At 63.4% G+C, this 55,353-nt stretch carries 53 protein-coding genes and 2 tRNA genes (1 of these 55 only partly in view); 18 read left to right on the plus strand and 37 right to left on the minus strand.

What is annotated here, in order from left to right:
• The first annotated feature begins 501 nt into the window (after positions 1–501).
• A complete protein-coding gene (locus CKO23_RS12620) occupies positions 502–954 on the plus strand; it encodes a hypothetical protein (RefSeq protein WP_200331649.1) in 453 nt (150 codons plus the stop codon).
• Between the two features lie 326 nt (positions 955–1,280).
• Here CKO23_RS12620 and CKO23_RS12625 read toward each other — a convergent pair whose 3' ends face one another.
• Positions 1,281–1,667, minus strand: a complete 387-nt coding sequence (locus tag CKO23_RS12625; protein WP_207168536.1) for a hypothetical protein — start codon at positions 1,665–1,667, stop codon at positions 1,281–1,283.
• 335 nt (positions 1,668–2,002) lie between these two features.
• Between CKO23_RS12625 and CKO23_RS12630 the strand changes: the two genes are divergently transcribed.
• Positions 2,003–3,217, plus strand: coding sequence for a hypothetical protein (locus CKO23_RS12630; protein ID WP_200331653.1), 1,215 nt, complete (start codon positions 2,003–2,005; stop codon positions 3,215–3,217).
• Positions 3,218–3,346: 129 nt separating this feature from the next.
• Positions 3,347–4,024: a homing endonuclease associated repeat-containing protein gene (locus CKO23_RS12635; RefSeq protein WP_200331655.1), complete on the plus strand. Its 678-nt coding sequence runs from the start codon at positions 3,347–3,349 to the stop codon at positions 4,022–4,024.
• A gap of 66 nt (positions 4,025–4,090) precedes the next feature.
• On the opposite strand, the gene CKO23_RS12640 is transcribed toward CKO23_RS12635, so the two are convergent.
• The 5 genes from CKO23_RS12640 to fusA form a co-directional block, all read right to left on the minus strand.
• Positions 4,091–4,312 (minus strand): toxin-antitoxin system HicB family antitoxin, encoded by a 222-nt coding sequence (locus tag CKO23_RS12640; RefSeq protein ID WP_200331657.1) that lies wholly within the window; start codon positions 4,310–4,312, stop codon positions 4,091–4,093.
• Position 4,313: 1 nt separating this feature from the next.
• A complete protein-coding gene (locus CKO23_RS12645; RefSeq protein WP_200331659.1) occupies positions 4,314–4,739 on the minus strand; it encodes a putative toxin-antitoxin system toxin component, PIN family in 426 nt (141 codons plus the stop codon).
• A gap of 284 nt (positions 4,740–5,023) precedes the next feature.
• On the minus strand, positions 5,024–6,715 hold the full coding sequence (gene aceF, locus CKO23_RS12650; RefSeq protein WP_200331661.1) for a dihydrolipoyllysine-residue acetyltransferase: 1,692 nt from the start codon (positions 6,713–6,715) through the stop codon (positions 5,024–5,026).
• A gap of 34 nt (positions 6,716–6,749) precedes the next feature.
• Positions 6,750–9,404 carry a pyruvate dehydrogenase (acetyl-transferring), homodimeric type gene (gene aceE / locus CKO23_RS12655; RefSeq protein WP_200331663.1) on the minus strand — a complete coding sequence of 885 codons (2,655 nt, stop codon included), beginning with the start codon at positions 9,402–9,404 and terminating at the stop codon, positions 6,750–6,752.
• Between the two features lie 594 nt (positions 9,405–9,998).
• The gene (fusA, locus tag CKO23_RS12660) at positions 9,999–12,044 is read right to left on the minus strand and encodes an elongation factor G (protein ID WP_200331665.1); all 2,046 of its coding nucleotides are present in this window, start codon (positions 12,042–12,044) and stop codon (positions 9,999–10,001) included.
• A 442-nt stretch (positions 12,045–12,486) separates the two neighbouring features.
• Between fusA and CKO23_RS12665 the strand changes: the two genes are divergently transcribed.
• Positions 12,487–12,981 carry a YbhB/YbcL family Raf kinase inhibitor-like protein gene (locus CKO23_RS12665; RefSeq protein ID WP_200331667.1) on the plus strand — a complete coding sequence of 165 codons (495 nt, stop codon included), beginning with the start codon at positions 12,487–12,489 and terminating at the stop codon, positions 12,979–12,981.
• 79 nt (positions 12,982–13,060) lie between these two features.
• On the opposite strand, the gene ccmI is transcribed toward CKO23_RS12665, so the two are convergent.
• The 16 genes from ccmI to soxX form a co-directional block, all read right to left on the minus strand.
• On the minus strand, positions 13,061–14,398 hold the full coding sequence (ccmI, locus tag CKO23_RS12670) for a c-type cytochrome biogenesis protein CcmI (RefSeq protein ID WP_200331674.1): 1,338 nt from the start codon (positions 14,396–14,398) through the stop codon (positions 13,061–13,063).
• Between the two features lie 16 nt (positions 14,399–14,414).
• Positions 14,415–14,903 (minus strand): cytochrome c-type biogenesis protein, encoded by a 489-nt coding sequence (locus CKO23_RS12675; protein WP_200331676.1) that lies wholly within the window; start codon positions 14,901–14,903, stop codon positions 14,415–14,417.
• The gene (locus CKO23_RS12680) at positions 14,900–15,448 is read right to left on the minus strand and encodes a DsbE family thiol:disulfide interchange protein (RefSeq protein ID WP_200331678.1); all 549 of its coding nucleotides are present in this window, start codon (positions 15,446–15,448) and stop codon (positions 14,900–14,902) included. Before CKO23_RS12680 ends, CKO23_RS12675 begins: the two co-directional genes overlap by 4 nt.
• Positions 15,449–15,647: 199 nt before the next feature.
• Positions 15,648–17,633, minus strand: coding sequence for a heme lyase CcmF/NrfE family subunit (locus CKO23_RS12685; RefSeq protein WP_200331680.1), 1,986 nt, complete (start codon positions 17,631–17,633; stop codon positions 15,648–15,650).
• Positions 17,633–18,103, minus strand: a complete 471-nt coding sequence (ccmE, locus tag CKO23_RS12690; protein WP_200331682.1) for a cytochrome c maturation protein CcmE — start codon at positions 18,101–18,103, stop codon at positions 17,633–17,635. Before ccmE ends, CKO23_RS12685 begins: the two co-directional genes overlap by 1 nt.
• A gap of 28 nt (positions 18,104–18,131) precedes the next feature.
• Complete coding sequence (ccmD, locus tag CKO23_RS12695; protein WP_200331684.1) at positions 18,132–18,290, minus strand: heme exporter protein CcmD; 159 nt, start codon at positions 18,288–18,290, stop codon at positions 18,132–18,134.
• A complete protein-coding gene (gene ccsA / locus CKO23_RS12700) occupies positions 18,287–19,045 on the minus strand; it encodes a cytochrome c biogenesis protein CcsA (RefSeq protein WP_200331692.1) in 759 nt (252 codons plus the stop codon). The genes ccmD and ccsA overlap by 4 nt, the downstream gene beginning before the upstream one ends.
• Before the next feature lie 184 nt (positions 19,046–19,229).
• On the minus strand, positions 19,230–19,901 hold the full coding sequence (gene ccmB / locus CKO23_RS12705) for a heme exporter protein CcmB (RefSeq protein ID WP_200331694.1): 672 nt from the start codon (positions 19,899–19,901) through the stop codon (positions 19,230–19,232).
• Positions 19,902–19,905: 4 nt separating this feature from the next.
• Entirely contained in the window at positions 19,906–20,523 is a 618-nt protein-coding gene (gene ccmA / locus CKO23_RS12710; RefSeq protein ID WP_200331696.1) for a cytochrome c biogenesis heme-transporting ATPase CcmA, read from the minus strand.
• A gap of 105 nt (positions 20,524–20,628) precedes the next feature.
• The gene (gene rlmKL / locus CKO23_RS12715) at positions 20,629–22,791 is read right to left on the minus strand and encodes a bifunctional 23S rRNA (guanine(2069)-N(7))-methyltransferase RlmK/23S rRNA (guanine(2445)-N(2))-methyltransferase RlmL (RefSeq protein ID WP_200331697.1); all 2,163 of its coding nucleotides are present in this window, start codon (positions 22,789–22,791) and stop codon (positions 20,629–20,631) included.
• Positions 22,792–22,936: 145 nt separating this feature from the next.
• On the minus strand, positions 22,937–23,353 hold the full coding sequence (locus tag CKO23_RS12720) for a YajD family HNH nuclease (protein WP_200331699.1): 417 nt from the start codon (positions 23,351–23,353) through the stop codon (positions 22,937–22,939).
• 92 nt (positions 23,354–23,445) lie between these two features.
• Positions 23,446–23,530 (minus strand) — tRNA-Leu (locus tag CKO23_RS12725).
• Between the two features lie 109 nt (positions 23,531–23,639).
• Complete coding sequence (locus CKO23_RS12730; RefSeq protein WP_200331701.1) at positions 23,640–24,317, minus strand: rhodanese-like domain-containing protein; 678 nt, start codon at positions 24,315–24,317, stop codon at positions 23,640–23,642.
• Positions 24,318–24,372: 55 nt separating this feature from the next.
• Positions 24,373–24,927, minus strand: coding sequence for a hypothetical protein (locus CKO23_RS12735; RefSeq protein WP_200331703.1), 555 nt, complete (start codon positions 24,925–24,927; stop codon positions 24,373–24,375).
• A 90-nt stretch (positions 24,928–25,017) separates the two neighbouring features.
• On the minus strand, positions 25,018–25,857 hold the full coding sequence (gene soxA, locus CKO23_RS12740) for a sulfur oxidation c-type cytochrome SoxA (protein ID WP_200331705.1): 840 nt from the start codon (positions 25,855–25,857) through the stop codon (positions 25,018–25,020).
• 196 nt (positions 25,858–26,053) lie between these two features.
• Positions 26,054–26,404, minus strand: coding sequence for a sulfur oxidation c-type cytochrome SoxX (gene soxX, locus CKO23_RS12745; RefSeq protein ID WP_200331706.1), 351 nt, complete (start codon positions 26,402–26,404; stop codon positions 26,054–26,056).
• A 430-nt stretch (positions 26,405–26,834) separates the two neighbouring features.
• Between soxX and soxB the strand changes: the two genes are divergently transcribed.
• The 3 genes from soxB (at position 26,835) to CKO23_RS12760 (ending at position 30,423) form a co-directional block, all read left to right on the plus strand.
• A complete protein-coding gene (soxB, locus tag CKO23_RS12750) occupies positions 26,835–28,610 on the plus strand; it encodes a thiosulfohydrolase SoxB (protein WP_200331708.1) in 1,776 nt (591 codons plus the stop codon).
• Between the two features lie 232 nt (positions 28,611–28,842).
• Positions 28,843–30,012: a zinc-binding metallopeptidase family protein gene (locus CKO23_RS12755; protein ID WP_200331710.1), complete on the plus strand. Its 1,170-nt coding sequence runs from the start codon at positions 28,843–28,845 to the stop codon at positions 30,010–30,012.
• Between the two features lie 75 nt (positions 30,013–30,087).
• A complete protein-coding gene (locus CKO23_RS12760) occupies positions 30,088–30,423 on the plus strand; it encodes a hypothetical protein (RefSeq protein ID WP_200331712.1) in 336 nt (111 codons plus the stop codon).
• Here the strand turns inward: CKO23_RS12760 and CKO23_RS12765 are convergent.
• The 3 genes from CKO23_RS12765 to CKO23_RS25655 form a co-directional block, all read right to left on the minus strand.
• Positions 30,420–31,802 carry an MBL fold metallo-hydrolase RNA specificity domain-containing protein gene (locus CKO23_RS12765; RefSeq protein ID WP_200331714.1) on the minus strand — a complete coding sequence of 461 codons (1,383 nt, stop codon included), beginning with the start codon at positions 31,800–31,802 and terminating at the stop codon, positions 30,420–30,422. The genes CKO23_RS12760 and CKO23_RS12765 overlap by 4 nt on opposite strands.
• A gap of 182 nt (positions 31,803–31,984) precedes the next feature.
• Positions 31,985–32,113, minus strand: coding sequence for an LOG family protein (locus tag CKO23_RS25650; protein WP_242482410.1), 129 nt, complete (start codon positions 32,111–32,113; stop codon positions 31,985–31,987).
• Positions 32,114–32,156: 43 nt separating this feature from the next.
• Positions 32,157–32,528 carry a hypothetical protein gene (locus tag CKO23_RS25655; RefSeq protein WP_242482411.1) on the minus strand — a complete coding sequence of 124 codons (372 nt, stop codon included), beginning with the start codon at positions 32,526–32,528 and terminating at the stop codon, positions 32,157–32,159.
• Between the two features lie 178 nt (positions 32,529–32,706).
• On the opposite strand from CKO23_RS25655, the gene CKO23_RS12775 reads away from it, so the two are divergent.
• The 3 genes from CKO23_RS12775 (at position 32,707) to gloA (ending at position 34,633) form a co-directional block, all read left to right on the plus strand.
• Positions 32,707–33,186, plus strand: coding sequence for an Hsp20 family protein (locus tag CKO23_RS12775; RefSeq protein WP_200331718.1), 480 nt, complete (start codon positions 32,707–32,709; stop codon positions 33,184–33,186).
• Positions 33,187–33,351: 165 nt separating this feature from the next.
• Entirely contained in the window at positions 33,352–34,143 is a 792-nt protein-coding gene (locus tag CKO23_RS12780; RefSeq protein ID WP_200331720.1) for a phosphodiester glycosidase family protein, read from the plus strand.
• 85 nt (positions 34,144–34,228) lie between these two features.
• The gene (gloA, locus tag CKO23_RS12785) at positions 34,229–34,633 is read left to right on the plus strand and encodes a lactoylglutathione lyase (protein WP_242482412.1); all 405 of its coding nucleotides are present in this window, start codon (positions 34,229–34,231) and stop codon (positions 34,631–34,633) included.
• 84 nt (positions 34,634–34,717) lie between these two features.
• Here the strand turns inward: gloA and CKO23_RS12790 are convergent, their stop codons facing one another.
• Positions 34,718–35,404, minus strand: coding sequence for a MarC family protein (locus tag CKO23_RS12790; RefSeq protein WP_200331731.1), 687 nt, complete (start codon positions 35,402–35,404; stop codon positions 34,718–34,720).
• 316 nt (positions 35,405–35,720) lie between these two features.
• On the opposite strand from CKO23_RS12790, the gene CKO23_RS12795 reads away from it, so the two are divergent.
• From CKO23_RS12795 to CKO23_RS12805, 3 genes are all read left to right on the plus strand, one after another.
• Complete coding sequence (locus CKO23_RS12795) at positions 35,721–37,406, plus strand: ATP-binding protein (protein ID WP_200331738.1); 1,686 nt, start codon at positions 35,721–35,723, stop codon at positions 37,404–37,406.
• A gap of 165 nt (positions 37,407–37,571) precedes the next feature.
• Positions 37,572–38,063, plus strand: coding sequence for a hypothetical protein (locus CKO23_RS12800; protein WP_200331740.1), 492 nt, complete (start codon positions 37,572–37,574; stop codon positions 38,061–38,063).
• Between the two features lie 174 nt (positions 38,064–38,237).
• On the plus strand, positions 38,238–39,626 hold the full coding sequence (locus tag CKO23_RS12805; protein WP_200331742.1) for an HDOD domain-containing protein: 1,389 nt from the start codon (positions 38,238–38,240) through the stop codon (positions 39,624–39,626).
• A gap of 29 nt (positions 39,627–39,655) precedes the next feature.
• Here the strand turns inward: CKO23_RS12805 and CKO23_RS12810 are convergent, their stop codons facing one another.
• On the minus strand, positions 39,656–41,014 hold the full coding sequence (locus CKO23_RS12810; RefSeq protein WP_200331744.1) for a 3-coathanger stack domain-containing protein: 1,359 nt from the start codon (positions 41,012–41,014) through the stop codon (positions 39,656–39,658).
• Here CKO23_RS12810 and CKO23_RS12815 point away from each other — a divergent pair.
• Entirely contained in the window at positions 41,013–41,276 is a 264-nt protein-coding gene (locus CKO23_RS12815) for a hypothetical protein (RefSeq protein WP_200331746.1), read from the plus strand. The two genes, CKO23_RS12810 and CKO23_RS12815, sit on opposite strands and share 2 nt — an antisense overlap.
• Positions 41,277–41,917: 641 nt before the next feature.
• Here the strand turns inward: CKO23_RS12815 and CKO23_RS12820 are convergent.
• From CKO23_RS12820 to CKO23_RS12830, 3 genes are all read right to left on the minus strand, one after another.
• A complete protein-coding gene (locus CKO23_RS12820; protein ID WP_200331748.1) occupies positions 41,918–43,525 on the minus strand; it encodes a hypothetical protein in 1,608 nt (535 codons plus the stop codon).
• Between the two features lie 29 nt (positions 43,526–43,554).
• Complete coding sequence (locus CKO23_RS12825; protein ID WP_200331750.1) at positions 43,555–44,382, minus strand: CDP-alcohol phosphatidyltransferase family protein; 828 nt, start codon at positions 44,380–44,382, stop codon at positions 43,555–43,557.
• A 126-nt stretch (positions 44,383–44,508) separates the two neighbouring features.
• Complete coding sequence (locus CKO23_RS12830) at positions 44,509–45,393, minus strand: EamA family transporter (RefSeq protein ID WP_200331752.1); 885 nt, start codon at positions 45,391–45,393, stop codon at positions 44,509–44,511.
• 362 nt (positions 45,394–45,755) lie between these two features.
• Between CKO23_RS12830 and CKO23_RS12835 the strand changes: the two genes are divergently transcribed.
• The gene (locus tag CKO23_RS12835; RefSeq protein ID WP_200331754.1) at positions 45,756–47,372 is read left to right on the plus strand and encodes a SagB/ThcOx family dehydrogenase; all 1,617 of its coding nucleotides are present in this window, start codon (positions 45,756–45,758) and stop codon (positions 47,370–47,372) included.
• Positions 47,373–47,375: 3 nt separating this feature from the next.
• On the opposite strand, the gene CKO23_RS26385 is transcribed toward CKO23_RS12835, so the two are convergent.
• The 4 genes from CKO23_RS26385 to CKO23_RS12850 all read right to left on the minus strand — a co-directional run bounded on the left by CKO23_RS26385 (position 47,376) and on the right by CKO23_RS12850 (position 49,439).
• Positions 47,376–47,498, minus strand: coding sequence for a hypothetical protein (locus CKO23_RS26385; RefSeq protein ID WP_274600216.1), 123 nt, complete (start codon positions 47,496–47,498; stop codon positions 47,376–47,378).
• Positions 47,499–47,582: 84 nt separating this feature from the next.
• Complete coding sequence (locus CKO23_RS12840; RefSeq protein WP_200331756.1) at positions 47,583–48,386, minus strand: TIGR01458 family HAD-type hydrolase; 804 nt, start codon at positions 48,384–48,386, stop codon at positions 47,583–47,585.
• Positions 48,387–48,491: 105 nt separating this feature from the next.
• The gene (locus CKO23_RS12845) at positions 48,492–48,677 is read right to left on the minus strand and encodes a hypothetical protein (RefSeq protein WP_200331758.1); all 186 of its coding nucleotides are present in this window, start codon (positions 48,675–48,677) and stop codon (positions 48,492–48,494) included.
• Between the two features lie 93 nt (positions 48,678–48,770).
• Positions 48,771–49,439 (minus strand): Bax inhibitor-1/YccA family protein, encoded by a 669-nt coding sequence (locus CKO23_RS12850; RefSeq protein WP_200331760.1) that lies wholly within the window; start codon positions 49,437–49,439, stop codon positions 48,771–48,773.
• A gap of 209 nt (positions 49,440–49,648) precedes the next feature.
• Here CKO23_RS12850 and CKO23_RS12855 point away from each other — a divergent pair.
• Positions 49,649–49,736 (plus strand) — tRNA-Ser (locus CKO23_RS12855).
• A gap of 558 nt (positions 49,737–50,294) precedes the next feature.
• Here the strand turns inward: CKO23_RS12855 and CKO23_RS12860 are convergent.
• The 3 genes from CKO23_RS12860 to cobF form a co-directional block, all read right to left on the minus strand.
• A complete protein-coding gene (locus CKO23_RS12860; RefSeq protein ID WP_200331762.1) occupies positions 50,295–50,888 on the minus strand; it encodes a hypothetical protein in 594 nt (197 codons plus the stop codon).
• Positions 50,889–51,063: 175 nt separating this feature from the next.
• Positions 51,064–51,660: a hypothetical protein gene (locus CKO23_RS12865; RefSeq protein ID WP_200331764.1), complete on the minus strand. Its 597-nt coding sequence runs from the start codon at positions 51,658–51,660 to the stop codon at positions 51,064–51,066.
• Positions 51,661–51,762: 102 nt separating this feature from the next.
• Complete coding sequence (cobF, locus tag CKO23_RS12870; RefSeq protein ID WP_200331766.1) at positions 51,763–52,536, minus strand: precorrin-6A synthase (deacetylating); 774 nt, start codon at positions 52,534–52,536, stop codon at positions 51,763–51,765.
• Positions 52,537–52,868: 332 nt separating this feature from the next.
• On the opposite strand from cobF, the gene bchE reads away from it, so the two are divergent.
• Together bchE and CKO23_RS12880 are read left to right on the plus strand one after the other, a co-directional pair.
• Complete coding sequence (bchE, locus tag CKO23_RS12875) at positions 52,869–54,509, plus strand: magnesium-protoporphyrin IX monomethyl ester anaerobic oxidative cyclase (protein ID WP_200331768.1); 1,641 nt, start codon at positions 52,869–52,871, stop codon at positions 54,507–54,509.
• 178 nt (positions 54,510–54,687) lie between these two features.
• Positions 54,688–55,353, plus strand: the 5' portion of a protein-coding gene (locus CKO23_RS12880) for a cobyric acid synthase (protein ID WP_200331770.1). It continues 903 nt past the right edge of the window; the window shows 666 of its 1,569 coding nt (coding positions 1–666); its start codon is at positions 54,688–54,690; its stop codon lies off the right edge, out of view.

Raw genomic sequence — 55,353 nt, forward strand, 5'->3', positions numbered from 1 at the left:
TTCAGGGTCCAACGGGTGTGCGACATGTGTTGTGCAGCGAGCGCTCAATCGAGGAGCCGGATGCGGTAGTCCCGCACGTCCGGATCTGTGGGAGCCGCGGGTGCGTAAGCACCCGCGGCCACCCGGTACCGGTAGGGTGGACGAGCGAGAGCGAAGTCCACCGAACCCCGCGCCGTTGTTGGTGGACTGCGCTGCGCTTGTCCACCCTACCGAAGACGACTGGTCCGAAGGATGATCGACGCCCTGATCTGCCGTCAAGACCGCTATCGTCAAACAGAAGAATGCCTGTCAATCGATGAGGTTTTCGTGGGCCTCTGAGATCAGAAAAACGTCATTTAATCAATGGCTAATAAGAGAAGAGGTAAACACCCAAGGGCGTTATGCGCTTGGGCGAAAAATGCCGAAGTCCGCCATTGTAATTCGGCTTGATTGGTCCAGAATACGGGCGAGACACGACACAACGATCTATCCACCAACCGTCGATGCTCGGAGTAGACCGCCATGCAACAGGATGATGAGAAATCCTACCTCCCAAGACAGCTCGATGCCGCGATTCGTCTGTCCGACCACAGCATGGTGACGTCCGCACCCTATGTGACCAGCGGCATCGGTCGTGACGGTCTCCTCGTTCGAGGCGGGCCACGGCTCCCCTCCGGTTGCCATGTCGAGCTGACGCTGATGGGCGACCGACGCGGCGCGCTGACGATCCAGTGCGTGGCTGCGGGCCAGATCGGTGCGGATCAGGTGCTGAACTATGAACATCTCGGCTTCGACGAACGTGTCTCTCTGGAGGAGCTGATTCGCCCACAGTGGGACGGGGTCGATCTCTTCGACGGTCTCATGACCATGGCGAGCCTGTACGGCGCGACGAGCCTCAAGGACTGGCTCTGCATGACGACCCTGCTCGAGCGAATCCAGCCGCGCGTGGCGCATCGTCCCAGCTCGCTCGCCTAACGAGCATGCGGGAGTGGCCGCATCCCGGAAAATGAAACGATGGCGGTCGCTCGCGACACCGCTCCGCTGAGCGGGTGCCGCAAGAGGATTGCTGTTTCACGGCCCTGGTTGCCACGTGCTCTCAATGTCAGACTCGATACGGCCTCGGACCCCGGGGAGTACCCGTACCGCTCGCCATCGTGCGGCACGGATTGTTGCTTGCCGGAGGGACAAACCTGTCAGCACTCCCGACGCAAAAAGTTGACGGGGTTCAACACCTTCAAGGGCGGCTTCACCCGCTACCTTTGCACCTCGCCTGCTTTCGTGCCTACGCATCGACGCCGCTGTTACCAGCGACGCCGCAAGGCTCGATACTGGGCTCGCGGCGCACGATTACCCAGACGGGAGTCATACCCGCTAGAACACGCGACCTTGCCAGGCCGCAGTGTCCCCTTTTCCTCCTTCTCCTTGAAATGAGCCCCCGATACCGGCTTCTCTCGCCCTGAGCGAATCTGAGCCGGCGGTGACTCCCGTGCAATCGTCGGATGATCCGGTGTCAGCGTGCGCGCCGAATCGCGCCAGTATTCCCAGTCGATCTCATCGACGACCGGCGCCCGTGCCGTCTCCAGAAGATTCTGTATAGCATTGACGATCTGCTCGAACTGCCAGTCCGAGATTCTGTCTAGTCGGCCCACCCGCTCGAGATAGCCGGCAACGTCCTGTGCCGAATGCATGGCAAGGCGCTTCTTCGGAAATGCCTTCAGATAGGTCTCCGCACGTACCAACGTAGCGCGGAGTCCTTCACGCCCCGGTTTCGCGCAAGATCGAGAAATCGCTCCCAAAAGCGCTCGATCGCATCTCCAGTGGTTGAGCCGCTTTGCGCCATGTGCTAGCGTCCAGTGCCGTGTACTTCCAATCGAATTGTACACACCAGCTCCCTTATCGCAACCGAGGGGCTTTCGGAGCTAGGCAGAATCCACCCTATTGGAACTAGACAGAATCTGCCTAGCACGCATGACCGACACTCTGTCTAGTTAACTGTTAGATTAAAATAGAGGGGAAGCAGCGAATGACAACAGGGCAAGAGTTAATTCCGAATTCTAACAAAGAGCTTATTGAAGCTTCCGGTGTGGACGCATTACTGTCGCAAATAAGACCGCATTGGCAGGCTAAGAATTTAATTCAGCGCGTGACGAAGTTATTGCATGTCGATCCAAGTAGCGCCTGTCAAAGATTGTTTAACGCATCTATCCATGATTTGAGAGAAAAAATATTATTCGCTGGTGTAGATATCGCAGCAGAAGCAGCCAAGCAAAATAAGTTGCCTCCAATTTCGAATGCTGAGAGCATAGAAAACTACTCTACATCGAAAATGATAGATCTGGCCTATCGAATGGGCTTGCTATCGAGGCCAGAATACCGACGCATCCTCCGTGCTTACGATATTCGAAAAGACTTGGAACACGAGGATGACGAATATGAAGCAGGTATTGAAGATTGTGTTTACATATTTAGAACCTGCGTAGATGTAATCCTTTCACGAGATCCAATTGAGCTTATTAAACTCACTGATATTAAGACTATTGTAGAAAAAGCAGAGCCATCTGCGTTAAATGAGAATATCTTAGAGGAATTTCGCTGTGCTCCAGAGCCAAGACAGCTGGAAATATATAAATTTTTAGTAAGCTCTTCACTCAACGTCGAATTGCCTGATGTTGTGAGACAAAATTGTTATCTTGCGTTAAATTCGATTAAGACTTTGGCACAAAGCCAAGTGCTTATAACCTGTGCAAGAGAGTTCGTTCAGAAAATAGGTAAACGAGGGCCAACGCTAATCGAAGCAAGGGTTGCGTATGGATCTGGTTTGTTACCCTACCTCAAACAAGCACAAATAAAAGATTTTTTTGAAAGTTACTTTGAAGAAATGACAAAGGTTGGTTACTCTTGGGGGGCCCACAATACACATGGCGAGCTTTTGCGAAACCTTGAAGAAATCGGAGGGCTAGAGTTCTGCCCCGAAGATTGCATGCAAAAATATGTTCAGTGGTTGGTGCTTTGCTATATAGGATCATCTGGTGGCCGAACCTCATATGGCAATATTCGAAACGTTTTTTATAGTAATGTCGGTGCACCTATTTCGCTAAACTTGTTGGGGACTAAAAACAGGAACATACCTAGCATAGTCGCTGCGCTTGAGCAAAATAATAAAGCAGTTAAATTTGCCATAACTGATGAGCATGTTGCTCGTAGGTATCACGCAATTCTAGATAGCATTGAGGAATAATCTAACAAACGGCTCCACGCAGACGCCCAAACCTCCGCTGTTTTTGTGGGTTTCGCTGCGCTACACTTTACCACAAAAACCTCTCCGGCCTGGGCGCTGGTGAGCCGGACGTTAGCCCAATAAAGAAACATGACAGAGAGAGTCAAATTCAAAATTAGTAGGGTCTCGGGAGCACCAGCACAAGATGATGAGTTGCTCTCTGATCTCAAGCGTGTCGCTGAACAAATTGGCTCAAGCACTGTCCAGCAAAGAACTTATGGTGAGTTCGGCAGTTTCGATTACAGAACATTGGAAAGGCGATTTGGCTCATGGAATAAAGCACTGGAATTAGCAGGGCTTGAGGTTTCAAATCGGTTAAACATTTCAGAAGAAGAATTATTTGAGAACATTCTTCGATTATGGGAGCACTACGGTAGGCAACCACGTCGAAGTGAGTTATCAAAAGAACCATCCAGAATTTCTCAGTCACCCTATAATCGAACTTTCGGTTCTTGGTCAGGAGCTTTGAGTGCCTTTGTTGAATATGCCAACTCTACAGAAACAGAAGCTCCGGATAACACAAATACCAATTCAGATAAATACAAAGTAAAAAATACTGGAAGAGATCCATCATTGCGACTGAGGTGGAAGGTCTTGCAGAGAGATAGTTTCAAGTGCTGCGCATGCGGAGCCTCACCTGCTGTTACTCCAGGAGTAGAGTTACACGTTGACCACGTTATTCCATGGAGTAAAGGTGGAGAAACCGTCATAGATAATCTTCAAACGCTTTGTTCAGTCTGTAATTTAGGTAAGTCGAATGAAATATAGGGCTAACAAAAAAATCCAGCCGACCCAAAAAACGCTGCGCGTTTTTGGGTCGGCTGATTTTAGGCGTTAGCCTTGAAGCGCGTTGTCCAAACGATCGAGAACGTCTAGGCCTTTTTCAATTGAACCTTTGACTGCCATAGCGCGAAATCTACTTTCAGCATCGAACTCGGCAATTGCCTGGGTTGAAAGCTCTTCCAAGAGCTTATTCACGCTGATGTGCTTGCGCTTAGCCAAGGCTTTGAGGCGAAGATGCTTATCGTCTGGAAGTCGTACAGTCAGCGTCGCCATGTCAGACCTCTCTCAGCATATCGGTGGGGGTTACTATCTGAATATCCGGGAAACGAAGTTCCCCTTTGGAAAAGTCCCGAATGTTGTTGGTCACTATGACACGAGCGTTGCCGGCCGCAGCCAATTCGAGCACATGGTTGTCCCCTTCATCTGTAAGGTTCGGGCGCCATAGGTAGAAGATCGGTACCCATTCGGCAACAGAACAAACGGCTTCGAGCAAGACCTTCACGTCTTCCGGGGCTACCGGGCAACGCTCCAAGATGGCGGGACGTGCGGTCACATCCTCATATTCGGAGAATAATGCGTTGCTCAACAGTGGCTTATAAGCGCCAAGAAGGCAACCCCGCAGAATTGCGCGATTCGGGCCGTCTGGGCTAATGAGTGCCGCTGTCAGCACATTTGTGTCAACTACGATGCGATAAGCCATGCGAAAATGATAGCACATATGCCATCAAAAAAGGCTAACACGGCGCTCAAGCCGACCCCGCGCGGTCGGCGTCGTGCTGGATCTCAAATTTGGCGCGGCGCGCAGGTCGGCTTATCTTGGGCGTTATGCGCAGCAGATGAAGAGCGATGAACTCTCTTGGTAAACCAAAAATCCCAAGGCTATGAGCATCAAAATGTAGCGGACCCGCTTATCCCCTGCTGATCAGGGGCCGCCCGTCTCCCTGGGCGAGCCAGGGAGTGCGGGCTGTTTGCCCTTGAGGCCTGTCAGAGCAATAGCTGCCGGATGTCGCCGAGGAGTTGGCTGAGCAGGGAGGTGAAGCGTGCCCCCTCGGCGCCGTCGACAACGCGATGGTCGTAGGAGAGTGAGAGCGGCAGCATGAGGCGTGGCACGAATTCACGGCCATTCCAGACGGGTTTTGTCTCGGACTTGGAGACGCCGAGGATGGCGACCTCAGGTGCGTTGACGATGGGTGTGAAGGCAGTGCCGCCGATCCCGCCGAGGCTGGAGACGGAGAAGCAGCCACCTTGCATGTCGCCGGGAAGCAGTTTGCCGTCTCGGGCCTTGGTGCTCAGTTCGGTCAACTCGACGGCGAGCGCGTACAGCCCCTTGGTATCGACGTCACGCACGACAGGCACGACCAGGCCATTGGGGGTATCGACGGCCACGCCGATGTGGGTGTAGTGCTTGTAGACGAGCCGTTCGCCATCGCTGGTCAGTGACGCCTTGAGGACGGGCATCTGGTTGAGCGCGGTCGCGACCGCCTTGAGGAGGAAGGGCAGGAAGGTCAGTTTGACGCCCTGCTTGGCGGCGCTGTCCTTCTGTTGCTGACGGAAGGCTTCCAGCTCCGTGATATCGGCATCGTCGAATTGGGTGACGTGCGGGATGCCGACCCAGCAGCGGTGGAGGTGCCGGCCGCTGATCTTGCGGATGCGCGGCAGCTCCCTGGTTTCGATCGCGCCGAAGCGCGCGAAGTCCACGTCCGGAGCGGCGGGGAGCTGGAAGGCTGAGGGAGCGCCTGTGTCACTGGCTTGGCCCTGGGCGAGCGCCTGCTTGACGAAGGTCTGGACGTCTTCCTTGAGGGCACGACCCTTGGGGCCGGAGCCTTTGACCCGTGCCAGATCGACCCCCAGTTCGCGTGCGAAGCGTCGCACGGCGGGGCTGGCATGCGCCTTCCGGCCCTTGGCGATGGCGGCCATGTCCTCCGGCCGGGGTAGCACCGGCGCCTGACGCCGTTCAGCCTCACCGGGCGCGCGGCGCGCGGTTTCCGGCTTGGCGGCCGGGGGGGAGGGCGGTGGGTCTTGCGTCGCCTCCGTGCTCGTCGCGGGCAGGGTGTCCTCGCTGCCGGACTCCGGCGCCGCATCCACGCTCAACGTGAGAATCAGATCCCCAGGGTTCAGGGTGTCGCCAACCTTGACGGCGAGCTCCTCGACCACCCCGGCATGCGGCGAGGGGATCTCCATGGTTGCTTTGTCGCTCTCCAGGGTCAGCAGGGATTGTTCGACTTCGACGCGCTCGCCCGGTGCGACCAGGATCTCAACGACCGGGATGTCGGTGAAGTCGCCAACGTCCGGTAGCACGACCGAGACCGACTCGCGCTCGGTGTCCGTCTCGGAATGCCCCCTGGCGGCTGTCTTCTCTGCCTTCGGTGGGGCGGGCGGCGCCGGCTCGGTGGCCTGGGCATCCTTGGTGTCATTCTCCCGCGGACGGCTCTGCAAGGCCGTCTCCAGCATGAGCAGGAGATCCCCCTCGCTCACGCGGTCGCCGACCTTGACCTTGATCCCTTTGACGATGCCGCCCTTGGGGGATGGAATCTCGATCGTCGCCTTGTCGCTCTCCAGGGTGAGCAGGGATTGCTCGGGCTCGACCCGGTCCCCTTCGGCGACCAGGATCTCGATGATCTCGACGTCGGAGAAGTCTCCGACGTCAGGCAGTAAAATCTCTTCGACGGTTGCCACGCGATGTCCTCCTAAGCCTGTCGTTCCGGTTGCTTCATACCGTCACCGGATGCGGCTTTTCCGGGTCGATGCGATATTTGGCAATGGCCTCGGAGACCATCGATGTCGGAATCTCGCCTTCATCGGCGAGCGCCTTGAGCGCCGCGACCGCAATGTAGTAGCGATTGACCTCGAAGAACTTTCGCAGCTGACTGCGCATGTCGCTGCGCCCGAAGCCGTCGGTCCCGAGCACGAGGTAGCGGCGCGGGACATAGGGGCGGATCTGGTCGGCGTAGGTGCGCATATAGTCGGTTGCCGCCACGATCGGGCCGCGTGTTCCCGCCAGCTGGCTCTCAACGAAGGTGGCGCGCTGCGCCTGGTCCGGATGCAGCATGTTCCAGCGCTCGGCCGCGATGCCCTCGCGGCGCAGCTCGTTGAAACTGGTGACGCTCCACACCGCCGAGCCGATCTCGAAGTCCCTCTCCAGCAGCTCGGCCGCCGCCAGAACCTCGCGCAGAATGGCGCCCGCGCCGAGGAGTTGAACGCGATGGCTGCGCTCCTCGCCGCGATGCACGCGGTACATGCCTCTGAGGATGCCGTCCTGGCAGTCCTCGGGCATGGGCGGCTGGACGTAGTTCTCGTTCATCGCGGTGATGTAGTAGAAGACGTTCTCCTTCTCCTGATACATCCGCCTCAGACCGTCCTGGATGATGACGGCCATCTCGTAGGCATAAGCGGGGTCGTAGGTGACGCAGTTGGGGATGGTCGAGGCTAGCAGGGGGCTGTGGCCGTCCTGGTGCTGCAGACCCTCGCCCGCGAGCGTGGTCCGGCCGGCCGTTCCGCCGATCAGGAAGCCCTTGGCGCGCATGTCGCCAGCGGCCCAGGCGAGGTCGCCGACGCGCTGGAAGCCGAACATGGAGTAGTAGATGTAGAAGGGGATCATGCTCTGGCCATGGTTGACATAGGCCGTTGCGGCGGCGATCCAGGATGACATGGCGCCCGCCTCGTTGATGCCCTCCTGCAGGATCTGGCCCTTCTTGTCCTCGCGGTAGTACATGACCTGGTCGGCGTCGACCGGCTCGTAGAGCTGGCCCTGCGAGGCGTAGATGCCGAGCTGGCGGAACATGCCCTCCATGCCGAAGGTGCGCGCCTCGTCCGGCACGATGGGGACGACATACTGGCCGATCTTCTTGTCGCGGACGATTATGGTCAGCAGCCGGACGAAGGCCATGGTGGTCGACATCTCCTTGTCGCCGCTGCCCTCGAGCAGACTCTGGAAGGCGTCGAGGCCGGGAATCTCGAGCGGCGGCGCCTCATCGCGGCGGGCCGGCAGGAAGCCGCCAAGGCGCTCGCGCGCCTGATGGAGATACGTCATCTCCGCGCCGTCCGCCGGGGGCTTGTAGAAGGGTGCGGCACCGATCTGGTCGTCCGAGATCGGGATGTTGAAGCGGTCGCGGAAGGCCTTGAGATGGGCCTCGCCCATCTTCTTCTGCGAGTGGGTGATGTTCATCCCCTCGCCGGCGATGCCCATGCCATAGCCCTTGACGGTCTTGGCCAGGATGACGGTCGGTTTGCCCGTGGTCTCCATGGCGGCGAGATAGGCGTTGTAGACCTTGATGGGGTCGTGCCCGCCGCGGTTGAGGCGCCAGATGTCGTCGTCCGTCATGTTGGCGACCATCTCCTTCAGCTCGGGATACTTGCCGAAGAAGTGCTCGCGCGTGTAGACGCCGCCCTTGGCCTTGTACGCCTGGTAGTCACCATCGACGCATTCCTCCATCCGCTTGAGCAAGAGCCCTTGCTTGTCGCGGGCGAGCAGTGGATCCCAGTAGCGACCCCAGACCACTTTGATGACGTTCCAGCCCGCGCCGCGGAAGACCGCCTCCAGCTCCTGGATGATCTTGCCGTTGCCGCGCACCGGGCCGTCGAGGCGCTGCAGGTTGCAGTTGACCACGAACACCAGGTTGTCCAGCCGTTCGCGTGCGGCGAGGGAGATGGCGCCCAGTGACTCAGGCTCGTCCATCTCGCCATCGCCGAGGAAGGCCCAGACCTTGCGGTTGGCCGTGTTGACCAGGCCGCGATCACGCAGATAGTGCATGAAGCGGGCCTGGTAGATCGCCATGATGGGACCCAACCCCATCGAAACCGTGGGGAACTGCCAGAATCCGGGCATCAGCCAGGGATGTGGGTAGGAGGAGAGGCCGTTGCCGTCCACTTCCTGGCGGAAGTGGTAGAGCTGCTCTTCGCTGATGCGTCCCTCAAGGAAGGCGCGGGCATAGATGCCGGGCGCCGAGTGGCCCTGGAAGAAGACCAAATCGCCGCCGTGGTCCTTGGTGCGGGCATGCAGGAAGTGGTTATAGGCGACATCGATGAGGGTCGCCGAGGAGGCGAAGCTCGAGATGTGGCCCCCCAGCTCGGTCGAGAGTCGATTCGCCTGCACGACCATGGCCATGGCGTTCCAGCGCACGAAGGAGCGGATGCGGCGCTCCATGGCCAGATCGCCCGGGAAGCGTTCTTCCTGCTGGACCGGGATGCTGTTCAGGTAGGCGGTGTTGGCGCTGTAGGGCAGGTAGGCGCCGGAGCGGCGTGCCTTATCGACCAGGCGCTCCAGGAGGAAATGGGCGCGTTCGACGCCTTCGTTCTCCAGTACGGCTTCGAGGGAGTCGAGCCACTCCTGTGTCTCTTGCGGATCGATATCGGGCTTCTTGGTCATGTCGCTTCCGGGAATGCATCCTAAGGCGGATTCAGTTCAGACAAAGCCGCCATTGTATAACATCAAGGGGCTCTCTCAATACTGAGGATTCGGTATTGCAATGCAGCTGGCGCGGCCTGGGATCCGTTGCCGCGGTCTACTATAGACGGCGCTAGCGTCGCACGGGCGACTCATCAAGGATGTCATGCGATCTGAGCGGGCAAGTGGCGAGGTCGCGGGCCGCGGTGAGTCCGCGAATGCGGTTTTTCGAGCAGATGGAGGCGCGAAGGTGCAGGACTGGTGGTCCTCGTCCTGCCCTGTGGCGCCCGAAGACAGGCGGGTGAAACCGCAACGAGCGCGCAAGGAAACTCATGGCTCGCGGGGCATCCTTGCCCCGCATGGGACACTTCGGCCGTCTGTCCTTAGGAACTGTCCGTCTTCTACGTCCTGATTCGAGCCTGGTGACGAAGCTCCAGCTTCGTCATCCGCGAGACGAAGCTCTGCTTCATGAATCCTCAGGCTGCGCCAACGCTTCGTGAAGCGGAGCTTCATCGCATGGGTCACGCAGCTGGAGCTGCGTGACCAGAAACCGGGAGGCAATTGATAGACGGCTACTTAGTCCTCGGCTCTCTGATAGGCGTCCATCATCTGTTTCTGAATCGTGCCGGGCACCGGATCGTAGTGGCTCAGCTCGATGCTGTAGGTGCCTTCGCCGCCGGTCAGGGCCTTGAGGCGGGCGTCGTAGCCGTCGAGTTCGGCAAGCGGGACCTCGCCTTCGATGACGATGCGTGCGCGGCTCTTGGATTCGCTGCCGTTGATGCGCCCGCGGCGGCTGGAGAGGTCGCCGGCCAGGTCGCCCATGGCCGAGTCCTGCGCCGTGATGCGGATCTTGACGACGGGTTCGAGGATGACCGGTTGCGCCTTGAGCACCGCTTCGACGAAGGCCTTGCGACCGGCCGTTGCGAAGGCGATGTCCTTGGAGTCGACCGGGTGGTACTTGCCGTCGTAGACGGTGACCTTGATGTCCTGCAGCGGGTAGCCGGCAATGGCCCCTTCGTCCAGGACCTGGCGCACGCCCTTCTCGATGGAGGGGATGAAGTTGCCCGGAATGACGCCACCGACGACGGCGTCGATGAACTCGAAGCCGGCGCCTCGCTCATTGGCCTCCACCCGCAAATAGACCTCGCCGAACTGTCCGGCGCCGCCAGTCTGCTTCTTGTGTCTGTGGTGTCCTTCCGCCTTGCCGATGATGGTTTCCTTGTAGGGGATGCTCGGTGGATGCGTCTCGACATCGACATGGAAATGCTCCGACAGACGCCGTAGCAGAACCTTGAGGTGAAGCTCGCCGAGACCACGGATCACCGTCTCGTTCGCGCTCGCGTTGTGCTCGATGTGGAAACAGGGGTCCTCCGACTCGAGCTTGTGCAAGGCGTCCGTCAGTTTCTGCTCGTCGCCGCGTTTGGCGGTGTTGATGGCCAGTCCGAACAAGGGGACAGGGCACTCCAGGCTGGAGAGATGGAAGTGGTCCTCATCGTGCGAGTCGTGCAGCACGGCATCGAAGTGGATGTCCTCGACACGGGAGACGGCGAGGATGTCGCCAGGCACGCCCTCGGCAACCTCGACCTGCTCGCCCCCGTGGAGTCGATAGAGATGGCTGACCTTGAAGGGCTTGCGGGCATCGCCGACGAAGAGCTGGCTGGCGTTGGTGATCCGGCCCTGATGAATGCGGAAGATGCCGAGCTTGCCGCGATAGGGGTCGTTGAGGATCTTGAAGACATGGGCCACCGCGTGCAGCGAGGGATCCGGGCTGACGCGCACCGGCTCCATCGCGGCGCCTTCGCCCTTGAGGAAAGGCGGGGGATTGCCTTCGGACGGGTTCGGCATGAGACGGGTCATGATCTCCAACAGCTCCGGGATGCCGGCGCCGGTTTGGGCCGAGACGAAGCAGATGGGGATCAGGTGGGCTTCGCGCAGGGCGGCCTCGAAGGGATCGTGGAGCTGCTCCGGCTTGAGCTCCTGGCCCTGCTCCAGATAGATCTCCATCAGCGCCTCGTCGACCTCCACGACCTGGTCGATGATCTGGCTGTGGGCCTCCTCGACGGAGGAGAACGCGGCGCCTTCACCGCCGGGCTGGAAGAAACAGTCGATGACGCGCGTGCTGTCTTCCGTGGGGAGGTTGATGGGCAGGCATTCGGCGCCAAAGGTCTCGCGGATCTGCTCCGTGAGCCCCGCAAGGTCGATGTTGTCCGCGTCGATCTGGTTGACGATGATGAGGCGACAAAGGTTGCGATTGTCCGCCGCCTTCATCAGCCGCAGGGTCATGGGCTCGATACCGGACTGGGCATTGATCACCACGGCGGCGGTTTCCACCGCCGGCAGCACGGAGATGCTGCGTCCGAGGAAATCCGGGTAGCCGGGGGTGTCGATCAGATTGATGTGCTTGCCGCCGGTCGTGAAACTGGTGATGGCTGCGTCCAGGGAGTGCTGCAGGTCCTTTTCCAGTGGGTCGAAATCGCAAACGGTTGTCCCCTTGGCGACGCTGCCTGGGCTCGGGATGACCCCGGTGGCGGCCAGGAGTGCCTCTACCAGTGTCGTCTTGCCAGAGCCGGCATGACCGACCAGAGCGATGTTGCGGACGTCTTCGGCGTTGTAGTCAGACATCTTTTGTCCCGTCGTGGCGCTTGATGTGAATGCAGGGCGCCTCGTCAACGCCCTTCAGGTTCTCTCGGTTGAGCCGAAATTATACTGTAACCGGCGCGTCACTCAGGCGCTGTGCGCCAAGAAATCCGGTGCGGGTGCTTCAGGTCAAGGCTCTCGAGCCCCGGTGGCAGGCGTTAGCCGGCGGCTCGGCGGCGCGGGTGTGGTGCGGCGGGATGGCGTTTGGCTGGACCTGGCACTGGGCGTTCCGCGCTGATGTATGCTTAGGCGCGGGAGCTCGGGACATGACACCGAAGCGTGTTTCAATCAACGCGGGGCGGCATAAAAAAACGGCGGCCGGAGGGCCGCCGAAGGACGCACAGCTAGGGAACGGGGGCAACCTTTCAAGACGCCAGGAAACTCCCTATGTTGTTCGAAACGTTAGCACATGGCTGGAGGGAATAAGATGGCACTAGTTCTCAAATCCGATGCATTCATCGATGGTGGTGAGATCCCGCGGCGCTTCACCTGCGAGGGCGAGGATGTGTCGCCGCCGCTGGCGTGGGAGGGTATTCCGGAGGGGACGGAGAGTCTGGTGCTGATCGTGGATGATCCGGATGCGCCGGACCCGATGGCGCCGCGAATGGTCTGGGACCATTGGATCCTCTACAACATACCGGCAAGCTGCCCTGGACTGGTCGACGGTGTGCGCGCGGATGCGCTACCCGCGGGGACGGGGGAGGGCGTGAACAGCTGGGGCAGGACGGGTTACGGAGGCCCCTGCCCGCCGATTGGGCGGCATCGCTATTTTCATCGGCTCTATGCCCTAGACCTCTGTCTGCCCGCCGAGCTTGGCAGCCCGGGTAAAGACGACCTGCTGCTTGCGATGGAGGACCACATCCTGGGCCACGCCGAACTCGTGGGAACCTATGAGAAGACCCCGCCGGGCGAGACCGCCTGACCGCGCCCCGCTGTGAGTCCGGCGGCTTGCGGGTCACGCCCGCTGGCTCTTCGTCAGGGAGCCACCGCCAGGTTTTTGCTCAGGGCTTCAGTTGATCGATCAGCACCTCGGTCTCGGTGCCATCTCGGACGGCGAGGGCGCTGGTCTCCCCAAAGAGATCGCCGGGTTGAGGCATGGCCTGGCCGGATTTCGACACGCGCGCGCCGACCACGACTTGATCGAAGGCGGAGAGGCGCATGGCGGGTGTCATGGCCATGCTGTCGTCCAATGTGAGTGTCTTGGGGAGATCCTTGACCTGGAGCCGCTGCACCGCGAGCGGCATGGGCGGGCCGGAGGCCGCGCGGGCGAAGACGAAGACGGTGTCGTCCGGCGCCGCCTTGTCTGCGAGGCCGTCATCCAGGCGCACCGCGACTTGGATCGCGACGCCCGCGTCGGTCGCTGTGGTCGGTTGGACCGCGGCGGCTGGCTCCGAGGTCGAGGTCGCGGCTTCAGCGGGGGGCGGCGTATCGGCTGAGCCGCTGACAGCGGTGTCCACCGCGATTCCGGCGCGCGTCTGTGCCTCTGCCACCATCTGCTTGAGATTGGCGGCCTCGTCGCCGTTTTGATCCAGCTCCGCGAGGATCGCCTTCCAGGTCGTCACGGCGGAATCATACTGACCCTTCTGGAAGGCGATCATGCCCGAGAGCCAGCGTGCGATGCGGTTCTCCGGCTCCTGCTCCAGCACGGCTTGGATGAGTTCGGCGGGTTGCCCATCGAGACTCTTGTTCGGACTGGCGGCGGCCAGTGCCTCGGCATAGGCGAGCTTGACCTCGACCTGATCGGGCGCGAGCGCGTAGGCCTGTCCGATGGCCTTGAGTCCCTGCTCCGTTTGGCCGGTCGCGAAGTAGGTGCGGCCGAGCATCAGCCAGCCTTCGATATTGTCCGGGTTCTCTTTCAGTCGGTCTTCCAGGCGCTGAACCAGCTCTTCCAGCGAGGCCGCGCTTTGATCCTCGGCCGCGGGTGCGCCCTGCTCGCTGACGCCTGCCTGCAGCGGGTCGATCAGTCGCGGCTCGCCGAGCTGCAGATAGAGGAGCACGACGCCGAGCGGGAGCGCGATGGCAAGCGCCGTCCCCAGTATCCAATGGCCGAGACGCGAGCCCGCTCGGTCGCCGCGTTCCGCCGCGGGGGTGCCGGTCTCGCCGACGTCGTAGAGCAGTTCGCGCTCGAGGTCGTGACGGGCGGCGTCGTATCTGTCCTGCTCCAGAAAACCGGCCTGCAAATCGGCGTCCAATTCATCGAGGCGTTGCCGGAAGACCTCGAGGTTCAAGGCGTCCTGCCGGATGGCGTCGTTCGCGGGCGCGGATCCCAGCAGCGGGGCAAGGATGAAGACGAGTGCCAGGACCAGCAGGCCGCCGGCGAGAATCCAGAAAATGATCATGGGGCCTTATTCTTCTCTAGTCGTTGCGGTCGGTCTTGGCGAGGAGCTGCTGCAGTCGCTCGCGCTCGGCCTGACTGAGCTCTTGCTCGGGTTCGGCCTTCTTGCGCTGGATGGCGCGCAGAAGCATGAAGCCGCCGAGGCCGAAGAAGAGAAAGGGTCCGAACCACAAGATGTAGGTCGAGGGTTTGATCGGTGGCTCGTAGAGCACGAAGTCCCCGTAGCGCGCGACCAGGAATTCAACGACCTCATCGCGGCTCTTGCCCTCTTGCATCATGCGGTAGACCTCCTTGCGCAGGTCCTGGGCGACGCTGGCCTGAGAGCCGGCAAGGGACTCGTTCTGGCAGACCAGGCAGCGCAGTTCGCCGACCAGATCCTTGAACTCGTCGGTGCGCGCTGGATCTTCGAAGGTGAATTCCTCGAGGGTGAAGGCGTGGGCCGCGCCGAGCGCGAGGGTTGCGGCCAGGGCCAGCGGTGCCACAAGGCGGTTTGGATGGCTGAGCGTCATGATTTTTTCGCTTGATACTGCTCGACGATGGGTCGGATCTCCTGCTCCCAGACACGGGCGTCGATCGGGCCGACGTGCTTGTGGCGAATGATGCCCTGGGGATCCACGATGAAGGTCTCGGGGGCGCCGTAGACGCCCCAATCGATGCCCGATCTGTTGTCCGGGTCGTAGAGGATGGTGGTGTAGGGGTCGCCGAACTGCTGCAGCATCTGCAGCGCCTCGGGCCGTGTGTCCTTCCAGTTGAAGCCCAGGAACTGTACGCCCTGGTTCTGTCGCGCGATGCGCATCAGCTCGGCATGCTCCTGGCGGCAGGACGGACACCAGGAGGCCCAGACGTTCACCAGGGAGACCTTGCCCAGCAAGACCTCCTTGGTCAGTGTTTGGCTCGGATCCTTCAATGATTCCAGCGTGAAATCCGGCGCCGGCTTATCGATGAGCGGCGAGGGGATCTCTCTTGGATCCAGCTTCAATCCATAAAAAAGTAAACCGGCCAGGGCCAGGAAGATCCCGAGCGGGATCAGGGCGCGTGAAGCGGATGTGTTCATGAGTGCAGGGTTACCTGGAGAGCGAATACCTCTGCCAGAGGAGCCAGGCCCGACCGGGCCTGGGTGTCCAGCGGCAGCGCAAGATCGGAGTCAAATCGGACGGAATCGACGGGATGCGTGTCTCCTCCAAGGGTGATCGATCATCCTGTCGACCCTGTCCGTCTCAAGGCGGAGCTCGTCGCATGCTGGCGGTCGGCAGCTAAGCCACCGCCGCGCCGCCTGGAATGGGCGAGGCGGCGGTTTGACGAGCCATGCGATAGCGTCGATCCGTCACGGCCAGCACGCCACCGAGGGCCATGAAGATACAGCCGAGCCAGATCCAGCGCACGTAAGGCTTGTAGTAGACCCGCAGGGCCCAGTCGCCCTTGTCGCCGACCGGTTCGCCGAGCGAGATGTAGATGTCGCGCAGCAGTCCGGCGTCGATGGCCGCCTCGGTCATGGGCATGCCGCCCGAGAAGTAGTTGCGCTTTTCCGGGAAGAGGCGCGCGATCTCGCGCTCGCCCTGGTAGACCACGAAATCGCCGCGGAAGGCGCTGTAGTTGGGGCCGGGAACGGACTGCACCCCATTGAACTGGAAGCGGTAGCCGGCGTCCTCGTGGACGGAGCCGGGCGACATGCGGATGTCCGTCTCCTTGCCGTGGATCGACACCATGGTGACGCCGACGATGAAGACGGCGAGCCCCATGTGCGCCAGCCACATGCCGTAATAGCTGCGACTGTTGCCGGCGAGATCGGCGGCCAGCCCCTTGAGCCCATGCTTGTGCTTGAGTCGATCGAAGAGGCTGACGAGGTGGCTGCCGACCAGCCAGGCGGCCATCGCCAGCCCGAATGCCATCGCCATGTTGCCGGCCGAGAAGATCGGCAGGGAGACCGCGAGGAAGACGAGGATGGCCAGGGCCAGCGCAAGCCAGAGCGATTTGATCAGCCGCCGCGGCTCGTCGTGCTTCCAATGCGCGAGCGGACCCGTGCCGGTCGCCAGCACGAGGAAGGGCGACAGGCTCACGAACATCTTGTTGAACCAGGGGAAACCGACCGAGATCTTGCCCCAGCCGGCGGCCTCGTAGATCAGCGGCGCCAGGGTGCCGAAGAGCACCAGCACAGTGAGCGTTGCCAGCAGCAGGTTGTTGACCAGCAGAAAGCTCTCGCGCGAGACCAGATCGAAGCGCCCGCCGCCCGAGATGGTCGGCGCCCGCCAGGCATAGAGCGCCAGGGAGCCGCCGATGACGATGCACAGGAAGATCAGAATGAAGCTGCCTCGCGTCGGATCCGTCGCGAAGGCGTGCACCGAGGTCAGCACGCCCGAGCGCACCAGGAAGGTGCCGAGCAGCGACAGCGAGAAGGCGGAGATTGCCAGCAGCACCGTCCAGGTCTTGAAGGCCGCCCGCTTTTCGGTCACCGCCAGCGAGTGCATGAGCGCCGTGCCGGCGAGCCAGGGCATGAAGGAGGCGTTCTCGACCGGGTCCCAGAACCACCAGCCGCCCCAGCCCAGCTCGTAATAGGCCCACCAGGAGCCGAGCGCGATGCCGATGGTGAGGAAGATCCAGGCGACCGTCGTCCAGGGCCGCGACCAGCGCGCCCAGGCCGAGTCCAGCTTGCCGCCGATCAGCGCGGCGATGGCGAAGGCGAAGGCGACCGAGAAGCCGACGTAGCCCATATAGAGCATGGGCGGGTGAATGGCGAGCCCCGGATCCTGCAGCAGCGGGTTGAGATCGCGGCCTTCGAGAGGGGCGGGGAAGATCCGGTCGAAGGGGTTCGAGGTGAGGACCGTGAACAGCAGGAAGCCGATGGCGACCATGCCCTGCACCGAGATGACACGGGCGATCATGGCCAGCGGCAGATTCTTGCTCAACGCGGCCACAGCGGCGCCCCAGCCGGCCAGCATGAAGACCCACAGCAGCAGGGATCCCTCATGCGCCCCCCAGATGGCGGAGACCTTATAGGCCGTCGGCATCAGGCTGTTGGAATTGGTCGCGACATAGATGACGGAGAAGTCATCCGTCAGGAAGGCCTGCAGCAGGCAGAGGAAGGCGATCCCGATGAAGGTGAGCTGCCCCCAGGCCAGGGGGCGCGCCATCGACATCCAGGTGCGGTTGCCGCTGAGGCTGCCGGCCAGGGGCACGCTGGCCTGGATGATGGCCAGGAACAGAGCCAGGATGAGGGCGAAGTGTCCGAGCTCGGGGACCATCAGTTGGATGCCCCGTTGATGCCGGCGGCGGCATCCGCCACGCCCTCCGCGTGGGCCGTCTTCAAGGTGCTGGCGACCTCCGGCGGCATGTAGTCTTCGTCATGTTTCGCCAGGACCTCGTCGGCATAGAAGACGCCGTCCGGTCCGAGTCGCCCCTTGGCGACCACGCCGCTGCCCTCGCTGAAGAGGTCTGGCAGGATACCTGTGTAGGCCACCTTGACCGTCTGCGCATTGTCGGTGACGTCGAAGTGGATGGTCAGTCCATCCTCCTGGCGGGCGAGCGTGCCCTTGGTCACCAATCCGCCGAGCCGGAAGACATGGTCCGGCGGGGCTTCATTGGCGATCACCTGCGAGGGGCTGAAGAAATAGGAGATGTTGCTCTTGAGGGCGGTCAAGGCCAGCGCCGAGGCGGCGCCCACACCCAGCACCGCCAAAGCGACGAACGCCAGCCGTTTCTGTCTTGCTTTCATTCTGTTGCTCCGAAGTCACGCGCTCGGGTCAGACGTCACGCATCCGGGTCAATCGACCCAGCCGAGCCAAAATAGTTCGACGCTGCGCGCGAAGTTGCAGGATCTCGATCACCAAAAGGACGGCGGCCATCCCATAGGCGCCCCAGACGAAGAAGGCGTAGCCGCCCTGTGCGAAGAAGTCGCTCATGCTCGGTTCTCCTTGTTCAGGATCTCTTGCACCCAGGTGCTGTCCGCCTCACGCGTCAGGATGATGCTGCGCAGCCGCATGAAGCCGGTTGCGAAGGAATACATCCAGAAGGCGAAGGTCATGACCAGCATGGAAAAGAGGATGTTGCCCTCGATCCGCATCAGATTCGAGCGCTGGTGCAGCGCGGCGCACTGATTGGGGTCCGGGCAGTTGATCGACCAGAAGATGACCGGAACCATCACCAGCCCGACGATCGCCAGCAACCCGGCCGCGCGGTCGGCGCGGCGGGTGTCGTCGATCGCGGAATGCAGCGCGATATAGCCGATGTAGAGGAAGAAGAGCGCCAGCTCAGAGGTCAGCCGCGGATCCCAGTCCCAATAGGTGCCCCAGCTCGGGCGTCCCCAGAAGGCGCCGGTCCAGAGGGCGAGGAAGGTGAAGATGGCGCCCGTGGGCGCCACGGCGTTGGCCATCATGAAGGAGAGCCGGGTATTGAAGACCAGCCCGATGGCGGCCCAGCCGACCAGGACCACATAGAGCCACATGGACATCCAGGCCGCTGGCACATGGATGAAGATGATCCGGTAATACTCCTTCTGCGGGTTGTTGCCGCCGAGCTGATCGACGGTCTCGAAGAAGCCCCAGTAGAGACCGACGGCCAGCAGGACGATGGTCAGTGCCCAAAACACGGGCACCAAGCGACCGGCGATCGGATAGAAGGAGGCGGGGGAGGCGAATTTGAACCAGTTGAGAGCCATGCGCGTGAGTCGATCGTTGTGATGATGTGGATCGTTGTGATTGTGTTGATCGTGTCTCTGATTCCAGGGCTCGCCGCGTTACGCGGCCTTCCTGAGACAACGTTTGCCGCTCAATGTTTCATGAGTGGGCAGGGTGCTCGATTTGAACGCCCAGCCTCGCGCGCCTGAAGCGCGTTTCCAAGGCTCACTCGAGCGAGATCCTGAGCGCCGCCGCCGAGGCCACGGGCGCAAAGACCATGGCGACCAACAGGAAGGCGCCGAGCAGCGCGAGATAGGGCTGCGTGTCCGTGATCGCGATGCTGCTGACCTGCACCGCGCCCGAGCCATAGACGAGGACGGGAATATAGAGCGGCAGGATCAGCAGCGACAAGAGAATGCCCCCTCCGCGCAGGCCCAGCGTCAGCGCCGCGCCGATGGCGCCGACCAGACTCAGTACCGGCGTGCCGAGCAGCAAGGAGAGCATCATGATGCCGATCGCGGTGTCGGACAAATGGTATTGCATGCCGACCAGGGGCGCGATGAGCACCAGCGGCAGCCCGGTCAGGATCCAGTGTGCCGCGATCTTCGCCAGCACCAGCAAGGAGAGGGGCTGTGCCGTGAGCAGCATCTGCTCCAGGGTGCCGTCCTCATAGTCCGCCGCGAACAGTCGCTCCAGCGCCAGCATGGAGGCGAGCAGCGCCGCCACCCAGACGACGCCGGGTCCGAGGATCTCGAGCACCTTGTGCTCGGTGCCGACACCCAGCGGGAAGAGGCTGATGACGATGACGAAGAAGAAGAGCGTCGTCAGCACGTCCGTGCGCCGGCGCATGGCTAGCGTCAGATCCCGTTTCAGGATGGTCCAGAAGACACGCAACATCCGCTCAGCCCTCCAGATCCAACCGCTCGACCTGACCCGAGGTCAGGGGGACTTCCTGATGAGTCGTCAGCACCGCCATGCCGCCGGTGTCGACGTGCTCTGCGATCAGCCGCTGCAGCAGCGCCACGGCGTCGACGTCCAGGGCGGTGAAGGGCTCGTCGAGCACCCACAGCCTGGCCTTGCTCAGAATGAGTCGGGCCAGCGCCACGCGCTTCTTCTGGCCCTGGGAAAGCATGCGCGTGGGCAGATCCTCGAAGCCGCGAAGCCCGATCCGCGCCAGCGCCTCCCAGAGGGCGGGGGTGTCGGCGCGGTCGCCGTCGAGCGCGGCGGCGATGGCCAGGTTCTCGATGCCCGTCAGCTCGCCCTTGATGCCGTTGAGATGGCCGAAGTAGAGCAGATCCCGCTTGTAGTCGTCGCCCAGCGCGCGGATGGGCTCGCCCTGCCAGCGGATCTCGCCGGACTCCGGCGTGAAGAGCCCGCAGAGGCTGCGTAGCAAGGTCGTCTTGCCGGTGCCGTTGCGCCCGCGCACATGGAGGAGCGTGCCTGAACCCACCGCGAAGCTGAGGTCTGAGAAGAGACGCCGATCGCCGCGCCGGCACTCGAGCTGGTTGACCTCAAGCATGGCGCGCGCCCGAGGCGGCATCGGCGTGAGCCATGCCGTGGTTTCGCGCGGGCGAGAGGACCCAAGCGCCGCGTGCGCGGCGGCGCGCCACCGGCCGGCTGGGTGTCATGCGGCGCGGTACCGGATCATCCAGCAGCTGTGGATGCGCGGATTGCGCGCGAAGTCGCGCGGCAGGGTATCCGCGCCGATGTCCACCACATTGAGCGGGGACAGGCCCTCCAGGTCGATGCGGAAACGGCGCAGGTTGTTCGAGAAGATCAGCATTCCGTCGGGCTCCAGGAGGCGCATCACGGATTTGATGAGGGCGACATGGTCGCGCTGGATATCCAGTGTGCCGTACATGCGCCTGGACGTGGAGAAGCTCGGCGGATCGAGGAAGATGAGATCGTAGCGACGCCGGCCACTCGTCATTTCGATCCAGCGCAGGCAATCCGCCTGGATCAGCTCATGCTGGGGGCCGTCGATGCCGTTCAGGGCGAGGTTGCTCGCGGCCCATTCCAGGTAGGTGCGCGACATATCGACCGTGGTCGTCGACGCGGCGCCACTCTTGGCGGCGTAGACGGTCGCGGTGCCGGTGTAGCCGAAGAGGTTGAGAAAGCGCTTGCCGGACGCGAGCGCCCCGATCATGCGCCGGATGTCTCTGTGGTCGAGGAAGAGCCCGGTATCCAGGTAGTCTTCGAAGTTGACCAGGAAACGGTGATCATGCTCGTTCACCTGGTGGAAGTTGCGTGTTTCGGCGAGCTTCTCGTACTGATTGCGCCCCTTCTGTGGGCGACGCACCTTGAGAAAGACCTGCTCGCCCGGAACCTCAAGCACCTCGGGAATCAGCCCCAGCGCCTCGCGCAGCCGCTGCCGTGCCTTCTTGGGATCCACGCTGGACGGCGCGGCGTACTCCTGCACATGCACCCAGCGCTTCTCGCCCGCGTAGACGTCGATGGCGAGGGCGTACTCGGGTAGGTCCGCATCGTAGATTCGCAGGCATTGAATGTGCTCGTCGCGCTGCCACTTGCGCAACGCCTTCAAATTCTTGATCAGCCGATTCGCGAGCATGATGGCGCTTTCGCTGCGTTCTTCCGGCGGCAGCGGACGCGGATGATTGGAGACGAAGAAGCGTGGCTCGACCTGGAAACTGAGCAGCCGGCACTCGATGGGGCCGTTGTAGAGGCTGTGCAGCCGCAAGGCGCGCAGGCCCATGTTCTTTCCCAACTCCGCGTCGGCGGTGAAGACGGCGGCATGCCAGCCGACGAAACGCTCCTTGAGCACGGCGCCGAGACGCCCGTAGAGGAGCGGCATGTCTTCGTGGGCGCCGAGCCGCTCGCCATAGGGCGGATTGACCACGAAGAGTCCCTCGTCCTCGGCGCGACCCGGTCGGCAATCGGCCAGCTCGCGGCGCTCGAAGTGGGCGAGCCCGGCGAGCCCGGCGCGTTCCAGGTGGTGCAGCGAGATGCGCACGGCATTGGGATTGACGTCATAGCCGCGCATCGGGCCGATGCGCTTGATCCCGGCGTCGCGGCGGATGTGCGCCTCGCTGAGCAAGCGCTGCCAGGCGGGCTCGTCGTGCTGGGTCCAGCCGTGGAAGCCGAAGCGCTCGCGCAGCAGTCCAGGCGCGATGTCGGCGGCCATGAGTGCCCCCTCGATGACCAGGGTCCCCGAGCCGCACATGGGGTCCAGCAGGGCGCCACCCTCGGCGGCGATCTCCGGCCAGCCCGCCCGCATGAGGATGGCCGCCGCCAGGTTCTCCTTCAGCGGCGCCGCCGAGCCCTGATCGCGGTAGCCGCGCTGGTGGAGCGAATTGCCCGAGAGATCGATGCTGAGTCCGACCTGGTCGTGATGGCCGTAGACATGCACGCGCAGGTCCGGATTCACGAGATCGACACTGGGCCGTTGTCCGCGCTTCTTGTTGAAGCGGTCGGCGATCGCGTCCTTGACCCTGAGGACGGCGAACTGGCGGTTGTTGATGCCGGTAAGGTTGCCGTCGAACTGGATGGCGAAGGTGTGATCCGGCGTCAGATGCTCCTCCCAGGGAACCTCGAGCGCGACGCGGTAGAGGTCATCCGGATCCGTGACGGGGAGCTGGATGATGGGGAGCAGGATGCGGTTTGCGAGCCTCGACCAGAGGCAGGCTCGGTAGCCGTCCTCGATGCTGCCTGTAAAGCGCGCGCCTCCGCGAGTCTCGGTCGCGTCCGCCATGCCGAGCCGGATGAGTTCCTCGGCCAGGAGACTCCCCATGTGCTTTGGGGCAGAGGCGAAAAAGATATGATCGGACATGCAGGTCAGGAACTCCGGGGCACGCAGGTGCGGGGTCGTGTCAGGGCGTTGTCGGCGAGCCGCGCGGGCGGCGAGGGTGCTGTGCGGTTGGGGCAGATGCGTTGGTCGGGCGTGCCGCGGAAGGGAAGGCGGCTCGGGCGGTCGCTCACTCTTTCTTAATGAGGTCGGCAAGCCCCTCGAAGGGATTGAAGGTCGTTTGTTTCCCTGCCTGGCCAGTTCGCCCCGCGCCCTTGCCCGCGCCGAGCGCGGCCAGGTGCTCCTCGTACTTCTGGTGCTCGTTGTCGTGGCAGTAGATGCACAGCAGCTCCCAATTGCTCCCGTCCGGCGGATTGTTGTCGTGGTCCATATCCTTGTGGTGGACGGTCAGCTCCCGCAGGTTGTCGCGCGTGAAGGTGCGCGCACAGCGTCCGCATACCCATGGGTAGAGCTTGAGTGCTTGATCGCGGTAGCCCGCGGCGCGGTCGTCGCTGGCCTTGCGGGCCTCGGCGACCACGCGGTCGAGCTTGCCGGTGTCGATGGGTTTCCCGGTCCGGGCATGGCGCGGGCCGTTGGTCGGGGCCATGAGTGCATCCTCTTGGGGAGGTTTGGTCGAATTGCGCCCCTTGCCTGCTTGGAAGAGGGCACCGCCGCCGCATGGGCGCTGAACGAGGTGTTTGGTGCGCGAGGGGGGAATCGAACCCCCAAGGATTGCTCCACTGGAACCTAAATCCAGCGCGTCTACCAATTCCGCCACCCGCGCAATCGGAGCATTTTACAGTGGTTCGGCCGAAAGAGGTATCCGAAAGGCGACAAACGCGCGAGGCGCCCGCGGGCGCCTCGCTTTGGCTCATGAGCGGATCGCGATCGGATCAGGGCTCGACCACCGTGAGCCCGACGCTGACCCAGTCTTGCATGCCGCCGCGGTACCACTTGAGCTTGTGCAAGGGGTAGCCGATGTCCACCAAGGTGCGGATGTTGGCCGTGGATTGCGGGCACCAGATGCCGTTGCAGAAGAGGACGAGGGTCTTGGCCTGGCTGAAGTCCCAGCCCGAACCGTCCGCCTTGCGATCCACACCGAACTCGTCTTCCAGGATGTGATGGAAGCTATCGGCCTCGGAGGGCGTCTCGAAGGTGCCGGCGGTGTCGCGGTTGATCTTGTTCCAGGGGATGTTGACGGAGCCCGGAATGGTCCCGCGCATCACCCAATCCGGGGTGCGGGAGTCGATCACCAGGATGTCGTCCTCGCCCTTGGCGATGCGCTGAAGAAAGCTGAGGAGTTCAATCTCGCCGACGGTTTCGACGCCGTCGACCGCGACCATCGGTTGCACGCAGAAGGGCGGGCAGCCGCGATCCGTCTTCTGGAAGATGGCGGGCAGTGTGGCATGGGGGTCGTGTCCGCGAGAGACGGTGACGGGTTTGCCGTTGTTGAGAACTTCGACGCTCTCGAGCGTTCGACTGATCTTGTTCTCGGCGGCGAGCGTGGCGCCTGGTACGGCAATGCATGCAATGAGCGCGAAGACGAGCGTGGGCGTGGTTCTCTGTGTCATGTGATTCTCCTGGGCACGCGATTGAGGCGGATGTGTCCGACGTCTCGGCGGCGGATCATGGCTTGCTGGCGACGTAGGAGGGGAAGTCGGCGTCCTTCTCCTGCATCGCTTGCTCGTAGCCGAGCTCACCCTGTCGTTGTGCCTTGGTGGCGAGCGTGATGGCGTCCTCGAACTTGCCGGATTTCAGAAGCCCTTCGGCCTCCGCGATCATGTCCGCCGTATCGCGCCATTCGCCGCCGACGGAGGCGGCCTTCTTGCGCGCCGTCTCGGCGGCATCAATGGCCTGTTGGGCGCGTTGGCTGATCTCGGTGTCGCCCGTGTCGCCGCTGGTGGCTTGGGTGTAGGCGAAGGTGTCCTGCATGCGCGCGGCGGTCGCGATTTCGACGGCCTTGGTGTACTGCCGCGACGGCAGCAGCTTCTCGGCCCTCTCGATCATCTGAGCGGTGTCGAGCGAGGCGGCATTCGCCTCCTTGGCCTTCGCGTGCGCGGCCTTGGCCTGCGCGATCGCTTGCTCCGCCTCGACGCGGTGCGTTGCCCATGCGTTGCCGATGGGCAGCGCGATCAACAGGGCGGCGACCAGGGCGCCCATCGACAATGTCCGAATCTTCATGCTGAAAATGCTCCTCTCGTCTCTTCTGCGCGGTGAGGCGGGCTGCGTGAGCCCGCCTCTCCCCTCGTGGCTGTCTGAAGGGTGCCGCCGCTATTTACGTGCCCCGGGTCCGTTCAGCTCGAGGCCGTTGTTCATATAGGTAAGGAAGAATTCGAGATCCCGATATTCCTCGCCCTGCGGCTTGAACGCCTTGGCGCGGACCTGCTCGTTGCAGCCCGCGAAGCGGCGGTGGAGGGTGCCCATCTCACCCCACTTGGAGCGATAGACGGGGAAGTGAGTCGTGTGTCCGTAGGCCGGACTCAGGATCTCCGTTCTGAGCGTGCTTCCAGAGTTGCCGAGGTGGCAGTGGGCGCAGGAGAAGTTCAGCTGACCGCGGCGTGCGAAGTAGAAATGCTTGCCCTTCTCGTAGGCCTCCAGCGCCCGTGGATCGTCGCTCGGGATCTCGACATTGGTGATCTGCCCGCGCGACTGGTAGGTGATATAGGCCTCCAGATCGGCCAGCGGCCCCTTCTTGTAGCCGAGCGGCTTCTCCTCGTTGGCCTCGCGGCAATCATTGATGGCCAGGGGCAGCGTCATGACCATGCCGCGCTCGCGGTCCCAATAGGGGTACTTGCCGGCGATGGCGGGGCCGTCCGGGAAGCAATCCTTATAGGTCTTGCCATTGGCGAAGGGGGTGTCCCACATGGTCTCGCCACTGCTGATGGCGTTCTCGTAGGGGGGGAATTCCTCGATCGCCTCCCAGTTCTCGCGCCCGATGGGGTCGATGGCATAGGCGCCATTCTTGAAGTCGTCCTGAGGGACATTGGGGAATCTGGACTTGAAGTAGGCTTGGAAGCTCTCCTTGTCCTGCTCCGGCGTTGCGGCCGCCAACGGCAGGGTGAGGGCGCAGGCCAGACTGGCCGCGATCAGGGTGATGGTGTTCTTGGTCATAGCGTGGTTGCCTCGGATAGTGGTCGCTTGGGAACACGCATAAATGCCATCGGGTCCGTGGACCCTGGGTGCCAAGCGGTTCTCAAGTGCCCGAGCAGTCGGAAACGGGGCGAATCCGACATCGCGTCGCATCAAACGGCGCGCTGGGGGCCGATGCGTCGATCGGATGCCGGGTGGGCATCGATTCAGCGTCTCGTTACAGCGACCAGACGAATTCGACGACGTCCACGAAATCCTTGTTGGAGAGGATCTCGTTCTTACCGAACGGTGGCATCACCGCCTCGGGGTTCTTCACCGTGGCATCCCAGATCTGTTCGGCGAGCACCTTCTTGGACGGGAAGCGGGTTTGCATGGCAATGAGGACAGGCCCGATGGCGCCGGGACTCTCGGATCCGGCCATGACGTGGCAGGCAACGCAGTTGCCCTTGGAGCGGTCGTTCGCGACGACCTTGCCGGCCTGCGCGTCACCATCAAGCACGAGATCCGGCGGCAGATCGGCCCAGGCGGTGCCTGTCACCAGGGTGGAGAGTGCCAAGGACAGGGCCATCAAACCTTGTCTAGGCGAACGGAGAGCGACGTTAGACGGGACTAACACTGGCGAAACCTCCTCGACGTTTTTGCTTTGAGTGCCGCAGACCCTGCAGTTGCGAGATCATTGGCTGGTGTGGTGCGTTTTGGCTCGCGACCTCCCTTGGCTCGGCCTCCTACCCCGAGCGCGTCTGGTGCTGAATCCTAGCACGGTCGCGGGCATGGCGATCCAGTCCCACAATGGCCTGGCCGAGCTATAGCATGCGGACGCTCCAAGCGCCCGCAAAGGTGCGTTCGTCGGTTGGGAAACTGGCGCTCCGGCCAGACATAGGAGCCGTTGCGCGGGAATGGGCCGTTCGGCGCCGCGCAGCTCGATCCAATAAGAATGTGCCAATCAATTGCCAATCAATAAGAACCTGCTCTCGAGCTCACAGGAGGATTGTCAGTCAATGTCCCTATCTCGACGCGAATTCATCCGACTCATGGGTCTGGCCGGAGCGGCTGGACTGCTTCCCGTATCCGCCCTTGCGGCGAAGAAAATGCCGGCGGATCTCTATGAGCTCCCGAAATTCGGCAATCTGAGGCTGCTGCACATCACCGACACCCACGCCCAGCTCAATCCGATCCACTTCCGCGAGCCAAACGTCAATATTGGGATCGGCTCGGCCGCGGGCAAGCCGCCGCACCTGGTCGGTCAATTCCTCTTGAAGCACTTCGATCTCGCGCCGGGCGGCATCGAATCCCATGCCTTCACCTATCTCGATTATGTCGAGGATGCCCAGAAGTTCGGCTCGGTGGGCGGATTCGCGCACCTCAAGACCCTGGTCGATCGTCTGCGCGCGAGCGCCGGCGACGGCAACAGCCTGCTGCTCGACGGCGGCGACACTTGGCAAGGCTCCGGCACGGCCTATTGGACCCGCGGCATGGATATGGTCGGCGCCTGCAATCTGCTCGGCGTGGATGTCATGACCGGGCATTGGGAGTTCACCTATCGCGACGACGAGGTCATTCGCAATATCGAGGCGTTCAAGGGGGACTTCGTCGCCCAGAACGTCAAGGTGCGCGAGGAGGCCCTGTTCGACTACCGGTTCGAGGACTTCCCCGGCTTCGACGAGGATCGGGGGCTGGCATTCGAGCCCTACACCGTGAAGGAGGTGGGCGGCGTGAAGGTTGCCATCATCGGCCAGGCCTTCCCCTACACGCCGATCGCCAATCCCCAGCGCTTCATCCCGGACTGGACCTTCGGCATTCAGGACGGGCGCATGCAGGAGATCGTCGACGAGGTCCGCGAGAAAGAAGATCCCGCGCTCGTCGTGGTGATCTCGCACAACGGCATGGACGTCGATCTCAAGATGGCCTCGCGCGTCACCGGGATCGACGTCATCTTCGGCGGACACACCCATGATGGCGTGCCCGCGCCCAGTGTCGTGGAGAACGCCAGCGGCAAGACCCTGGTGACCAACGCCGGCTCCAACGGCAAGTTCGTCGGTGTCATGGATCTCGACGTCAAGGACGGCAAGCTGCGCGACTACCGCTATCGTCTCCTGCCGGTCTTCTCCAACCTGATCGAGCCGGATCCGGCGATGGCCGAGTACATCGCCGGCGTGCGTGCCCCCTACAAGGGCAAGCTGGAGGAGAAGCTGGCGACGGCGGACGATCTGCTCTACCGGCGCGGCAACTTCAACGGGACCTTCGACCAGGTGATCTGCGATGCGCTCATGAAGGTGCATGACGCCCAGATCAGCCTCTCGCCCGGCTTCCGCTGGGGCACCACCGTGCTGCCCGGCCAGGCCATCACCATGGACAATGTGATGGACCAGACCTGCATCACCTATCCGGAGACCTATCGGCGCGAGATGAAGGGCTCCGACATCAAGGCGATTCTGGAGGACGTGTGCGACAACCTCTTCAACCCCGATCCCTACGTTCAGCAGGGCGGTGACATGGTCCGGGTGGGCGGGCTCAACTATGTCTGCGATCCGGCCGCCGGCATTGGCGAGCGCATCCAGGACATGACCCTCGATGACGGCACCCGAATCGATGCCGACAAGAGCTACGTCGTCGCCGGCTGGGCGACGGTCGGCAGCCAGTCGCCGGGCGAGCCGATCTGGGAGACGGTCGCCACCTATCTGCGTGACATCAAGACGGTGAAGATCAAGCGCTTGAACACGCCGAAGCTGAAGAACGTCGCCGGCAATCCGGGGATCGCCGACTACTCGGCGTGAGGCCGTCGGGCCGGGGCATCGTCTCGGCCCGGCAAGAGGCAAGATCGTCGATGGGCGGCGTCCGCGCTCGGGGCTCATCTTTGAGATATTTCGCGGACCTGCCCATCTGCGCGGTCGCCGAACGGTCATGGACTGCGCTGAATGCCTCTGACGCGCCTTGGCGCTTCCAATGCGTTCTCGACGATAATCGCGGCTTGTCCAAGTCCTGTCGTGTGATCGAGGAGCGCGGGCCATGAGAACCTTCTGCTGTCAGATGTGCGGACAGCCGGTCTATTTCGAGAACAGCCATTGCACCCACTGCGGGGCGACGCTCGGCTTCCTGCCGGACGAGCTGCGCCTCTCCGCCCTGGTCGAGGAGCGGGAGGGAATCTGGGAGATCCCGACGGAGGGCTGCCTTCAGGACAGGGATCTCGCCTCCAGCGGATTCTTCTCGCGCTGGTTCGCCCGCCGCGCGGAGCAGCCGGCGCTGACGGCCAAGCCGCACAAGCGCTATCGCAAGTGCGGCAACTACAGCCAGCACAACACCTGCAACTGGATGGTGCCGGCCGAGTCAGCGGAGCCGTTTTGCGCGGCCTGTGGTCCGAACCAGGTGATCCCTTACCTCAATCGCCCCGGTAACCTGGACAAATGGGCACGCATCGAACGCAGCAAGCGCCGGCTCATCTACGGCTTGCTGCGGCTCGGACTGCCGGTCAGGAGCAAACACCAGGATCCCGAGCGGGGCATGGGGTTCGCCTTTCTCTCCAACGTCGATGCACCCTATGGGCAGCCGGTGCTCACCGGGCATGCCGATGGGCTCATCACCATCAACATCGACGAGGCGGATCCCGTCAAGCGCGAGCGCACGCGCCTCGATCTGGACGAGAAATACCGCACCCTGCTCGGGCATTTTCGTCACGAGATCGGTCACTACTACTGGGATCGGCTGGTCCGCGACAGCCTGCGTTTGGGTGACTTCCGCGCGCGCTTCGGCGACGAGCGCATCGACTATGGGCAGGCCCAATCCGACTATTACGCCAGCGGCGCGCCCGCGCATTGGCAAGACTGCTTCATCAGCGCCTATGCCAGCATGCACCCCTGGGAAGACTGGGCCGAGACCTGGGCGCACTATCTGCACATCGTCGATACCCTGGAGACCAGCGAGCACTTCGGCATCAGCATCTCCAGGCGCCTACCCAATGGGAGCTTTCAGCGCGCCAACCCGGACTTCGATCCCTACACCATCAAGGGTTTCGTGCCCATCATCCAGAACTGGATCCCGCTGACCTTCGCGCTCAACAGCATCAACCGCAGCATGGGCCAGCCGGACCTCTATCCCTTCGTCCTCTCCGAGACCGTCATCGACAAGCTCGCCTTCGTGCACGACCTCGTGAAGACGAGTCGGGACGAGATGCCCGATTGAGCCGGGCTCGGAGGCGCACCCTGGCGCACCTTGCGTGGTGCCCGCCATCACCTTCACCACTGAGCGAGAGTCCGCATGAGTCAGCAAGAACCCACTGAAGACGACCTGATCCGCCTGCTGGTGAACGCCTGGGTCGCTCGGCGCGCCGGCACCCTGGACAGCGAACAACGGGCGGTGCTGGAGCGCGAGCGTCCGCACTGGGAGTGCGAGGCCGCCACGCTGATCGCCGAGGGGATTCTGGGCTACGTGACGGTGGAGATGGTCGAGCCGGACCTGGCCTACAACCGAACGGCGGATTCGGAGGAGTCCATCTCCCAAGAGGAGCTGGCCGCCCGGCTCGGGGCGCACATGCTCGACTTCGTCGACTATCGGGACGATCTCGCGCGCGTCCGTGGCGCCAAGCCGCACTAAAGGCCCAGGCTCTGGTTCTGCCGCGGCATCACCACCTCCGTCCCCTGAAGCTGATCCGCAAAGGTCCGCATGGCGGTTTCCTCGCCGTGCACCAGGATGGTCCGCTCGGGCTTGATCGCCCGGTGCCAGGCCAGGAGTTCATCGCAGTCGGCGTGGGCGGAGAAGCCGTTGATGGTGTGCAGGTGCGCGCGAACCGGGATCTCGTCGCCGAAGAGGCGCACGCGCTTGGCGCCGTCGATGAGGATGCGCGCCAGGGTGCCCGGGGCGGCGAAGCCGACGAAGATGACGCTGGAGTCGCGCCGCCAGAGGGTGTGTCGCAGGTGGTGGCGGACACGCCCGCCGGTGCACATGCCGGAGCCGGCCATGATGACCGCGCCGCCAGCGAGCTGGTTCAGCGCCATGGATTCGGTGCTCTCGCGGGTGAAGCGCAGATTGGGCGGCGCGAAGGGGTCCGTGCCCTGCTCGAAGAGGGCGCGGGCCTCGGCGTCATAGCACTCGGGGTGGCGACGGAAGATCTCGGTCGCGGAGATGGCCATGGGTGAGTCGAGAAAGACCGGCAGGTGCTTCGGCAGCGCGCCCTGCTCGACGCCCTCGCGCAGGTAGTAGAGCACCTCTTGCGCGCGCTCCAGCGCGAAGGTCGGGATGATGACGTTGCCGCCGCGCGCCAGGGTTGTGTCGATGGCGGCATAGAGTTCCTGGATGGAGGGCGCCAGCGCCTTGTGGCGGCGGTCGCCGTAGGTCGTCTCCATGACCAGGGTCTCGGCGTGCGGCGGGATGTGGGGATCGCGCAGGATGGGGCGGTCCTTATTGCCGAGATCGCCGGAGAAGATGATCGCCTTGGTCGCGCCGCCCTCGCGTGCTTCCAGGCGAAGACTGGCCGAGCCGAGGATGTGACCGGCATCGTGGAAGGTGACGCTGATCCTGTCGTTCAGCGGGATCGGCTTGCCGTAGTCCGCCTTGCGGCCGAAGAGGTCCATGGCGTTGAGTGCGTCGAGCGTGCTGTAGAGGGGCTCGGGTAGGGAGCGGCCCTGGCGGTGGGCCTTGCGGGCGAGGCGTTTGGCCTCTTCTTCCTGCAGATGGGCGGCGTCGAGCAGCACGACCCGGGTCAGCTCGCGTGTCGCGGCGGTCGCGATGATCTCCCCCGCGAAGCCGCGCCGGGCCAGCAGCGGGATGCGTCCGCAGTGGTCCAGGTGCGCGTGGGTCAGGAGCAGGACGTCGATCGCGCGCGGGTCGAAGCCGAAATCCTCGGCGTTGTCCTCGTCGATCTCGCGCCCGCCCTGGAAGAGTCCGCAGTCGACCAGCACGCGCAGCCCGCCGACCTCGATCAGATGGCAGGATCCGGTCACACTCCGATTCGCGCCGTGGAAGGACACGTTCATCGCAGGTCTCCCGTGGGCGGCGCCTCGTCGTCATTGACGAGCGTGCCGCCATTGATTCGGTGCCACGCCTCGATGCCTGCCCAGGCCTCTTCGGCGCTCTCTGCATACCAGAATAGCTCGGCATCTTCCGCGTCGATACTCCCGACCTCGAGCAGGTAGTCCGCATCGAAGACGTTGCGCCACTAGGTCTCGCCGATGAGCACGACTGGCATGGGCGGGATCTTGCGCGTCTGCATCAACGTCAGGGCGCCGAACAGCTCGTCGAGCGTGCCGAAGCCGCCGGGCAGGGCGACGATGGCCCCGGCTCCCATGATGCCGCAGACCCATACAAAACTCCCCAGGGGGAGGCGACATCTATCCTGACAGAGGGGGATCCGGTGACTCAGCCGCGGCGTGCCGCGCATCGGACAGCTCGCGCCGAGCGGTCTCCGGCTCGCGCAAGCGGGTGCTGACGAAGACGACGATGCAGCGGTGTACATCGTTGTCGGCGAGACACTGCTCGGCCTTGAGGTCGTCGAGCTGGAGCCGGATGCCGCGCGTGGCGTCGGTATAGAGGAAGTCGACGTCGCGGTCCGGCTTGCGGTAGGCCGGGTGTCCCGTGATGGCCGCGATCCGGGCGGCGGAGTCGGCCTCTTCCTCGGTCGGCTTGGGGTGCTCCCAGGGCAAAGGCTCTCGGCGCTGCGTCGGATGGGCCGGTTTGGGCGGGCTGGCATGCGGCTGGCTCATAAGCGGTCTCGGCTCCTGACTCAATCCCTTTTGAAAAATCGGTTGGCACTCCCCTTGACAGAGTGCCAACGTATCACTACTTTACATAATGCAAGCAGTCGCCCACCTGGGGACTGTCACGCTGGCGGTTCGAACGAACGCCAATTCCTTGTTCATATTGCTCATTGGAGAATATGCCATGACAACTCTCGACTTCTCACCGCTGTTCCGCTCCATGATCGGTTTCGATCGGTTGGCCAACTCCCTGGAGACCGCCTACCGCAGCGAGCCCGGCGGCTATCCGCCCTACAACGTGGAGCTTCAGGACGAGAACCGCTACCGCATCACGCTTGCCGTCGCGGGCTTCACTGACGAGGAGCTCGACATCGAGGCGAAGGAGAATCTGCTGACCATCTCCGGTCAACGTCGCGCCACGGAGGCGCAGGGTAATTTCCTCTATCACGGCATCGCGAACCGTAGCTTCGAGCGCAAGTTCCAGCTGGCCGACTATGTGAAGGTGGTCGAAGCCAAGTTGGAGAACGGCCTGCTGCACATCGACCTGGTGCGCGAGGTGCCCGAGGCCATGAAGCCGCGCCGCATCGAGATTCGCGGCGCCGGTCCCGGCCAGGCGATCACGCACGACGTGCGCGAGCCTGAGCAGGCCAAGGCTGCCGCCTGATGCGTAGACGCTGAGGCATTGCGTCTGAAGTAGGGGAGGCCGGGCAAACGCCCGGCCTTTTGCCGTTGTGGGCCTGGCATCCTCTCGCTTGACCCTGATGCCCCAGCGGACCATGCTCGACGCCCCTGCGCGAGCCACGGCCATGGCCCCATTCCTGACACCTGCATGCCTTCATTTCGCCTGATTCCTCTCTTGCTCCTGCTCATCGCCGCCAATGCCCGTGGCGCAGACTGGGCGCCGACCTGGACGGCGGGTCCGCCCGACGACGCGCGGGCGCTCTTCTATGCCAAGCGAACCGCCGTCCGCGCGTCCGACGGTCAGGCGCTGACGGCGCATCTGGCCTTCTTCAGCTCACCGGCCTACCGTTTGAAGGTTGTGGATCTGGGGGCGGGCAAGGAGCCTAAATACGCGACGCTCACCGAGGCTTTTCGGGCCGAGGGTTGTCTCGCGGGTGTCAACGGCGGCTTCTTTCACGCGGACTGGCGGCCGGTCGGGCTGATGGTCTCCGATCAGGGGCGCACCAATGCGCTTGAGCGGACCAAGCTCTTGAGCGGCCTGATCTACAGCGACGCACATGGCGTCCATCTCCTGCGTCGGGGGCTGTTTCGCGACCACGCGGGCATCACCGCCTTGCTGCAGACGGGGCCTTACCTCGTCGATGCCGGCCGAGGCGTGCGCGGTCTGTCGCGGTCGAAGCCGGACCCGCGGACCTTCATTGCGACCGACTGGCGCGGACATTGGGTGCTGGGGGCCACCGCGAGCGCGCTCAGCCTTGCCGAGCTGGCGGATGCGCTCGCCTCACCGGGAGCCCTGACCGCGTGGCGGATCGATCGCGCCATCAATCTCGACGGCGGCTCATCGACCGGCTTCTTCTTCGATCGGAGCGATGGCGAGCGCCCGGTCGTTTTGAAACCCTGGAAGCGTGTCCGCAATCTACTGGGTGTCGCCAAGCGCTGAGAGCCTGTGCTCAGCGATGCCGCTCCCGAGCCTGCTTGGAGACCGGCAGGCACCGACAACGTCCGATCACACCGAGGCCAGACCCATGAGAATCCTTCACACCATGCTGCGAACCGGCAATCTGCAGCGCTCCATCGACTTCTATACCCAGGTGCTGGGTATGACGCTGCTGCGCCAGAGGGAGTACCCGGAGGGCGAGTTCACCCTGGCGTTCCTCGGCTACGGCGCGGAGTCCGAGCAGACGGTCATTGAGCTGACCTACAACTGGGGCGTCGAGCGCTACGAACTGGGCGATGCCTATGGCCATATCGCCATCGAGGTCGATGACGTCTATGCGGCTACCGACCGGATCCGGGCGCAGGGCGGCAAGATCCTCCGCGAGGCCGGTCCGATGAACGCCGGCACCACCATCATTGCCTTCGTTGAGGATCCGGACGGCTGTCCGATCGAGCTGATCGGCGCCGGGCAGATGGGTGCGAAGCAGGGTTAGCGCGTTCTGCAAGCGGCGGCTCGGCCAGATCCGGGAGCATCCGGGGGCGAGCATGCCAAAGTTGCGCGAGAACGCGCGGCGCCGTCATGGCAGCAGCGTTTTTGCCGCTCCCGCGAGTCCATCCAGCAGCATTTGCACGCCGATGACCGCCAGGATGAGCCCCATGATCCGCGTCACGACGTTCATTCCGCTCTGGCCGAGGAAACTGACCAGCCGCTCGCCGAAGAGGAAGAAGAGCAGCGTGATCACGCAGAGCAGCGCGAAGGCGAGGATGGTTACGAGCATCTCGCTGAGCGTTCCGGTGGAGGCGAAGTTCATGGCGGTGGCGATGGTGCCCGGACCCGCCAGGATGGGGATGGCGAGCGGCGAGATGGCGACGCCGAGCGCGCTCTCCAGGCTGTCCGCGCGGTCCGATTCGGTTGGGTGGTGCACGCTGGAGGGACTCCCGTGCAGCATCTGGTAGCCGATGAGGGCGACCAGCACCCCGCCGGTGACGCGAAAGGCGGGCAGGGTGATGCCGAAGAGCCCGAAGATGACCTTCCCCAGCAGCACGAAGGTCAGGATCAGCACGAAGGCGGCGAAGACGGCCTTCACCGCGATGCGCCGGCGCACGGCGTGCGAGTCGCTGGCCGTCAGCCCGAGAAAGACCGCGGTGTTGGCGATGGGGTTCATGATCGCGAAGAAGGCCATGAACACGGAGGCCATGTGGCCGAGCAAGGGGGTGAGGTCGGTCAGTGAGAGATGGGCGAGGGAGAGATCGGGCACATCCATTGGCGATGGATCCTGGTTGGCGCGTATCGCACTATGATGCCATATCGTTGCCCGCTATCGCGTTCGCGCATGCCGGCCCTCTTCATGCCCATGGGCTGCGGCAGCATCGACGGCTGCTTCATCCTTCCCGACCCAAGACCGACTGCCCCGTCCGCCTCGGCCACGGCTTGCCCGAGGCTCCGCGCCAAGGACCACCGCTCAGTCGGGCCTGCGGGTCCAAGCACGCTATCTGTGACCTCTGTCCTGCCACGCAGCGCCTGTCTGGGTGACAATCGCCTCTGGATGCACTCTTCTGCAACAAGGAGCCCGGATCGTCATGTCAACGCCTGAGTCCACGCTGATTGGCCGTATCGTCGATGTCAAAGGTGGGTGTCTCGTGGCCACCCTCTTCCCCGGGGAGGAGGGCTTCGCCGCCTCGCGCACGCTCAATCAGGAGACGCTCCCCATCGGGCAGCTGGGTAGCTTGGTGGAGGTCAGGGACCGCGCGGGTCATGTCCTCGCCGAGGTGTCGCGCGTCGTGGAGGACGCCCGGGATGTGCCGAATCCCAAGGATGACGGCAGCGGCGGTCTGCGTCAGGTGACGGTGCGTGAGCGGCGCCTGGAGCTTACACCTCTGGGCGAGATCAACAGCGACGGTCGCCTTGAGCCTGGGGTGAGCCGCTATCCGGTCATCGGCGCGGCGGTCCATCTGATCGTGAGCACACGCCTGGCGGCCCTGATCTCACGCAAGACGCAGGGCAGCCTGGAGCTGGGGCGTCTGTCCGTGCGTCCCACGCTGATGGCGACGCTGGATCCCTCGGCCCTCTTCGGGCGGCATTTGGCGATCCTCGGGCAGACGGGCGCGGGCAAGTCGTGGACGCTCTCCAGTCTGATGCAGAGCGTGGTGAAGGGGATGCCGCGCTCGCACATGATTCTGCTGGATCTGCATGGCGAATATGGGTGGAAGACGAAGGACGGGCCTGTCGAGGGCATCTTCCCGCCGGGAACGGCGCGCTATATCGACGCCCGCGAGCTTGAGATCCCCTACTGGCTGCTGACCTACTCGGAGCTGGTGGATCTCTTCATCGACCGCACCGATGCCAATGCGACGGTCCAGATCGCGTTCTTGCGCGAGGCACTCTATTCGCTGCGCAAGCAGTCCAATCAGCACATGGGGTTGGAGCGTCTCTCGGTCGACTCGCCCGTCTACTTCCCCATCGAGGAGCTCTATGCCAAGTTCAAGAAGGCCAACGAGGAGAAGCTCGAATTCGGCAAGGTCAAGGGGCCGTTGTTCGGCGCCTTCGATGACTTCCTGGTGCGCTTTCAGTCGCTCTACAACGACGGTCGCTACGATTTCTTCATGCGTCCGCGCAAGCACAACAGCTCGGCGACCCTCGAAGGCCTGCTGCGCGACTTCGTGGGTCTGGGCGAGCCCAAGCGTCAGGTGACGGTGATCGACCTGAGCCCTGTGCCGGTGGATCTGCGCCCCATCGTCTCGGCTCAGATCGCTCGGCTCGCCTACGAGTTCAACTATTGGAATCCACGCCGGCACGAGTTCCCGTTGCTCCTGGTCTGCGAGGAGGCGCACCAATACATCCCGAGCGAGGCGGACACTCGATTCGTCGGGACGCGGCGTGCCATGGAGCGCATCGCCAAGGAAGGGCGTAAGTACGGTGTCAATCTCTGCATCGTGAGCCAACGGCCGACGGAGTTGTCGCAGACCGTCCTCTCCCAATGCGGCAACTACCTCTGTCTGCGTATCTCCAACGCCGACGACCAGGAGTATGTGCGCCGATTGCTGCCGGAAGGCGCCAAGAACCTGGCGGACATGTTGGCCTCGCTGCGCCGTGGCGAGGTGCTGGCGGTCGGCGATGCCGCGATGCTGCCCTCCAGGATCCTGGTGCATCCGCCGAATCCGGCGCCGGCCAGTCATGACGCGCCGCTCTCGAAGAGCTGGAGCGAGGGTCCCGACGATCTGGATGTCGCCGATATCATCAACCGCTGGTGGCGCCAGGTGCGTTGATCCGTTGCGGCCAGGGGAGGCCGGCACGCGCAAAGAGATGGGTGACGGTTTCCCGGGCTCCGCCGTATGCTTGCGCGTCCATGGTTCAACGCGCCCGATGCTTGGCTCCGCGCGGCCAGCGCGCCGTCGAGTCGCACTCGCTCACAGCAGGTCACACCCAATCTCATGACAGAGGCCGCCCATCCGACGCCAGGCTCGCCCCGCGCGCTTTGGCTGATCCTCGCGGCGCTTGTCCTCGGCGCGATCGCGACGCTGGGCTACAAGCTCTGGCCGTTGCTCCACCCGCAGGTGCGCGAAGTCGCGGAGCTGAACCCGACGTGCGACCTCAGGCGCGGCCCCTGTGCGGTACGCTTTTCCGGCGGCGGTTCGGTGAGTCTGGAGATCCGCCCAGGTGACATCCCCACGTCAGCCCCTTTGACGCTCAGGGTTCAGGTACGGGATCTCGACAGCGAGCGTGTGGAGGTGGACTTCGCCGGGGTCGACATGTACATGGGCTTCAATCGGGTTGAGCTGAGCCGGGTCGAGCCTGGGCGGTATCAGGGGCAGGGGATGATCCCGGTGTGCGTGCGTGCCCGCATGACCTGGGAGGCGCGCGTCTTGATCGACACGCCGGACGGTCTGATGGCCGCGCCCTTTCGATTCGAGTCCGCGCGCTGAGGTGGTCGCGGTGGTGGCGCCGCCGCGCGCCGGTGAGCAGTGCCTGCATCCCGCGCGGGGAGAGCGTCGGGCAGCCTCGGGGTTCTTGCGCCATGAAGCGCTGGTCTTGGCCTCGCCGCGGCCCGACGGCGAGGCTGCGAGAGCAGCCGTTGAGCTTGGTTCGGAGGGATGACGATGAGCGTGCTGTGGAACCGACTGAAGTCTCTTCTGCCAGGCGCGGTGGACGATCAAGCGCCGGAGGTCGCCGCCGCGATGACGGCCGTCCTAGACCTCCACGCCTTTCCGGGCCTCTCCAAGTCGGATGTGAAAACCCTGCTCGATGCGATGTCGTTCGTCCGCCTGGCGGCGGGGCAGCGGCTGCTGGAGCGGGGCGAGACCATGGATCGGATTTGCTTGGTCCTGAATGGCTGCCTTCACCTGAAGCAGGCCAGCGGGATACCGCTCGAAACCTTTGAGCCGGGCGATTGGATCGGCGACGTCGAGCTCGATGTCTCGGAGGCCGACCACAGCACAGTGATCGCTCGAACCTCGACGATGCTCCTGGCGATCCGCAGGCAGCAAATCGCTGACTTGGACGAGGCGCGGCAGCGCTATCTGCGGACGCGGATCACGGCTTCACATCTGGCGCGACTTCGGCGCCTCCGGCTTGAGATCGAGGCGCTTTCCGAGCGGCAAGACCTCTTGGCGGATCTGCTCTACGCGTCGCGAACCCGGAAAGGGGTCGGCTTCGCCCAGTCTCCGGCGGTCAAGCTGCTGTTCTCGAAAATCAAGGCGCTGCCGGTCTCCAGCATCACGCTGCTGAACAAGATGCTCGACGAGCGCACCACGAAGAACGAAATCGTCGAGCTGGTGACCATGGATCCCTCCTTGACCAGCACCTTGTTGCGGGCCGCGAACACGCCGCTGTTCGGTTTCCGGCAGAAGATCACCCATGTGGGTCACGCCATCGTGCTCATGGGGCACAACATCGTGTATCAGATCATCATGTCGGAGAGCATGCGGCAGAGCCTCCCGGATACGCCCTTCTTCAACGAGCTGCATCGTCGGGCGATCGAGGTGTCGAGAATTGCCTTCACGGTCTCCGAGTCGCTGCACGCGGGCCGCCCGGCCGAGGTTGCCACGCTGGGGCTGTTGTGCGACATCGGCTTGGTGGTCATGGAGCTGCTCAAGACCTACAACGCCGGCTTGGGTCTCTTATTCGACGATCTCGATCCCGCGGAGATGGGGGCGGAGTTGCTGCGCGGCTGGCAGCTACCGGATGTGCTCTGCAAGAGCGTTCAATTCAGCCGCCATCCGGAGTTTGCTCAGCCCCATCGGATTCCAGTGGAGGTGCGCGCCAACGTCGCCGCGCTCTATCTCGCGCGCTGCTGTTACGACGACCTGCATCGCATCGACGATGCCTCGCCGAGGCTCTTCGCGGCGGATTACCTCAGCGCGATCGGTTACCCGGATCTAACGCCAGAGCGGCTGCTTCGCGACCGGGTTCTGCCGAAGCTCAGGGCGCAGCGTCGTCACCTGCCCACCTCCTTGGCCGCGTCCATCGAGACGGCCCTGCCGACCTGAGCGCGCTGTCAGGCCGTCTCGGGTTCAACTCAAAGAACGGCCGAGCAGGTGACCGGGCCGATCGATCCGTGGAAGCGCCCCCCCGCCGCAACCCTGAATCCATGACCGAGCGCGATCGAGCGGGACGCTTGGAAGACGACATCGGCGTCATCGAAGACAATCACGGGGCCATGGGTGCTCAGTGTGGTTTCAGCGCGGATGTACCAGTCGCCATGATAATCCTCACCCTCGATGACCTTCGAGCCCGCGTGGCAGATCTCCTGGGGGGAGACATCATTGGGGGCGATGATCAGCGTATTGCTGACTGGATCGAAATTGTTCGTCATGCTGCCCCCGGTAACAAAGAGATTGCCGTTGGGAAGTAGGCTCATGCCCGAGTTGCCCAGTGAGTAATTCAGGACATGCCCTGACTCAGACTGCTCTAGATCGCCATCGGAGAGATTCACGGAGAACAGGTAATATTCATGTCCTGATCCATTATACTCCGTATTCAGGGCGAGGATTCGCACCTTTCCGCGGATCCGATCGACGACTGGCGGATGGAAGGAGAATTCAGTTGAGTCGGGCAAGGGAGGGTTGGTTTCGAATTGGGCGATGACCTTGGTCGCCGGGTCATAGGTCAATAGCCGGTGTGCCGATACGCTACCCGAGGATTTGAAGGCGAGGAATAAATACCTACCGTCATCCATGCGTTGGTCCTGTACCGCTATCGGCTTGCTGGATGCAGTGATACCCCACCCCATCTCCGGCGGGAAGAGTGAGTCCTGCAGGACAGCGAAGGAGTTGGTATTCACGTCATAGACTTCGACTGCATCGATCGGTGCCCCGCCCTGATAGGGATAGCCGCCCATGACGACCCCCTGTCCATCGTCCGCGGGTAAGACGATCGTGTAGGCGCGGGGCACGTTCAGCGGCCCAGTGGGGGTGAAGGTGCGCGTGCTTGGGTCATAGATCTCACCATAGGTATGAGCGTCACTCTGTATCCACCAGCCGCCCGCGATCAGGGCCTTGCCTCCAGTCAAATAGGCCGCGCCGCAGCCCGTTCGCAGGCGGTTCAGCGTGTCCGTCGCTGAAAAGAGCTCTGTCGTGGGATCGAAGGTTTCCGCGGTCACATAGCCTGGCACACCCCAGTCCTTACTGCCACCGGCGAGCAGCACTTCGCCGCTGTCACTGACCGCGAATGCCGGCCAATCATGGCTGTAAAGCATGTTCAACACTTGGAACGATGGGGCGCCGTCATAGAGGATTTCAGCTGTGTTGAGGGCGGTGAAACCTGTCCCATGCCCGCCGAAGACCACGACCGTGCCATCGTTCAGGGTCAGCTGCGCATGCGCCATGCGCGGCAGGTACATTGGGGTGGCCGGTGTGAACTCGACGTCTAGAGCCATGCAGGTGCCGCCTGTCATAGCCGTTAGTGAGAACATCGCAAGAACAGCAAATCTCGCCATTGTCATCGTCGTAGCTCCTCGTTTCTCAATGAAAAATACGTTGGACGCATGTGTCGATGAATCGAGCGAGCGTCCAACTTCATCTGTCCAGTTATTTCGCAAGCATCGCGTTATTGCAGGCTCGCGCATCAATGAATTATTTAACAAGGCGACTGCTCTCGGAAGATGCCCCGATATCGCCGCCATTCTTTCCGATGGATAGATCGCTTGGATTGCTGTCAGGTCAATGCTCTTGGCCCGATGCGTTCTATCCAGGATCTGTGCGTTCTGTCTCTTATTTTAGTTGATCGAACGTCATGACAGAACCGCAGTCCGTCGTAATCCGCTTTGATCTCGATGATATGCGTCGTTTCGTGTCCATGAGTCCGTGAGTAGTTTCAGGAGTAAATCATTGCAAATAGGCGAATTTACACGGCGCTATCAGTTCTTTGTCTGGATGCTTCTGTCAGGCTCGGGTGCTTGCAGCTTGGTATTTCGTGTACATGGTGAGTTCGATGCTTGAGTCCGGATCGCCATCAGGCATCTGGGCTTCCTGCTGACTTGTCCGCGGTGTGAAGATCGCCGACACCACCAGTGCAGGCATCGCGCGGCAGATGCCAGGCCGGACACGTCCTGGAACCAGTGGGACCGTCCGAGCAACGGATCTAGACGGGGCGCTGTGACGGAGCGTGCCGGTTGCAGATCACCTGCGGTTCCGGCTCAGGGCGTCGCGTCAAGCGGGTTGTGCGTGCGTGCTCGACTCGGACACTGGTTCGCGGCGCGGGGCGGAATCAATGCGAGCAGGGTGCGCGGGCTGCCGAGCCCATCCCGGGCCAGGTCGGTCGAGGGGTGACCTGGGAGCGGTCAATCGAACGCCTTCAGGAGTACGGGCGCCAGTTCGCTCATCTTCCCGATGACAGAGGTTTCCGGCACCAGGCCGGGGACGAATCCCGCCGCCCGAAGGCGCTGTAGCAGACTCGCTTGGCTCGCAATGACGTGGATCGGGACATCCCAGGTTGCGTTCTCGCCGCTGACGCTGGAGGCGGGTTGGTGATCTCCGAGGATGATGAGAACCAGGTTGTCCTTGGGGTGGTGCTCCAGGAAACCTGCGAGCACCTCAAAGGCATAGCCAACCGCCTCGACGTAGCTGGCGCCCAGGTTCGTCCAGCTTGGTTTGCGGTTCAACGCATGATCGACACGGCTTGGATCGAAGGGTTTCGGGCCGAGAATCGCCTGCCAGTCGGGCTGATAGGGCGCGACGGGCCGGAATGGGGCGTGACTGGTGATCGTCGGGAAGACGACGAAGACGGGCGGCCGCGGCTTGACGGACAGCTCTTGCTGGTCGAGCCGCGCGAGTGCGTATTGGTCGGGGATGCGCCACCAGCCGAACGCGGGTCCCCGGTAGTCCAGTCCGGTGGCGTCATAGATCTTGTCATAGGCGTAGAAGCGCCCCTCCGGCCAGGCCATGCGCAGGCCCGGCATCAGCCCCAGCACTCGGTAGTCCGCGGCGGCGAAACGGTGCACCAGGGTGTCGCGATCACGGGTCAGCAGCAGGTTGTAGCGGCCGCTGTCACCGACCTCGATGCCGGACAGGAGGCTCATGTGCGCTAACCAGGAGCCGCTGCCGAAGGTCGGCGAGCGCACGCGTGCCGAAACGACCTCGCGCCGCGTGCCCGCGATCGCCGCGGCGAGTCTGCGCCGGCTCGCCTCGAGGGCGCGGGCGTATTCGGGCCGATCCAGGGTCGTGGACCCGTAGGACTCCAGGAAGATCAAGAGGACATCGGCGCCGGCGATCTGGCGGAAGCGCGACGCGGGGAGCGGCGGGGCATCGAGCGCCTGATCGGTGTCCGCGCGCATGGCCTCGCCGATGAAGCGCAGTTGCTCCACGTAGGTCTGGGTGACCGGTCGCGAGAACCATGTGCGCACGCCAAGCTCCTTGTGCATCCGCCCGGCGACGAAGAGGAGCACCAAGAGGAGGCAGGCGCCGATTAGAATTCGGCGCGGGGCTACAAGGGTAAGGGCGTCAGTCGTGCGGGCGAGCATCCAGCGAATCCCGAAGAACGCCCCCAAGAGCCCCAGCGCAAGGGATGCGGCGGCGAGCAACAACTGCCGCCCGCTGGCCGCTTGGATGAGCATGGCGGCCACCCCGGGGAGGTGCGGGGCGTCCCAGTAGAGATTGATGCGCCGTCCATAGAGGGCCGGGGCCGTGACCTCCGCATAGCGCCCGAGGGTCATGCAGAGGAGCGCCAGGGTCAGCAGACCCAGCATGCGCCGCGAGGGCGGCCGGCCCCATTCGGTGAACAGGGCCATGAGTAGCACCAGCCCCAGGATCTCGATCGAGAGATGGTGGCGCGTCGTGATCCAGGGCGTCGGCCAGACGTTGTAGAAGCTCAAGAGCAGGTTCAGCCCGTAGAGCGAGACGCCGAGGGCGAGCCAGAGACGCCAGCGTCGGGCTTTCGGATCAGTCGGCATCGGTTGTCAGCCTCTTGAACGTCATGCGGTCAGGCTTGCGTTCCATCGGACGCCTGATCGCCGCGGATGGGGGCTGGTTTGGGCGAACGCCGGCGCGGCTGAGCCCTCTCGGGGCCTTGTCTCCATAGCCACCAGAGATCCACGGCGAACGAGTAGCCGACGAAAACCAGGCCCAAGGCCGCCAATCCCATGCTTGCGGGTGGCTGAATCGGCGGGGTGAGGGTCAGCAAGAGCGTGAGCACGATCAGGACGCAGAAGGTTTGACGTCGACGACTCGGCGGAAGCGGCCGGTTCAGCCAAGGCCAGATCCGGGCCGAGGCGAGAAAGAGATAGCGCGCGAGACCGATCAGCAGGATCCAGTGCCCGGCCTTGTCCTGGCTAAAGATCAAGGCCGCCAACACGAGGACCAGCAGGGCATCGGTCTCCATGTCGAAGCGCGCGCCGAAGGCGCTGGCCCAGCCGCCGCGACGCGCCAGCCAGCCGTCGAGCCCATCGAGCACCAGGATCAGTGCCGCCACCAGTGCCGGTCGCCAGCTGTCGAGGTCGAGCGGCTCGCCGATCCAGCCCGCGAGGAGTGCTGTCAATCCGAGGCGCAGGAGGGTGACCTGGTTCGCGGGGAAGAGTCGCGGATGGGGCAAATGCCCAGGCAGCTGGCGAGACAGCCAGCCCAGGACGACCGCGTAAACTGCGGCCGACTTGAGGGCGGCCCAACCGCCGAGTCCCATCCAGCCGGCGAGCAGGTGCGCGAGCAGCGTCAGCAGCAGCAAGCCCATGACGGCGTTGACGAGGGCGCTTCGCGCGAGTCGCGCGCGTGCGTCGGCGAGACAGTGGAATCGGCGTTCGTCGGACGGCGGCATCCTGATCAGACCTGTTGCTGGGTGAGCGGGAGCACTTGGCCCGAGGGCGCTGGCGGCGGCATCACATCCTTCGATGATGAGGGCGAGCGACCCGGAGTGCACGCCCTCGATCGCGCTGCTCGGATCTTAGGCGGCGCTCAGGCGTCGCTGCCAGCGGTCGGCCCATTCGAAGCAGGCCAGTCCGGCGAGGATGATGGCGCTGCCGATCCAGACCCTGGGGCTGAGCACTTCGCCGTTGGCGGCTTGGCCCAGGAAGAGCGCCAGGACAGGCGTGATCAGCGTGATGAGCGCGACCCGGCTGGCCTGGATGTGATGGAGGACGTGGTAGTAGAGGATGAACCCGATTGCCGAGCCGAATAGGGCCAGATAGAGGATCGACCAGGCAGCCCGCGGCGTGAGCGTCGCGGGGATCGTGGCGTCGAGCAATCCCCAGCTCAGCAAGAACAGGGGCACGGCGATCAGCAGCGCACCGGTCGTCGTCTCCAGCGGATGCAAGCGCGCCCCGATCCGCTTGATCCAGACCGCGCTGCCCGAATGGATGAGGACCGCGGCGAGGATGCCGCCAACACCAAGCACGGCGCCATGGCCAAGGGCCAGGCTCTGGCTGAAGATCAGCCCCAGCCCAGCGATACCCAGCCCGATGCCGAGCAGCCGCCCTGGCGTCACGGCGCGCTCGCCGAGCCAAACCGCCGCCATGAGCGCCGTCGCGACCGGGGTGAACCCGAAGAGCACTGACATGAGGCCGGAAGGGATGAACTGGGAGGCCCAGTAGGTGCTGCTCATGGCGCCCCAGATGCCCAATCCGGCGGCGCAATAGGTCTGCAGCGCTCTGCGGTGCCAGCGCATGCGCCGACTCATGAGGGCGACCAGCACCAGGCAGATGAAGACGCCCAGCACCATGCGCGAGGTGACACCGAACAGAAAGCCCGCCGGCTCGCTGCTCCACTTGATCGCCAATGGTGTGGTCGCCCAGATGAGCACGACACCCATGAATGCCGCCGGAACGGACACGCGATACCTCCGCTTTGCTGGTCCAACAACGAAAAAGACCGCGGCTGGAATGCCGCGGCCTGTGGGGTCTGACGAGACGCCTGGGGTCGTCTCGTGTCAATCAGGCACGCGGTATCGGCGCAGCCAGCGCATCGCGCGGCTGGCCATGTGGCGGTCCTGATAGGTGTGGATCACGGGGAGCATGGGATCGAGTGTCACCGATTCGCCGCGACGGCACAAGCGGCTCCTTGCGGAGCGAGTGCGCCCCGGCGCGCGTGACGCGCAGAACCTGCACGTCGAATTCGCGCGCGCGCGCACCGACATTCTCCTCAGCGGCCAGAATGCACCACCGCGAATGCGCCAACGCGAACAGGTAAGCGCCGATGACGAACGAGAAGCTCAGACAGGTCTACGCCTATCATTTCGACAGCAAACACCGTCCCGAACGCTACGCGCCCGGGCCGGGCGGTCTGGATTGGGCGACGCAACCCAACCCGTTCCGATCCTTCGCGGGCGTGCCGCGCCTGATGCTGCCGCTCCTCGCGGATGGCGGCGATCTGCCCTTCTCGGCTGTCCGGGCGGGCGAGCGTCCGCCCGCCGCACCCCTGGATATCGATCACCTGGGTCTGCTGCTCGAGCGCTCGCTCGGCCTGTCCGCCTGGAAGTCTTACGGTGACGCGCGCTGGGCACTGCGCTGCAACCCTTCGAGCGGCAATCTGCATCCGACGGAGGCGTATCTGGTCAGCGGCGGCTGTCCTGGTCTCGTGGGCGGCGTCTATCACTATCAGAGCCACGATCATTGTCTGGAGCAGCGTGCCCAAGACATCACCCTGTTCGCCCAGGCTGAGGCGCCGGGTGGCGTGATCCTCGCCTTGACGAGCGTCCATTGGCGTGAGGCCTGGAAATACGGGCTGCGCGCCTATCGCTACTGTCAGCACGACGTCGGGCACGCCTTGGCGGCGGTTGCCTATGCCGCCGCTGTCCTGGGCTGGCGGGTGGAGCGACTTGGCTGGTCCGATGCGACCTTGGCGCGCATCCTCGGCGTCGACCGCGCCCCGGATTTCGATCCGGACGAGCGAGAGGCGCCTGATCTGGCCCTCTGGGTGGGGCCTGAGCGACCGAGCCGTGAGGTCGTCGAGGCGCTGAGGCGTCGGCCTTGGTCCTTCAGCGGAACGGCCAACCGTCTCAGCCCGGGACACCTGAGCTGGCATGGCATCGAGCTGGTCTGCCAGGCGTGCGAGCGTGACGCGGAGCAGGGCGTCGCGTCAGTCGCCGAGACACCGCTGCCGAGCGTGATTCCGCGGGTCTGCGAGCAGGGAGCGGCGGCCCTGATCCGGCAGAGACGCAGCGCGGTGGCCTTCGATGGCTGCACCAGCATGCCGTTCGATGCCTGGGTGGCGATGCTGGATGCGCTCCTGCCCAGGCCCGGCGTGCCGCCGTTGGACGCCTGGGGTCGGTCTCCGCGCGTGAATCTCCTGCTCTTCGTGCATCGGGTCGAGGCTGTCCCGCCCGGTCTCTATGCGCTGGTGCGGGCGCCCGACAGTCTCGGCAGTCTGCGCGAGAGCCTTCGGCCCGACTGGTCGTGGGCGCTGGTCGAGGGGGTGCCGACGCACCTGGGGCTCTATCGCCTGGTCGAGGGGGACGCCCGCGAGGCGGCGCGCGCGCTCGCTTGTCATCAGGACATCGCCGGGGATGGCTGCTTCGCGGTCGCCATGCTGGCTGAATTCGACGCGGCCCTGGAAGAGGGGGCTTGGTGCTATCGGGAACTCTTCTGGGAGTGCGGATTGCTGGGGCAGGTGCTCTATCTGGAAGCCGAGGCCGCGGGGCTGCGTGGCACAGGGATCGGCTGCTTCTTCGATGACGCGGTCCATCATCTCCTGGGCATCGAGGACACCCGTTGGCAGTCGCTCTATCACTTCACCCTGGGTGCGCCCCTCGAGGATGCGCGGCTCCAGAGCGAGCCGCCCTATGCGCATCGCGAGGGCGGGCGCTTGGATTGAGTCTCAGCCTGGCGAGCGTTCGGCCCTGAGATCGCCGAGTGCGGCAAGGACCAGGTCGTAATTATTGATGATCGGTGCGATCTGCGACTCGAGACGATCGACGATCTTGAATCCAAAGCCTGGCACAGGTGAACTCATCGCATCAGCAACACTCTATGGACCTGACAAACCTGGCTCGTCAGACAATAGGCACCAGCGCCGAGCGCCGGCTCACCGGTCTCGGTGATGGTCTTCCCACCACTTCGGCAGATCCCCGAGCGAGGGGAGTATCACCATTGGGAGCGGGCTGTGATCCAGGTCGCTCGGTCGGAACTTACCGGTCTTCACGAGCAGGCCATTGATCCCCAGCGCCTGAGCCCCGCCGATGTCGCTCACGACGTCGTCTCCCACCATGCAGGCGGTTTGCGGCGTCGCCCCGACCCGGGCGAGGGCAACCTCGAAGAAGCAGCGTGCCGGCTTGCCGACGACCATGGCCTTCAGCCCTGTCGCGTACTCCAGCGCCGCCACGAAGGGGCCGGTATCGAGCCTCAGGCCATCCGTTGCGCGCCAATACCGCGTCATGCCGAGGGCGACGAGTTGCGGCGCAGGATCGCCCATCAGCCAGCGAAAGGCTTGGTTGAGCGCCTGGAACGACCAGTGCTCACCGTAATCGCCGACCACGATCGCCGAGACGGCGGTCGCGGCGTCTGGCGGCACCATGACCAGATCGGCGAAATCCTCCTTGGTCGCGTCTTGAACAAAGAGTCCGACCGGGCCGGCCGCGTGCGTTCGGAGCCACTCGACCGCGGCGACGGACGGCGTGAGGATTTCGTCGGCTGTGACCTCGATACCCATGCGCGCGAGCTTCTCGACCAGGGATCGGCGTGGCTGGGAGGTCGTATTGGTCACGAAGAGGTGCGGGATCCCGCGGGCGCGAATCCACATGATCGCCTCCCGCGATCCCGGAATCGGCTGGTTTTCTTGATAGAGCACCCCGTCCAAATCGATCAGGAAAGCGTGAATCTCGCTCAGCATCTCAGTCTCCCGACAGTGACGGGATGCGCCCGCTGGCCTCACAGTCGCCGCAATCCGGCTCACATGCCCCGAGACGCGCTCCCTGGTGCAGACACGAATGGAAGGCTAGCGAACCGCCATGATCAAGACGATCACGAAGAGGACGACGGCCCCCAATGGAAGGATAGCGGCTTGCCAGTCGCCCTTCTGGGCCTTGGGTCCATGTTCCTGCCACTGCTTATAGGTGGGCCATAGATAGAAGAGCATGAGGACCAGCACCGCAGCGGCGGCGATCTTCAGGAACAGCTCCATGATGTTCTCCTTTTGAATCAATGCTCAACAAACAAAAACCCCGGCGCGAGGCCGGGGTCTTCACTCAGAAGGCGGCGAACCGCGGGCGGACGGTCAGTCGTCGCCCAAGATACCCAGCAGCTGCAACAGGCTGATGAAGATGTTGAAGATGCTCAAGTAAATGCCGTAGGTCGCCATGATGTAGTTGGTTTCCTCACCGCGAGCGATCCGGCTGGTATCGAAGAGGATGAAGCCGCTCATCAGCAGGATGATGGCGGACGAAATGGCCAGCGACAGCGCAGGCATCTGCAGGAAGATGTTGGCGACGACCGCGAAGATCACGACCATCATGCCAGCGAAGATGAAGCCGCCCATGAAGCTGAAATCACGCTTGCTGGTCAGTGCGTAGCCCGACAGGCCGAGGAAGATGGCGGCGGTTCCGCCAAAGGCCAGCCCGACGGTTTGAGGACCGTGCGGCAGGGCGAGGTAGAGGCTCAGGATCGCGCCCAGCCCGAAGCCGAGCAGACCGGTGATCAAGAAGAGCACGCCGATGCCGGCGGACGAGTTGGCCGTGCGCGGCAGCACGAAGATGCCGAGCAGCATGGCGACGATGACCGAGGCCATGTAGGTCCACGGCGGAGCGGCCAGCGCAAGCGAAAGCATCGCCGTCAGGGCACTGAATCCCAGGGTTGCCGCCAGCAGCATATAGGTGTTCTTCAACACCTTGTTCGTCGAGATCGCGGACTGAGTCGCTTGAGCGACGGTAAAGCCAGGATTAGCCATGTGTTTTGTTCACTCCTTTCGTAAGTGGGTGATTTTTCATCGTTACCGAGTATATGACTCGCTGTCGGATCTTCAAGTTCCAAAGGATACCCGAGCGGCATTTCCATGCAAGCTTGGCGGGTGTTGGGTAAAGGCGCGTCATGAGCTATCATTCGATGCTCGACGGCGATCGCCGGGCTCGCGAGCCCAACCTGATCGCCGGCTCGATTGGAGAGGTGGCTGAGCGGTCGAAAGCGGCGGTCTTGAAAACCGTTGACTCGCAAGGGTCCGGGGGTTCGAATCCCTCCCTCTCCGCCAATTGAATCAAGCGATTACGAAAAACGCCCTTCTTTCGCCTTGGTCTCGGTCATCAGTTGGGCCGGTAGGGTGGACGAGCGCGAGCGAAGTCCACCGAATCCCGCGCCGTTGTTGGTGGACTGCGCTGCGCTTGTCCACCCTACCGAAGACGACTGGTCCGGAGGATGATCGAGGCCCTCGCCTGCTTGCTCAAGCTCGAATCTGAGCCAACCCTTTCAAAAAACTGCGCTGAGCGTGTCTCGTGTGGTGCTGTTCCGAGCCCACAAGCCTGTTGCAGAGGTTCGGCAATGGCGCCGTCCAATTCTAGCGGACCGGCCTCTGGGGGCCGGTTCGATGGCATCTATCCGCAAGCTGACAGACGGCAGGGCAAAACCCTGGCAGGTCCGCATCACTCGCCTGCGCATTTCCGCACCAAGGTCGAGGCCGACTTCAATCGAATGACCGTTTGCACTCAACCCGCCGTGGCGGGCTTTTTCTTGGGGCTGGAGTCTGAGCCGGCATACCCAGCACAAGGCTCAATTTCACAGCTCACGGCCACGATGCGTGCTGGCAACAGGATCAAAAGCGCCACTGTGCGCCGCCGTAGATGGTGAGCTTCGTTGCCGGGTTGTAGTTGAGGCGGAGTCCGACGCCGAAACGATTCGCGGCACCGCCCTGTGCGGCGATGCGCTGCCCGAGCTTGACGGCGTTGCCGATGGTGCCGACGTCGTCGCTGTGCAGCTTGTACCAGGCGAGCGGGTTGTCCGGCGCCGAACGGATGTCGTGCGTCATGCTCTGCAGCCCCACGGCCGCGGAGTTGAAGGTGTCTGCGAGCTCGGCGGGGAACGGCAGAAGTTGGTTGCCGTAGCCGAAACTGAACCCGGCCGATCGCTTGGCGACGCTCGCCGAGGTCCCGAAGCGGAAGCCGCGAAACACCAGGCCGGTGCTGATGTCGCCGTTGCCGGGATTGACGCCGGCCTTGAGCGTGAGGCGCCGGACGCTCATGCCGGCCTCGAGATTGCCGCCGTAGTGGTAGGCCAGGTTGGTGCGGAAGGTGCCAGAGCGGTAGGCGAGGTTGACGTTGCTGGTGTTGGCGTCAAGCGCGAGTACCCAAAGCTGCATCTGGAGTTTCGGGGGGAGCAGCTTGAAGTCGATGTCGAAGTCATCACCCATGGCGCGGTCCTCTCTCGATGGTTGGCGTTGCCTGTGATTGGCGCAACGCATCAACCGGGCCAAGTGTCATTCGGCCAATGGAGGCGAGCGTCGCGATGGCGGTAGGGGCAAGGCGGCTCGGTCTGGCCCGATCGGGTCGAAACGGACGGCCCGGCGCCGTCCGTCCCCTGGCCTGTCACAGCGGCGCCTCGTCCGCTCCCTGGTCGGAACGGGGGTCGGTATCCTCCTCGGCGTCGTCGGTGATTCGTGTCCAGGTGCCGGGCAGGGCGAGCGTGTCGTCGCCGAGGTTGCCGTCGATGACGTGCGACAGCAAACCATAGCCGACGCGCCAGCGGGTCGCGCCGACCAGGACGGCCGCGGTCTTCTGATTCAGCTTAACCACCTCGCCGAAGCGGTCGAGGCCGTTGCGGTCCCGGAAGGCGACCCGGTCGCCGACCTTGACGCTGTTGCGGTCCAGCCCGCGGCGCTTGGTCGCGCCGATTTCGGCGTCCTTGCCCTCCAGGTTGATCTGGTAGAAGGGGATCGACCAGCGCTTGCCGTCGGCGATGTTCTGCACGAGCGCGCGGGTGCGGTTGATCTGCACGAGCCGAGCCTCGACCAGGCGGTTCTCGACGTTGTCGAACCACGACAGGGTTTGACCCACGCGCAGTGCCTGTTTGACCGCGCGGATGCGCGCCGGATCGTCGAGCTGGTTGCTGATAGCGGCGCTGAGGCGGTACAGCTCGAACAGACTTGCCTGGTTCAGTGCCGCTAGGATGTGGTCGTAGTCCATGGGCCTTCCTCGGTCATTCTCGATCGGGTTCTGGTGGGATGGCTGTCTGGGGTGATGTGACGCCGGCCGTTCGCTCCCCGGGGCGGCATGCGCGAGCGGTTCTCAGCCGTTCCCGTCCTGTCGGCGCCTCAGTAGGTAGATGTCCATCAGCCACCCCTTGCGGTCGCGCACCGCCTGCTTGGTCCGCAGCAGCTCGTCCGTCACCTCGTCGACCGGCCCTGAGATCAGAACCTCGTCGGGGCATCCCAGGTAGCCGGCCCAGTAGACGTCCATGTTCTGATCCTTGAAGCGCTGAAAAGACGCGTTGTAGTCGAGCATGACGATCGCGTTGTCGATCTCGGTCGGGTCGCAGGTTTCGGCGTGTCGGCCGGTCGTGATGGTGATGCTCTCGCCGACACGGTTCATCGGGATCTTGTGCCTGGCGGTCAGCATTTGGACGGAGGTGATGCCGGGAATGATCTCGAACACGAGCGTGCCCTGGGAAGCCGCCGCCACGTCGGCGACCAGGCTGAGGGTCTGGTCGTAGATGGCCGGATCGCCCCAGAGGAGGAGGGCGCCGGATTGCCCGTCTTCCAGTTCGTCTCTGACGAGCCGCTCGAACAGGGTGCGCTTCTCGTCGTGCCAGACCTTGACTCCTTCCTTGTAGCCGTCGGCCTCCATGCGCCGTGCTGGGCTGGTGGCGATCACCACCCGATAACCGGTATCCCCGAGATAATGGGTAAGGATGTCTCGGCGCATCTGTAAGAGCTCTTCCTTGCCGCGGCCTTCCTTCTCCAGCATGAAGAAGACGTCGGTTCGCTTGAGCGTTTCGATGGCTTGGATGGTGAGGTATTCGGGTCCGCCCGGACCCATGCCGATCAGGTACAGCGTCTTCATGGTTGCTCGAAATGGTTGTGCGGGACGACGGCGGTCAGTGTCGTGTCCGCGCTGCGTGAGAAGGCGATTTGGCCTCGAGAGAACCGCAGCCGCCGTTCGGGCGGGGTAGGGGTTCGGAGGTGACCATCAACGTGGAGATTCTACCCAGTCGTTGGTACTATTGACGACTTGAGTCAATTTCGGTCCGTCCAGCTCAGGGCGAGCCGAATCACCCTACTTATTTTAGGGTTGCTTGAGCCGGCAGGACTGACGCATCCTCTTGTGGCCCAACGGTGCCGCCCTCACGCAAAGGCGTCCATGCCCGACCGTTCTTGAAACCCCCGGAGCTGACAATGCGAATCCTTTTTGTCCACCCAAACTACAGCGCGGGCGCCGCCGACATCGCCGGCAACTGGTCGCCGGCCTGGGTTGCCTATATTGCCGGTTACCTGAAGTCCGGCGGCTACGAGGACTACCACTTCGTCGACGCCCTGGTGGACAAACTGGATGAAGATCAGCTGCGCGTCGCGATCCGCGATGCGAAGGCCGACATCGTCGCGACCACGGCGATGACGCCGATGATCTACACCGCGCAGCGCGTGTTGCAGATCGCCAAGGAGGAATGCCCGAATGCCATGACCGTGCTCGGCGGCATTCACGGCACCTTCATGTTCCAGCAGGTGCTGGGCGAGGCGCCCTGGATTGACGTCATCGTGCGCGGCGAGGGCGAGGCCGTCACCCTGAACCTGGTGCGCGCCATCGACGAGGGTCGCTGGCCGGCCGAGCGCGAGAAGATCAACGGCATCGCCTATCTGGACGAGAACAGTCAGGTCGTCGCCACGCCGGCCGAGCCATCCATCAAGGATGTCGACTCAATCTGGCCGGACTGGAGCATCCTGGAGTGGAAGAAGTACATCTATATTCCGCTCGGCGTGCCGGTCGCGACGCCCAACATGGCGCGTGGCTGCCCCTTCACCTGTAGCTTCTGCTCGCAATGGAAGTTCTGGCGCGACTACCGCGTGCGCGATCCCAAGCGCATGGTCGATGAGATCGAGGAGCTGGTGAAGGTCCACGGCGTCGGCTTCTTCATCCTTGCCGACGAAGAGCCGCAGATCAACAAGGCGAAGTTCGTCGAGTTCTGTCAGGAACTGATCGACCGCGACCTCGGTATCCATTGGGGCATCAACACCCGCGTGACGGATGTCATGCGCGACGAGGACCTGCTGCCCTTCTACCGCAAGGCTGGCTTGGTGCACATCTCGCTCGGCACCGAGGCCGCCGCTCAGCTCAACCTCGACCGCTTCGTCAAAGAGACCACGATCGAGCAGAACAAGCGCGCCATCCAGCTCCTGCAGCAGAACGGCATCGTCACCGAGGCGCAGTTCATCGTCGGCCTCGAGAACGAGACCCGCGAGACGCTGGAAGAGACCTATCAGATGGTCATGGACTGGGGCGCGGACATGGCCAACTGGTCGATGTACACCCCCTGGCCCTTCTCCGACATGTTTGCCGAGATGGGCGACAAGGTCGAGGTCTTCGACTATTCGAAGTACAACTTCGTCTCGCCGATCATGAAGCCGGACAAGATCGATCGCGCCGAGCTGCTTGACGGCGTCATGGCCAACTATCGGCGCTTCTACATGAAGCGGATGTTCTTCCAGTATCCCTGGGTCAAGGATCCCTTCCGCCGTCGCTACCTCATGGGCTGCATCAAGGCGTTCCTCAAGAGCGCCATGGAGCGTCGCTTCTATCAGCTGGGCAAGCAGAATTACTGGGGTCCGCTGTTCAAGAAGTTCATCAAGTTCGACTACGACAAGGACAGGTCGAAGATCGTCGAGCCGGATCACAACGCCTGGAAGAAGGCCCCGCCGGCCAAGCGCCCGGCGGTCAGCGCCGTGGGTGCGGCACCGCAGGCGTGCGGTGGTCCCAAGGCGTGCGGTGGCGGCACCGAGCAGATGACCGAGGAGCAGGTGAAGCAGTACGAGAACGCCTGATCCACCCCAGCGGCCCCGATGCGTTCGGGGCCGTCCGCTAGGACGCGGGGTCTGCATCCCTTGGGTGCAGACCCCGCGTCCGTTCTGAAAGGTCCTTTTCCTCCTGACACCATGACCCGCGAGCAAGCGCAGCGCGGTCCACCTGCGTCCCTGACAACTGAGAACTCTCTCTCCACCTATGTCCGATTCCGCACCCACCATCAAGATCGACTTGCCGCCGCTGAAAGACAGCGGCCCTCGCCGCGCACGCGCGCTCATGATTCAGGGCACGGCCTCCGACGTCGGCAAGAGCCTGTTGGTCGCCGGTCTCTGCCGGGCCTTCACACGACGCGGGCTCGTGGTGCGCCCGTTCAAGGCGCAGAACATGAGCAACAATGCGGCCGTCACCATCGATACGGATGCCGCCCCCGGACCGGACGGCGAGCAGCCGCGCGGCGAGATCGGGCGTGCCCAGGCCCTGCAGGCCCGAGCCTGCGGCGTGCGGCCTTCGATCCACATGAACCCCGTGCTGCTCAAGCCGCAGACCAACGTCGGCTCGCAGGTCGTCCTGCGGGGACGCTCACTCGGCAACTGCCCGGCGCGCGTCTATCACGAGATGCGTCAGGGTTTGATGCCGGCTGTGCTCGACAGCTTCGAGCGCCTCTGTGCCGAGGCGGATCTGGTGCTGGTGGAGGGTGCCGGCAGCGGCGCCGAGGTCTATCTGCGCGACTGCGACATCACCAACATGCACTTTGCCGAGCGTGCCGGGGTGCCGGTCGTGGTCGTCGGCGATCTGGACAAGGGTGGCACTATGGCCTCGCTGGTCGGCACCTGGCTGCTGCTCGATCAGGCCGATCGGGACCGG

The organism is Thiocystis violacea, from assembly GCF_016583565.1.
GTDB lineage: Bacteria > Pseudomonadota > Gammaproteobacteria > Chromatiales > Chromatiaceae > Thiorhodococcus > Thiorhodococcus violaceus_A.

Excerpts from the sequence above, each read along its gene's own strand:
- CKO23_RS12620 (WP_200331649.1), top strand. The coding sequence starts at position 502 with ATGCAACAGGATGATGAGAAATCCTACCTCCCAAGACAGCTCGATGCC.
- CKO23_RS12625 (WP_207168536.1), bottom strand. The coding sequence starts at position 1,667 with ATGCATTCGGCACAGGACGTTGCCGGCTATCTCGAGCGGGTGGGCCGA.
- CKO23_RS12630 (WP_200331653.1), top strand. The coding sequence starts at position 2,003 with ATGACAACAGGGCAAGAGTTAATTCCGAATTCTAACAAAGAGCTTATT.
- CKO23_RS12635 (WP_200331655.1), top strand. The coding sequence starts at position 3,347 with ATGACAGAGAGAGTCAAATTCAAAATTAGTAGGGTCTCGGGAGCACCA.
- CKO23_RS12640 (WP_200331657.1), bottom strand. The coding sequence starts at position 4,312 with ATGGCGACGCTGACTGTACGACTTCCAGACGATAAGCATCTTCGCCTC.
- CKO23_RS12645 (WP_200331659.1), bottom strand. The coding sequence starts at position 4,739 with ATGGCTTATCGCATCGTAGTTGACACAAATGTGCTGACAGCGGCACTC.
- aceE (WP_200331663.1), bottom strand. The coding sequence starts at position 9,404 with ATGACCAAGAAGCCCGATATCGATCCGCAAGAGACACAGGAGTGGCTC.
- fusA (WP_200331665.1), bottom strand. The coding sequence starts at position 12,044 with ATGTCTGACTACAACGCCGAAGACGTCCGCAACATCGCTCTGGTCGGT.
- CKO23_RS12665 (WP_200331667.1), top strand. The coding sequence starts at position 12,487 with ATGGCACTAGTTCTCAAATCCGATGCATTCATCGATGGTGGTGAGATC.
- ccmI (WP_200331674.1), bottom strand. The coding sequence starts at position 14,398 with ATGATCATTTTCTGGATTCTCGCCGGCGGCCTGCTGGTCCTGGCACTC.
- CKO23_RS12675 (WP_200331676.1), bottom strand. The coding sequence starts at position 14,903 with ATGACGCTCAGCCATCCAAACCGCCTTGTGGCACCGCTGGCCCTGGCC.
- CKO23_RS12680 (WP_200331678.1), bottom strand. The coding sequence starts at position 15,448 with ATGAACACATCCGCTTCACGCGCCCTGATCCCGCTCGGGATCTTCCTG.
- CKO23_RS12685 (WP_200331680.1), bottom strand. The coding sequence starts at position 17,633 with ATGGTCCCCGAGCTCGGACACTTCGCCCTCATCCTGGCTCTGTTCCTG.
- ccmE (WP_200331682.1), bottom strand. The coding sequence starts at position 18,103 with ATGAAAGCAAGACAGAAACGGCTGGCGTTCGTCGCTTTGGCGGTGCTG.
- ccmD (WP_200331684.1), bottom strand. The coding sequence starts at position 18,290 with ATGAGCGACTTCTTCGCACAGGGCGGCTACGCCTTCTTCGTCTGGGGC.
- ccsA (WP_200331692.1), bottom strand. The coding sequence starts at position 19,045 with ATGGCTCTCAACTGGTTCAAATTCGCCTCCCCCGCCTCCTTCTATCCG.
- ccmB (WP_200331694.1), bottom strand. The coding sequence starts at position 19,901 with ATGTTGCGTGTCTTCTGGACCATCCTGAAACGGGATCTGACGCTAGCC.
- ccmA (WP_200331696.1), bottom strand. The coding sequence starts at position 20,523 with ATGCTTGAGGTCAACCAGCTCGAGTGCCGGCGCGGCGATCGGCGTCTC.
- rlmKL (WP_200331697.1), bottom strand. The coding sequence starts at position 22,791 with ATGTCCGATCATATCTTTTTCGCCTCTGCCCCAAAGCACATGGGGAGT.
- CKO23_RS12720 (WP_200331699.1), bottom strand. The coding sequence starts at position 23,353 with ATGGCCCCGACCAACGGCCCGCGCCATGCCCGGACCGGGAAACCCATC.
- CKO23_RS12730 (WP_200331701.1), bottom strand. The coding sequence starts at position 24,317 with ATGACACAGAGAACCACGCCCACGCTCGTCTTCGCGCTCATTGCATGC.
- CKO23_RS12735 (WP_200331703.1), bottom strand. The coding sequence starts at position 24,927 with ATGAAGATTCGGACATTGTCGATGGGCGCCCTGGTCGCCGCCCTGTTG.
- soxA (WP_200331705.1), bottom strand. The coding sequence starts at position 25,857 with ATGACCAAGAACACCATCACCCTGATCGCGGCCAGTCTGGCCTGCGCC.
- soxX (WP_200331706.1), bottom strand. The coding sequence starts at position 26,404 with ATGGCCCTGTCCTTGGCACTCTCCACCCTGGTGACAGGCACCGCCTGG.
- soxB (WP_200331708.1), top strand. The coding sequence starts at position 26,835 with ATGTCCCTATCTCGACGCGAATTCATCCGACTCATGGGTCTGGCCGGA.
- CKO23_RS12755 (WP_200331710.1), top strand. The coding sequence starts at position 28,843 with ATGAGAACCTTCTGCTGTCAGATGTGCGGACAGCCGGTCTATTTCGAG.
- CKO23_RS12760 (WP_200331712.1), top strand. The coding sequence starts at position 30,088 with ATGAGTCAGCAAGAACCCACTGAAGACGACCTGATCCGCCTGCTGGTG.
- CKO23_RS12765 (WP_200331714.1), bottom strand. The coding sequence starts at position 31,802 with ATGAACGTGTCCTTCCACGGCGCGAATCGGAGTGTGACCGGATCCTGC.
- CKO23_RS25650 (WP_242482410.1), bottom strand. The coding sequence starts at position 32,113 with ATGGGAGCCGGGGCCATCGTCGCCCTGCCCGGCGGCTTCGGCACGCTC.
- CKO23_RS25655 (WP_242482411.1), bottom strand. The coding sequence starts at position 32,528 with ATGAGCCAGCCGCATGCCAGCCCGCCCAAACCGGCCCATCCGACGCAG.
- CKO23_RS12775 (WP_200331718.1), top strand. The coding sequence starts at position 32,707 with ATGACAACTCTCGACTTCTCACCGCTGTTCCGCTCCATGATCGGTTTC.
- CKO23_RS12780 (WP_200331720.1), top strand. The coding sequence starts at position 33,352 with ATGCCTTCATTTCGCCTGATTCCTCTCTTGCTCCTGCTCATCGCCGCC.
- gloA (WP_242482412.1), top strand. The coding sequence starts at position 34,229 with ATGAGAATCCTTCACACCATGCTGCGAACCGGCAATCTGCAGCGCTCC.
- CKO23_RS12790 (WP_200331731.1), bottom strand. The coding sequence starts at position 35,404 with ATGGATGTGCCCGATCTCTCCCTCGCCCATCTCTCACTGACCGACCTC.
- CKO23_RS12795 (WP_200331738.1), top strand. The coding sequence starts at position 35,721 with ATGTCAACGCCTGAGTCCACGCTGATTGGCCGTATCGTCGATGTCAAA.
- CKO23_RS12800 (WP_200331740.1), top strand. The coding sequence starts at position 37,572 with ATGACAGAGGCCGCCCATCCGACGCCAGGCTCGCCCCGCGCGCTTTGG.
- CKO23_RS12805 (WP_200331742.1), top strand. The coding sequence starts at position 38,238 with ATGAGCGTGCTGTGGAACCGACTGAAGTCTCTTCTGCCAGGCGCGGTG.
- CKO23_RS12815 (WP_200331746.1), top strand. The coding sequence starts at position 41,013 with ATGCAGGTGCCGCCTGTCATAGCCGTTAGTGAGAACATCGCAAGAACA.
- CKO23_RS12810 (WP_200331744.1), bottom strand. The coding sequence starts at position 41,014 with ATGGCTCTAGACGTCGAGTTCACACCGGCCACCCCAATGTACCTGCCG.
- CKO23_RS12820 (WP_200331748.1), bottom strand. The coding sequence starts at position 43,525 with ATGCCGACTGATCCGAAAGCCCGACGCTGGCGTCTCTGGCTCGCCCTC.
- CKO23_RS12825 (WP_200331750.1), bottom strand. The coding sequence starts at position 44,382 with ATGCCGCCGTCCGACGAACGCCGATTCCACTGTCTCGCCGACGCACGC.
- CKO23_RS12835 (WP_200331754.1), top strand. The coding sequence starts at position 45,756 with ATGACGAACGAGAAGCTCAGACAGGTCTACGCCTATCATTTCGACAGC.
- CKO23_RS12840 (WP_200331756.1), bottom strand. The coding sequence starts at position 48,386 with ATGCTGAGCGAGATTCACGCTTTCCTGATCGATTTGGACGGGGTGCTC.
- CKO23_RS12845 (WP_200331758.1), bottom strand. The coding sequence starts at position 48,677 with ATGGAGCTGTTCCTGAAGATCGCCGCCGCTGCGGTGCTGGTCCTCATG.
- CKO23_RS12850 (WP_200331760.1), bottom strand. The coding sequence starts at position 49,439 with ATGGCTAATCCTGGCTTTACCGTCGCTCAAGCGACTCAGTCCGCGATC.
- CKO23_RS12860 (WP_200331762.1), bottom strand. The coding sequence starts at position 50,888 with ATGGGTGATGACTTCGACATCGACTTCAAGCTGCTCCCCCCGAAACTC.
- CKO23_RS12865 (WP_200331764.1), bottom strand. The coding sequence starts at position 51,660 with ATGGACTACGACCACATCCTAGCGGCACTGAACCAGGCAAGTCTGTTC.
- cobF (WP_200331766.1), bottom strand. The coding sequence starts at position 52,536 with ATGAAGACGCTGTACCTGATCGGCATGGGTCCGGGCGGACCCGAATAC.
- bchE (WP_200331768.1), top strand. The coding sequence starts at position 52,869 with ATGCGAATCCTTTTTGTCCACCCAAACTACAGCGCGGGCGCCGCCGAC.